Source organism: Polyangium jinanense, assembly GCF_028435265.1.
Taxonomy (GTDB): Bacteria; Myxococcota_A; Polyangia; order Polyangiales; family Polyangiaceae; genus Polyangium; species Polyangium jinanense.
Window position 1 is genome coordinate 1 of record NZ_JAGTJK010000065.1, and the last position, 52,544, is coordinate 52,544.

Below are 52,544 nucleotides of genomic sequence, written 5' to 3' on the forward strand. Positions count from 1 at the left end.
TGGAAGAACTGCGCATCGCGCAGTTCTTCCACCCCGAGTCCAGGGCTTGCCCTGGTTCGGGTCGAGGGGCGAACAGCCCCCGCGGGGTCCGGGGCAGCGCCCCGGCGAAGCGCCTCCCAGCCGTTCCGCTACCCTCCTTGCGTGGCGGTCGACTCGAGCTGCATGGGGCGGAACGCGGGTGATACCTCGAATTCGGCCTCGGTGATGGCGCGGATATCGTCGACGGAGAGCCCGGGAAAGGCTTCTCGTAGCACGAGCCCGCCGGGAACGACGTCGAACACCGCCTTCTCGGTGACGATCACCTTGGTGCAGCGCTTTCCGGTCAGAGGCAGGGTCGTCCGGCGGCGAACCTTGCTCCCGCCGTACTTGTCGACGTGCTGCAGTGCGGCGATGATCCGCGGAACGCCGTAGCACAGGTCCATGGCGCCGCCGATGCCGGGCCACCAGCGCCCCTTCCGCTCCGTTGCCCAATTGGCCAGGTTGCCCTCCTGGTCGACCTCGAGCGCGCCCAGGATGCTCGTGCCGATATACCCGTTGCGCATGGCGCCCAAGGACGTGGTCAGGTCCATGATCGAGGCGCCGGGGAGCAGGGTGATGGGCTCGCCGCCAGCATTGGTCACGTCGCTGTCGGCGTCTAGCGTTTGCGGCTTTGGGCCGAAACCGAAACAGCCATTTTCGGTGTGAAAAATGACGTCGACCCCGGGCGGCAGGTAATTGGCCGTCAGCGTCGGGATGCCGAGGCCGAGGTTGACGACGTCGCCGTCTCGCAGCTCCAGGGCGCAGCGGCGGGCGATGATCACGCGGGGGTCGAGGGCGGCCTTTTCACGGCTGGTCATCAGGGACCCTCATCGAGCGACCGGGGCAAGCCGGCCGATCTTGATCCAGTGGTTGCGATAGAGCTCGTGCTGCTCCTCCAGGCTATGGCCCTGGACCACGGCCTGCACGAACGGCCCGGGGCAGCCCACACGGTCGGGCGGGATGGTACCGACGGGTACGATCTCGTTGACCTCGGCGATGGTGAAATCACCGGCCATGGCGATGTCCCGCTGGTTCTGGAGGCTGGTGTGGCGGAACTCCACATTGCCGAGCGGATCGGCTCGCCAGCCCTTGATGATCGACACCTGGGCGCGCAGCGCCTCCTCCACGAAGTATTCGCGTCCGTTCAGCGTGAGCTTCTGCTTGGGCTCCTCGAGATCGGGGAAGATGCCGGGCTGATCGAGGATGCTGATCCCCACCGGCACCAGGATCCCACCCAGCCCCACCGCCCCGGCGCGCACCTTCTCCGCCCACGTCCCCATGGGGAAGAACTGGCGGACCTTGAGGTTGCCCTGAAGGTAGGCTTCCGAGGATTCGTCGGACGTGGCGACGTGGGTCGAGATGAGCTCGCTGATCTGGCCTTGCTCGAACAGGCGGCCCATGAGAAACCCGCCCTTGAGGCCCGGCGTGACCGTGATGAGCGTCAGGTCACGGACGCGCTTCTCCAGCATCCACTCGATGCATTTCGCAGGTTCTGCGACACCGACGAACTCCCCCATCATCAGGCGGGTGCCATTCACGACGCGCGCCATCGCCTCGTCGAGCGGCATGATCTTCCCGCGTGCCATCATCGGCGCTCCTTTTCAGGTATCGAAGCGTGGTGAGGCTACAGAAGCTCCTCGGTGGTTGTCAACGGGACCGATCGAGCAGGTGGCCGCGCACCATGCCGTCGGCAAGCTGCTCCGCGCCATGCCGAAGGTTTACTGAACAGGCCACCCCGTTCCGGGGCAAACGCCGAGCCCGGTCAAAGGGCAGGGGGCAGTTGGCCCCCCTCGTTCGCCATTGCTCATTGCGGGGGGGCGGCGAGGACGTCGCCTGCAAGAACCTCAGCGAGGATTGCTCGTCCGGCGCCTGCTGCCCGGGGCTGTATTGCGCGCCGAACTCGGCGGGCACCACCTACATCTGCCAGGCGATCAACGAACCCGCTGCCGCTTCCGCTCCGGACTCCGCCGCCTGCCTCGTCGGCGAGCCCCCCGCCGTGATCGGACTCCGCCGCCTGCCTCGTCGGCGAGCCCCCCGCCGTGATCGGACTCCGTCGGTTGCCTCGTCCGCGAGACCCTCGCCCTGATCGGACTCCGTCGGTTGCCTCGTCGGCGAGCCCCCGCCCTGATCGGACTTCGCCGGGGCCTCGTCGGCCAGGCACCCGACGAGGTCCGACCTCCTCCGGGGTCTCGTCGACGAGGGGATCCGGGTGAACTTACGTTGTGATTGGGTGTAGGCACCACGAGGCGTCCTTCGGGTCGGCCCACGCCCGAGGAGAAGGGCAGGGTCGGCAAGGGCGTGAACTTGCAGGAGCCGTGCCATGTCGGACCCGAGCCCGTGGGAACTCATGGCCCTCGCCGAGGATCCCGCAGCGCAGATACTCCTCGACCTCGCGCACGACGAATCGCGGCAAACTCCCAATCGCTACGAAGGTGCGCCGATTGCCGAGCTTCTCATCGATCATCTCAAACAGATCCCGCTTGCCGCCGCCGCCTCCGCTTGGCGCCATGAGAAAGTATCGAGTTGCCTCAGCTCCGTGGTAGCGTGTTCCGTCTCACTCAGGCGAATGAGCATGGGCACCAAGAAACGGGGCGAGGGTCGGGTGGTCATCGCGGCATCGATCGCGTTCGTGTGCGCGTGCGGCGCGCGGTCGGAGTTCGAGACGACGGGTCCGGTTCCTGCCGGCACGACCTCGAGCTGCCATGACGACGGCGGCGCAGGAGGAGAGGCCGAGGTTCCCGAGGTTCCGGGCTGCGTTCTCCATGCCTCCAACGTCAGCGGTGCGGACCTCGGCCCCACGACCCTGACCATCCCGGAGTCACTCCCAGGAACCAGCCCAATCGAGGGATACTGGACGGTGGGCTGGGCCCTCGCCATCGTCGGCAAGGCCGGCGATGGCCGCTGGTTTCAGCTCTGGAGTCACGACCTCGATGCCCTGGCCTGTGGGAAGCCGTTGCCCCTCGTTCCCACCATGAACGAGGCGGGGCAAAACCACGTCCTGCTGAGGTGGGCGACGTCGACTGCCGATTGGACCAGCGCTTCGGGCACGCTCGACGTGGTCGCGTACGAGCCTGGCGTGAGCGTGGAGCAGCAACCCATCCACATCAAAGTCCATGGCGCATCCATGGCGCCACGCCCCGCGGAGCTCGGTAACCCGTCCAACGACGCCACGGGGACCTTCACCGCCGACCTTTCGTGCCGACTCGAGAAGTTCTGGCACATCCCACCCAACTGAAGGCGTGTTTCGCTTCTCCGGACCATGAAACAGCGGTGACCCAACGCGGGCCCCTCGTCTCTCCGAGGGGGGTCGTACGAATGTTTGTCCGCGGGGTTTGTCTCGGCGTGGAGTCTGTGGTAGGGACCTCGGGCCACCTCATGCCCGAGTAGGGAGGAACCGTGCCCCGACGAACCGAAGTCAATCCACTCTGCCTGAAAGTTGGCGCTCGTGTCTGCGAGCTGCGCCAAGAGCGCGGCATGTCCTTGCAGGATCTCGCCTTCGCCGGCGCGATGTCGAAAGAACACTTGTCGAGCATCGAGCAAGGTCTCGGTGCGATCACCATCGAGACCATCGAACGCATTGCACGCGCGCTCGGTGTGCCTTCGTTGTGCATCATCACCTTTCCGGCAGACGACGAGCTGAATCATCTTGCGGAGCTCGCTCGCAAGCTGCCGAAGGGCGAATGCCGAAAGCTCCAGAAAGGACTCGAAGCGCGCACGACGCGCGAACGCCCGACGTAGACGTAGGACTTGGCAGTGGGACCTGCCCGAACTGAGAGATCGAGCGCACGCGCATGCTCGAGGCCCTGGAGGCCACCGAGGGCGTACACTGGGCTCGACCGAGCCGCGTCCCGTCGAGGGCCATCACGGAAGGACGCGCAAACGCGCAGAGATGGAAGTAGAAGGTGAATGCGCGGGCGTGATTTGGGGCCCTTGCACTTGACCGTTCGGGGCACACGATTCGTGTGGACGGGGTGAGACGCGAGGAGGGGGAAGCCGCATGGATTCGTCGATTTATATTGCCAGGCTGATCGGGCCGCTGCTCCTGATGAGCGGTGCCAGTGCGTTGTTCGGTGGCAAGAGCTATCGCGCCATGGTCAAGGAATTTCTGGGCAGCCGTGCACTCATTTACCTGTCGGGATTCATGACGCTGCTCATCGGGCTCGGCATCGTCAACGCCTGGAGATCGGGTTGGCCGATCGGGCTGACCATCATCGGGTGGCTTTTCGTGATCGGCGGGGCGCTCCGCATGCTTTTCCCGGAGCGCCTCGTGCAGGTCGGGACGGCGATGCTCGACAAGAGGCCTGGGCTCCTGACGGGAGCGGGGATTGTCCTTCTCCTCCTTGGGCTCGGCTTGTCGTACGCCGGTTATGTGCCCTGAGACCTCGCTGCCGGCGGGCGGCTACCGCTTGCGGACTGGAAGATTATGGCAATGCAGTGATTCGATCGAGCGCGGGTGGGCTCACGGGGGAATGGGCTGCGAAGTAGGCCTGGAGCGCGTCGAGGTCGAGCGCGCCGTCCATCCCGCTCGAGGTGGACGCCTTTTGATGTCAAATACCTACGCGGGCGACCTTGCCGCGGTCATCGCTCGTGTAGAGGTTACGCGCGACGTGCTGGAGTGCGGGAAGCATGTTGTCCGCCACGAAGCGCGTCCCGGCCCGGGGGATGACCCTGCAAAAGGACGGTCGTCCAGAGAGCCGCCCGTTTTCGTGCTCGAAGACGCGGTAGCCTCCGAGCTCCGTGGAACTGCCCGCATTGAAGACGGAGAGCCCGCGCTCGCCCGCGCGGCTCAGGTCGAAGGCGCGAGGCGTGTGCCTATGGCCGTGGAGCACGAGGTCCGAGCGGCCGCGGACGCGCTCGATGAGCTCGGCGCCGAGCGAGAGCTCCGCCATGACGGGAGATCCGAGGCGAGCGATGAGCCATTCGATGGGGCTATCCTCGGGCAGCGGCAGGACGTGGTGGTGGAGCAGCACCGCGACCAGACAGCCCGAGGGGGCCTCGTCGAGCGCCGCGTCCACTTCCATGAGGACGCCTCGTGACAGCTCGCCATGCGTTTGAAAGTACGAGCGGTTGTGGGGAGCGGTCGAATCCACACATACGAGATAGAGACCGGGCCGATCCTCGACGCGAACGCGCTGGCCTTGCATCCATTCACCGCCTGCATCCTGCCCCGTGCGATCATGGTTGCCCGGAATGAACGTGACGCGGCCCTTTCGGAGGAGCGGCGCGAAAACCTCCTGGAAGCGGCGCGCCTCGGCGTGCTCCCCCTGGTGCGTGAGATCCCCCGTGACGACGACGTGATCGATGCCGTCGGACTCGATGCGGCGAACGAGCGCCGCGGCGCGCACGGCGCCGGCCGTCGACGAACCCAGGTGCAAATCGGAGAGATGAGCCAACCTACGTGACGTCATGCCCGGGCATGATGCACGCGTTCGGCGACGAACCTGCGAATCCCGGGTAAAACGCTGGCGAGGAGACCGTGACGGGATTCGCTCAGGAGGGCGACGGGATGGCGAAGACGGGCGTCGTGAAGTCGCCTCCAGCGGTTGGGCCTCCAGGATCTCGCGTTTGCCAAGGAGAAGAGGAGAGAGCGGCGGATCAGAACCGGTACGGCTCTCGCAAGGCGGCCGAGCGTGGGACAGAAGCAACCAGGAGGAGCTCGGCTGTCCATCACGCTCGAGGAGAGGGGCAACCTCGCCGCGTGTGGAAGTGGCGTTCCGCCGACGATCTCCTGGTCAGGACACAATCCGTTCGCGGCGTTCCGGCAGAGGGGGCAAACCATGGCAATCGCGCAGCAGGTAGCCGATCAGCAAAGCCTGTTCACCGATGATCTGCTCTACTTCGTCCTGAGACTCCGAAAGTCCCGTATCCGGTCGGTTGCGGAGCGCGTGCGGCGCATGTATCCGGACGAGTCGCCAGAGCAGCAGGCGCGTCGTCTCATTGCATCGACCTCGGCGATTTCCTTCGCCGCGGGCGGCCTCGTTCATGCGCCCGCCGCCGTCCCTGGGTTCGGCATCGTGTACGAAGGCCTGGGGTTCGTCGCAGGCGCATCCATCCTCACCAGGATGCACCTTTACCTCATCCTCGAGATAGCGCTGCTTTTCGGGAAGGACATCGACCAATCCGAGCGTGTGACGGAGCTCGTGGCCGTGGTGGCGGCTTGCGCCGCCAGCGCCGCCGCGCCGGTGGCTATCGCGATGACGTTGAACCCGGCCTTCGCCGTGCCTGCGGGAGCGCTCGCCGCAACGGCCGCCACCCGAGCGATCGGGGAATCGGCGATCCGCCGTTACAAGCGCTCGACGGCGCCCGAGGCGGCCACGGCCCCCGCGCCCGCCTGACGCTGAGCATTGGTCTCATCTTGGGAGGCGCTGCGCTGGGGCTTTGCCCCAGGCCCCACCGGGGCTATCCGCCCCTGGACCCGGGGCCAGCGCAAGCGCTGGACCCGGGGTCGATGAACTGCGCTCCGCGCAGTTCATCGAACAGGCCAGGTCAAGACCAACGACGACCCTGCCTATCAAAACCGCGGCGCCGACGATTCAACAGGCAACGTGCCCGTCGCCAGCGGGCAACGCACCTTCCTGGTCTTGCCAACGGCCTGTTGGAAGAACTGCGCGATGCGCAGTTCTTCCACGAACGGTCCAGGGCTTGCCCTGGTTCGGGTCGAGGGGCGAACAGCCCCCGCGGGGCCCGGGGCAGCGCCCCGGCGCGACCCCTCGCGATGAGACCAATGCTCAGCGCCTGACGCGGTATGCGTGATGTCCGCCGAAGAATGAAATCCGCTGCCTCGTCCAGAGCCTGGCCGGCTACGGGGACGTCCTTCGCCCACATCGGCGCGATCTGGTGAATCAACTTGAGAGACAAGGCCGGATCGCGGCGTTCGAGAGCGGGCTGATCCTCGCCGCTGCCGCTGATGTCGAGACAAGGCGAAAAGAGGACAAGCGCTTCAGGCTGCGGAAGTCCCTCGTCGCGCAGGGCCTGCGCAAGCAGCAGCGCAAGCCCGCCCCCTGCGGAATCGCCGAAGACGACGATGTTGCCCGCGCCATGTTCGGCGACCATGTCCAGATCGTGCTTCTTGACGGCCGCCGTGGTCTCCCTCCAGCTTGCCTCGGGGCCAAGCGGGTAGATCGGCGCCACGACCTCCGCATCGACGCGATCGAGCAGGCCAATAACCAGGTTCCACTGGATTTCCTGCAAATCTAGGACAAAGGCGCCGCCGTGAAGGTACATAAGGCGCAGCGGCGTTGATGGCGCACCCTTCCGGGACGCGTGGAACACGAGCATCCCGTCCCGCACCTCCTCGCGGAAGTCGATCTTGGTCAACAGGCGTTTGGGCGGGCGCTTCGGTCCCTCCGCTCGGTCCTTCTCGATCGTCTTGCGCAGCACCTCCGGATCGGAGAGGTTCGGCGCGAGCAGCTTGGTGAGCGTGTAGAGTGCCCAGCCGCGCAGATTGAAGCCACGCCGCGTGGCTGCCGCGCCCGCGATCGTTGCGGTTGCCAGGCCCGCACCGGCGATGACGCCGGCTTTCGCCATCTCGTCCTTCTGCATCCGCGCTCTCCTCCACCTGCCAGATAGGCTGTGTGTTGTCCGTCGCTCGGCGCGCCACGGCGAACCCCCTTGCCCGGTGCCCTGTCGCGAGCACCCGAAGGGTTCTGCGAGAGCGCGGGCGTCAGGCATCGATTCCACCGCAGCGGCGAGATCGAGCCGCGCCCAGTCGAGGACCGACGCTTCGAAGCCTGCGGGATGGTAGAACTGCGCAATGCGCAGTTCTTCCACGGGCCGGTGGCAAGACCAGGGACAACGTTGCCAGGGGAAAGGTCAGCGTCGCTGCCCTGGTGGGCAGGGTCGCTCCTGGTCTTGACTCGGCCTGTTCGAGGAACTGCGCATCGTGCAGCTCCTCGACAAACCTCGAAGCATTTCGGCTTCTCTCTCTCGCTCCTTACCTATGGACTCCTCCTCGCTGCGCGGGGCCGTTGCCGTGGGAATCGTGCTTCATCGTCGGGTTCACTCCAACGGGAGCCTCCTCTCGGCTTGGGCGAGTGTACAACATGGCCGGCAGGCGAACCTCTTTCGCCCTGACCGGCGCGGCCCACGTGCCAGGTGGTATGTCAAGGTGAGATGTCCAAACAGCTCTTTGGGTTCGAATCCGAGCTTGCGAAGATCGACTCCATAGCTTGCTCTTCGCCCTGAACCCTTGCACCTCATATTGTTCGTGGTAAACCTGGTCCGTTTTGAACGAGATGGATCCGTAAACCAAGGAAGGCCGTGTGGGGCGCCACGACCCAGGAGCCGTGCATGTCTCTCGTTCTGGCTCCGAGGTTCCCCTCCCTTTCACCACGGCGGCATGACAGGAACGGTATCGCTGCGCCCCCGTTGTGCTTGGGCGTGAAGAAGGGCGAATTCCCGTCCTGACGTGACCACCATACGCCTCGCCATTACCTCCTCCGCGCGCGAACCCCACGGAGATGTTCCGCGATCGGACCAGGCAGGAGCCCGCTGCGTTCGTTCCGGGGCATCCATCGGCGGCCATTTCGGACAAACTCCGCGAGAGACCGATAGAACAACGACATGCAACACCTTCGTCTCCTCTTCGTTTGCGCGACGCTCCTCACGGCCTGCGCGTCCGCCGAGACGAGCACGCCGCCGCCTCCGCCGCCGCCCCCCGAAGTCTCGGTCGTGTCCGTGGCGCCGCACGCCGTGGTGCTCGAGGACGTGCTTCCAGGCCGCGTCGTGCCGGTGCGGGTCGCGGACGTCCGGCCACTCGTGTCCGGCATCGTGCGCGAGCGGCTCTTCAACGAGGGCGACACCGTCAAGGCGGGGCAGGCTCTCTATCGCATCGACCCCACGGTCTTCCGGGCCGAGGTCGCGAGCGCCGCCGCGACGACCGAGCGGCAACGCGCTGCCCTCGCGATCGCGACACGGGAGGCCGAGCGCGCGCAGCGCCTCGAAACGAGCGGCGCCATCGCGGGCCAGGCGGCCGATAACGCGCGCAGCACGGTCGACATCGCGCGGGCCGACCTCGCCATCGCCGAGGCCTCGCTCGCGCGGAGCAGGGTCAGCCTGCGTTACGCCACCGTCACGGCCCCCATCAGCGGACGAATCGGTCTCTCCCGCGTCACCGAGGGGGCGCTCGTGGGGACCACCGATCCGATCCCGATGGTCACGATCCAGCAGCTCGACCACGTGTACGTGGACATCCGCCAGCCGGTGATGCGCTACGAGGAGCTGCGCAAGCGCCTCGCGCGGGGCGAGCTCGAAACGAGCCAGGGCCTCCCGGTCACGTTGCTCTCGATGCGCGGCGAGCCCTACGCAGAGCAAGGACGACTGCTCTCGACCGACGTGAACGTCGACCCGTCGACGAGCGAGCTGACGTTGCGCGTGCTCGTCGAGAACAAAGATCTCCACCTTCTGCCGGGGATGTTCGTCCGCGCGCGTATCCCCGTCGGCCGAGAGCCCCAGGCGATCACGGTGCCGCAGCAGGCCGTGCTCCACGATCCCGCGCTCGGCGAGAGCGTGCTCGTGGTCGACCCCAGCGACCACGTCGTGGTGCGTTCCGTCACGACGGGGCGCATCGTCGAGGGGCAGCAGATCGTTCGCGACGGGCTCACGTCGGGCGACCGCGTCGTCGTCGAAGGACAGGATCAGCTCAAGCCCGGCATGTCGGTACGTCCCTCGACCTGGAAGCCGCCGCCGAACCGGCCGAGCGCGCCCTCCGAAGCTCCTGCGGCGACGGCCGCGCCGAGCGCATCGCCCCCCTAACCCCTGACGCGGCGCGCATGCCCGCAAGCGAATAACGAGATCATGCCGCGTTTCTTCATCGAGCGCCCGGTCTTCGCGTGGGTCGTCTCTCTCTTCATCGTCTTGCTCGGCGTGCTCGCGCTCCAGCGCCTGCCGGTCGAGCGCTACCCGACCGTCGCGCCACCGAGCGTGAACGTGACGGCCGTGTACCCCGGCGCGACGCCCTCCACGATGAGCGAGAGCGTCCTCGCGCCCATCGAGCGCGAGATTTCAGGCGTGCCGCATCTGCTCTACTTCGAGTCCTCGTCGGACACGTCGGGCGTCGCGCAGATCACGGTCACGTTCGAGCCGGGGACCGATCCCGAGCTGGCCCAGGTCGCGGTCCAGAATCGTCTGCGCACCGTGGAGCCTCGACTGCCGCAGACGGTCCGGCAGATCGGCCTCGCCGTCGAGGCGTCGACCTCGAACTTTCTCTGCATCGTCGATCTGCGCTCGCCCGATGGCCGGTACGACGAACAGACGCTCGGCGACTTCCTCTCGCGGGGTATCGTCGAAGAGCTGAAGCGCGTCCGCGGCGTGGGCAGCGTGCAGGTCTTCGCCGCCCCGCGCGCCTTGCGCGTGTGGCTCGACCCCGCGCAGCTCACGGCGCTCGAGGTGTCGATCGAGGACGTGGCGAACGCCATCCGCGCGCAAAACGCGCAGGTTTCGCCGGGCCGGGTGGGCGACGCGCCGACGGTTCCGGGACAACGCGTGACGATTCCCCTCGTCGTGCGGGGCGAGCTCGAGACGCCCGAGGAGTTCGGCGCCATCGTGCTGCGCGCACGAGCGGACGGTTCGCGTGTCCTTTTGTCGGACGTGGCCCGCATCGAGCTCGGCGCGCAGAGCTACCGCACCTCGACGCGAACGGACGGCTCGCCCTCGGCCGGCGCGGGCGTGATGCTCTCGCCGGGGGCGAACGCGGTGGAGACAGCCGCGCTCCTTCGCGCGCGCGTCGCGGAGCTCGCCGAGGGTTTTCCGGACGGGATCGAGGTCGGCATTCCGTACGACACGGCGCCTTTCGTTCGCATTTCGATCGAGAAGGTCTTCAAGACCTTCTTCGAGGCGATGGCGCTCGTGTTCGTGGTGATGTTCGTCTTTCTTCAGAACCTCCGCTACACGCTGGTGCCCGCCATCGTCGCGCCGATCGCTCTGCTCGGCACGTTCGCCGTCATGTATGCGACGGGGTATTCGATCAACGTCCTGACGATGTTCGGGATGGTGCTCGCGATCGGCATCATCGTCGACGATGCGATCGTCGTGGTCGAGAACGTCGAGCGCATCATGGCGACCGAGCGCCTCTCGCCAAAGGAGGCGACGAAGAAGGCGATGAAGGAGATCACCGGCGCGGTCATCGGAATCACGCTGGTGCTGTCGGCCGTGTTCATTCCGATGGCGTTCGCGTCGGGCTCGGTCGGGACGATCTACCGACAGTTCAGCCTCTCGATGGCGGTGTCGATCCTGCTCTCGGCGTTCCTCGCGCTCTCGCTGACGCCCGCCCTCTGCGCGACCCTCTTGAAGCCGGTGTCCGCGCACCACGATGCAAACCGCGGTGTGTTCGGGCCTTTCAATCGTGGCTTCGCGTGGCTCACCGAGCGGTACGGCCAGGGCGTCGGTCGCGTGGTGAAGCGGAGCTGGACCGCGCTCGTCTCGCTCGTCGCCATCGGCGTCGGGGCGGCATGGCTCTTCCGCGCGTTGCCGGGCTCGTTCCTGCCCCAAGAGGATCAGGGCTACTGGATCTCGAGCGTCGCGCTACCTTCGGATGCGACCGCCGAGCGTACCGATCAGGTGATCCGCTCGTACGAAGCCTATGTTCGCGAGCGACCGGGCGTGCGTGCGGTGGTGGCCATTCAGGGCTTCGGCTTCTCCGGCTCGGGCCCGAACGCGGCGCTCATGTTCACGATCCTCAAAGACTGGGACGCGCGCCAAGGCGCAACGGCCCAGGGAGAGGTGCAAGCCGCGAACGAGCGTTTCGCGGGCCTCCGCGACGGAAGCATGTTCCACGTCCTGCCCCCTTCGATCGATTCCCTTGGCACGAGCTCCGGGTTCGCCATGCGTCTCGTCGATCGGCGCAACCAGGGGCAAACGCGCCTGCTCGCCGCACAGAACCAGCTCCTCGCCGCTGCCGCAAACAGCCGCGTGGTGGCGGGGGTGTATCCAGAGGGGTTGCCCGACGGCGCGTCGGTGCGCGTGGAGATCGATCGTCAGAGTGCAGAGGCCTTCGGTGTGTCGTTCGCGTCGATCAACGCGACGCTCTCGGCGGCGCTCGGCTCGATGTACGTCAATGACTTTCCAAACGCGGGGCGTTTGCAGCAGGTGATCCTGCAAGCGGAGCCCGAGGTGCGCATGCAGCTCGACGACGTGTTCGCGTTGCCGGTGCGCAACCAAGAAGGTCGCATGGTGCCGCTCTCCGCCGTGGCCACACCTCGATGGGAGCGGAGCCCGCTCCAGCTCGTTCGCTACAATGGGTATCCCGCCGTGCGTCTCTCCGGCACCGCAGCGAGCGGCTTCAGCAGCGGAGAAGCGATGGCCGAGATGGAGCGTCTCGTTTCGCAGCTTCCCCCGGGCTACGGCGTCGAATGGACGGGGCTCTCGTATCAGGAGCGTCTCTCGGGCAATGAAGCGCCCGCGCTCCTCGCGCTCTCCCTGCTCGTGGTGTTCCTCGTGCTCGCCGCGCTCTACGAGAGCTGGTCGATCCCCGTGTCCGTCCTGCTCGTGGTTCCCCTCGGTTTGCTGGGCGCGCTCTTGGCGGTGAAGCTGCGCGGCATGCCGAACGATGTGTTCTTCAAGGTCGGCCTGATCACGCTGATCGGGCTTTCCGCGAAGAACGCCATCCTCATCGTGGAGTTCGCCAAGCAGCTCGAAGAGGAAGGGCGCGGGACGGCGAGTGCGGCCATCGAGGCAGCACGATTGCGCTTGCGTCCCATCCTGATGACGTCCCTTGCATTCACACTCGGCGTCGTCCCTCTCGCGATCGCAAGTGGCGCCAGCGCGGAAACGCAGCGCGCACTCGGTACCGGTGTCCTCGGCGGGATGATCAGCGCGACGGTGCTTGCACTTCTGCTCGTCCCCGCGTTCTACGTCGTCGTGAGAAGCGTGGTGAAGCGGCTCTCGCCCGAAGCCGCTGGCCGCCGCCCGGAGCCTGCGCCGTCCATTCAACCTACCGAGTGAGCGTCAAGGCGCGGAGCTGGGGCTTTGCCCCAGGCCCCACCAGGGGCTATCCGCCCCTGGACCCGGACCAGCTCAAGCGCTGGACCCGGGGTCGATGAACTGCGCGATGCGCAGTTCATCGAACAGGCCGAGGCAAGACCGGCGAGCGCCCCCGCCCACCAAGACCGTTCAACGGGCAACGTGCCTGTCGCCAGCGTGCAACGCACCTTCCTGGTCTTGCCACCGGCCTGTTGGAAGAACTGCGCAACGCGCAGTTCTTCCACGAACGGTCCAGGGCTTGCCCTGGTTCGGGTCGAGGGGCGAACAGCCCCCGCGGGGCCCGGGGCAGCGCCCCGGCGCGACGCCTTGCGATGACCGCTCCCGCTCCCGCCTCCATCGCCCGCGGCCGAAGAATGCTATGAGCTCTCGTGTGCATCTTCGCCTTGCTTTGGTGCTGCTCCTCTCCTGCGCGACTGCCTGCGCCCCGGCTGCCCCCGCGCCTCCCCCGCCTAGCGCCCCCCCTTCTCCAGCTGCGCTCCCCTTGCCTGGCAGACCGTTACCGCTTCCCACGCGCTTCGTGGCTGACCGGTTCTTCGTGGAGCCCATCACCACCAGCGGCGCCCGGCTGCTCCTCTACACCGATACGGGCGGCGGACTCTTCCTCACCCGCAGCGCTGTCGAGCGGCTTGGGCTCCCGACAGAGCAGATCGCGGGCGACGAGGGGCTGGCCGAGGGCGTACTGCTCCCGCCCTTCAAGCCTGAGGCTTCGATTCCCCCGGTGACTGTGCTTGGGGGGCACCTCGGCGTGGCCTCGAAGGCCAAGAATGCTTGTGAACGTGAGAGCAGCGACGGCATGCTTGGCCAGGCCTGGTTCCAGGGCCGCACGTGGACCTTCGATTACCCGGGCCGCCGGCTCCTCCTCCGCGCCGCGGGCGATCTGCCGGCGCACGACGCGTCTCACCGGGTCTCGCTTGGTTTTCCCATGAACCAAGCTGGCACGCGGGCGACCAACTTTCCGCGCATCCAGGCGCAGATCGACGGCCAGACCGTGGATTTCCTCTTCGACACGGGCGCGACCGTGAATCTCACGGATCAGGCGGCAGCGGCGCTCGCGGACAGCGGGCCTCCGGTGCGCGCCACGAGCTTCATCGTGCAGTCCACCTTCGACCGGTGGCGCCAGGATCACCCGGAGTGGCGCGTGATCGAGGGCGCCGACCTTTGCGTCCGCAGGGAGCCGATGATCGAAGTGCCGCGGATCATGGTCGCGGGCCACGAGGTTGGGCCGGTCTGGTTCGTGCGGCGACAGGATGAGAATTTCCACGAGTGGATGTCGCAGTGGATGGATAAACGGGTGGACGGCGCGCTGGGCGGGTCAGCGCTTCGCTACTTCCGGGTGACCGTCGCGTACCCGAGCGCGGTCGCCGTGTTCGAGCGGCCATGACGAAACCCGCGCCGATGGCCGAGCACTTGCGATGATCGCCGGCAGGCATCCGTCGGAGCACCGCGGGCTACGCTGACATCGACCCGCAGCCGGAGACCACTTCGAGGTCGGCAAGCCGACATCGACCCGCAGCCGGAGACCACTTCGAGGTCGGCAAGCCGACATCGACCCGCAGCCGGAGACCACTTCGAGGTCGGCAAGCCGACATCGACCTGCAGCCGGAGACCACTTCGAGGTCGGCAAGCCGACATCGACCCGCAGCCGGAGACCACTTCGAGGTCGGCAAGCCGATATCGACCCCCAGCCGGAAGGCTCGGGAAGGTCCGCGTGTCGGCATCGACATCGAGCCGATGACCTTCGGGAGGTCTCCGAGAAGGGGTCAAGTACGAGCTTTCGGCCTGGAGGGGGCTTCCGCGTGGGTAACTCCACTCGCTCTTGAACCTCATGGAGGCTTTCCCCGTAGGTTCCTTTTGACTCGTGAGCCGTGCGCTCTCCCTGCGGAGACTCCACGCGTAGTGTCTGCCCTCCTCAAGCTCGTCCCCCGTCCCGCCGTCCCCCGGGACGCGTTTGTCGGGGATGATGCCGCCCTCGTCCACGCCTTTCGCCGCGGCGACCCCGGCGCGCTCGCCACGCTCTACGATCGCCACGCCGATCACGTCCACCGTGTGCTCTACCGCATCCTCGGCTTCGACCACGAGCTCGCCGACCTCCACCACGACGTCTTCGTCCGCGCCCTCGGCTCGCTCCCCAAGCTCGAGGATCCCAGCGCCCTCAAGGGCTGGCTCACCATGATCACGGTCCACGTCGCCCGGTCGTCGATCACACGCCGCCGGCGCCGCAAATGGCTCTGGTTCCTGCCCAGCGACGAGCTGCCCGAGGTTCCGTCGAGCGCTCCCTCCGAGGAGGTGCTCGATGCGCTGCGGGCCACCTACGCCGTCCTCGACACCCTCCCCGCCGAGGAGCGCATCGCCTTCGCGCTTCGTTTCATCGACGGCATGGAGCTCACCGAGGTCGCCGCCGCGTGCGGGACCTCGCTCGCGACCATCAAACGACGCCTCGCACGCGCGGGGGCTCGCTTCGAGGCCGAGGCGCGTAGACATCCGGTGCTCGAGCCATGGCTCGAGAGAGGTACCCGATGGGGCAATCCGAGCGATCGCTGACGAACCTGGGCCAACAGGTCGCCACGCTGCAAGATCGACATCCGGCGGCGAGGCTCGAGCGCACGCAGGGGCGCGCGCGGCTGCTCGAGGCGACCATCCCCCGCACATCGCGCCGACCGAGGTCGCTCGCCGTCGGCCTCGCTTTGTTGCCGGCGGCGGCGCTGCTCGTCATCGTGCTCATGGCGAGCGTCGCGACGCGGCCCCGTGCGTCCCTGCGCTTTTCGGTCGGCATGACCGAACCCGGGGCCGTCGGCGCGTGGATCGCCGCACCGAAGGCCGCCGAGCTCCCGATCCGATTCTCGGATGGCTCCGAACTCCACCTCGCGCCGGGAGGGCGCGCCCGGGTCACCGCGATCGACGCGCACGGCGCCGAGATTGCGGTCGAGCGGGGCACGCTCGATCTCTCCATCGTCCACCTCGACCGCGCCCGCTGGACGGTATGGGCCGGACCGTTCCAGGTCCACGTCATCGGCACGCGCTTCGAGATCCGCTGGGACCCCGCGACCGAGCAGGTCTCCGTCGGGCTACGCGAGGGCGCGATCACCATCTCCGGGCCGGTCGTGGGGGACGAGCGTGCTGTCCGCGCCGGCGAGCGGCTCACCATTTCGCCCGCGCAGAATACCCTCGAGGTCGGCACCGTCGACGAAAGCGCGGCCCCCGTACCCACCGCGGTGGTACCGACCGAGCCCCCGAAAGACGCGGTCCCGCCTATCCCGGACGCACCCTCGACGAGCCCCACCGCCCGCGTCACCGTGGCCGAATCGCCTCGGCCGCACGCTCGAGCGAATGCCAGCGGCTCGTCCGTTCCTCCGCCGGTGGTGGCGCCGGCGGGGCCCGGATGGCGCGCCCTTTCGCTCGAAGCAAAGTACAAAGACGCCCTCGCAGCGGCCGAGCTCGAAGGGTTCGACGTGATCTGCGAAGGCGCGAGCGCGAGCGATTTGCGCGCCCTCGGCGACGCGGCCCGGCTCGGCGGCAGCGCGGCGCGCGCCAGCCAGGCCTTCACGTCGCTCCGCAGTCGCTTCCCCGGCTCCCCGGAGGCAGCGGCGGCGGCGTTCATTCTCGGCCGGATCGCGCAGGATCAGCGAAAGGACCACGCGGGGGCCGCCGGCTGGTTCGTGCTCTACCTACAAGAGCAGCCGGGCGGCGCGTTTGCCGCGGAGGCGGCCGGACGGCTCGTCGAAGCGGAGGACAAGCGGGGAGACCTGGCCGGCGCGCGGCGCGCGGCCGAGCGATACCTCGCCGCGTATCCGAGCGGCGTCCACGCAGCGTATGCGCGGGGCGTGCTCGCCCGCGGAGCGAGCTCGGCGCCATGACGCGCCGGCGCTCGTTCGTGTGTTTCCTGGCCGCCGCCGTGCACACCCTCGTGGCTGCGCTCGCGCCTGCCGCGCGCGCCGGGGATGCCGTCTCCAGCATTGCCGTCGTCTGCGCCCCCGGCGATCGTTTTGGCCTTCGTGTCCAGGCCGAGCTCGAAGCGCTGGGCTTTCGGACAGCGCTCCTCGATCCCGGGGTCGAGCCGGCCTCGCGCGCCTCGCTCGAGGCCACGGCGCGCAAGGCGGACGCCATCGCGGCCATCCGGGTCGTCCCTTCCGAGCGCGGCGTCGAGGTGTGGGTCGCCGATCGCGTCACGGGCAAGACCGTCCTGCGCGAGATCACCGACGCCGGTGGATCCCTCGACCGTGACGCTGCGCTGGCGCTACGAACGGTCGAGCTCTTGCGCGCCAGCCTGCTCGAGGTCGCCGTGCCGGGGGTCCCTCCCGGCGAGGTCCCCGCGACGCCCGAGCTCCGCGAGAAGATGACCCTCCCCGCGCCAGGCGCGCTCGCCGGAAAGCGCGAGCCCCCCTCGCTGCGCCTCTCGCTCGCTCCTGGCCTGCTCCTCAGCCCCGGCGGCTTCGGCGCCGCGGTAAACCTCGGTATCGGCCTCGCCTGGATGCCCAGCGCGCACGTCGGCGTAAGCGGCTTTGCGGCGATTCCGCTGACGAGGCCCCGCGTCGAGGGCGCCGAGGGCAGCGCGGATCTCTCGGTTCTGCTGGCCGGGGGAGGCATGCGGTTTGTCTTCCATCCACGCGCGACCCGATGGGCGCCGTTGGCGGAGCTCGGGATCATGGCCGTCTCGCTGGAGAGCCACGGGACAGCCAATGCAGGGTTTCTTCCGGGGTCGGCCTCCGCGGTGACGGTGGCCCCTTTCGTGCGTGTCGGCCTTTCGTGGGTCGCGACGCCCATGCTCCGCGTGCGCGCGGATATTCTCGCCAGTTTCATCGGCCAAGGGGTCTCGGTTCAGCTTGCCAAACACGAGGTCGCGACCTGGGGCAAGCCGATCGTGCTCCCCGCCGTGGGCGTCGATTTCGGTTGGTTTTGATGAGCCGTGGCGGCCTCCCGGGAGGACTTCATCCTGGAACCTTCAAAGGAGGTCATCAAAATGAAGCATTGCATGGCAGCGCTCGGGACATTGGCCATGATGAGCAGTGGCTGCGAGGCGATCGTACTCGGCCCCGTGGAAGCTCGACACTCGGAAACCGTGGTGGGCCCGAACCCGCCGGACCCGCACCCCAACGCGATCGCAATGCGCGTCGCCGAATTGACCCTCCTGCCCGATACCCCGCATGGGGTCTTCGAACCGCAATACCAGGAGATACCGGATCCCGACGCGCTCGTGCTCTTCTTCAGCGATTCGCTCCAGGAGTGCAGCCAGCCGGTGATCGAATCCGGAACCCCCGTTCCGGCTTGTATCGATCCCTTCTGGCAGCTCTTTCTCGTCATCCCACCCGAGCTCAATCGTCCTGGCGTCATCGACCTCCAGGACCGTCGCATCTTCAGCTACCTCGGCGTTTCGCTGCCCTCCTGCGGCGGCGCCACCGAGTCGTATGGCCACGGATTCGTGGGCACGCTCGAGATCGTCGAAAGTGATGCGACCTCCGTCTCCGTGAAGCTGAACACGGGGACGCTGCCGCCCCCGTACCCGGACGTCGACGGCGATTATACCGCCACCTTTTGCAGCACGGCGCCCCCGCCGAGCCCGCCTTCCCCCGCGCTGGCGGTCCAGGGCGAAAACCTCGCCACGCCGCCGGGCGGCGCATCCCCGGATCCCGACGCGCTTTACCTCTTCCTCGGGACCGAGCCCGGGAGCTGCCAGGATCCTTGGTCACCCATCGATTGCACGCACACCTCGCGCGTGATGCTGCGCCTCCCGCCGTCGCTCCAGACGCCTGGGATCATCGACCTCACCGACCCGGCCATCGCCGCGTCCTACTGGCGTGGCTCGGCGCCGGGCTGCAATGATGCGACGGACACCGGGCCTTTCGCGGGAGGCACGATCGAGATCCTGAGCATCGATGCAGGCGAGGTCCTTTGCAAGGTCTACGGAAGCGCCACGCCGCTCGACTGGGGCAGCTTCAATGCCGACGGCCTCTACGCAGCGACGCTCTGTCCGTAACTTCACCCTGCCTTTTTCGCGGATGGGCGATCCAGAGCACGAACCGCGCGAAAAATTGCGGTTTGACCTTGACCCAAGGTCAAGGTGCACACTCGCCTCATGAACGACACCACGTTGACGGTTCCCATCCCGCACGGCCTTCCCATGGCGCGCGATGCAGGCCCCTTCGACCCGCCCCGCCAGATCACCCGGCTGCGCGAGGCTCGCCCTGTCAGTCCCATGGTCTTCCCCGACGGTCACGAGGGCTTTCTCGTCACCGGCTACGACGCGGTCCGAAAGGTCATGGCCGACACCCGGTTCAGCTCCCGCCAGGACCTCGGCATTCTTCACGTGCCGTACGAGGTCCCCGGCATGCCCGCCATCACCGAACCGCCTCCGCAGGTGCCGGGCTTGTTCATCGCCATGGACCCGCCGGACCACACCCGGCTGCGGAGCAGGCTCACCGGCGCCTTCACCGTCAAACGCATGAAAAGGCTCGAAGAGCAGATCACCGACATCGCCGAGCGGCAACTGGACGACCTTTCGCGCCTTCCCCCGCCGGTCGACCTGGTCAAGGCGTTCGCGCTGCCGGTGCCCTCGCTGGTGATCTGCGAACTGCTCGGTGTCCCCTACGCGGACCGGGGGAACTTCCAGGTCAACTCCGCCAAGTTCCTGGAGAAGGACATTCCGCTCGACGAGAAGATGGCCGCGTACGGCGCAATGACCACGTACCTTTCCGAACTGGTCACGCGCAAACGCGCCGCCCCCGGCGAAGACATCCTGTCCGACCTGGCCCGCCATGACGACCTCACTGTCGAGGAGCTGACCGGCATGGCCTTCCTGCTGCTGCTCGCGGGCCACGAGACCACGGCCAACATGCTGGCACTGGGCACCTTCGCGCTCCTGGAGCACCCCGAGCAGCTCGCCGAACTGCGCGAAAACCCGGATCTGCTTCCCGATGCCGTCGAGGAACTCATGCGCTACCTGTCCGTTGTCGATATCCTCTATCGCTACGCCACGGAGGACATCGAACTCGGCGGCGAAACAATCCGCAAGGGATCGACCGTCGTTGTCTCCTTGCTGGCCGCCAACCGCGACCCTCAGCGCTTCGACAACCCCGACACCCTGGACATCCACCGCGAGGCCCGCGGTCACCTGTCCTTCGGCCACGGCTTCCACCACTGCCTCGGCAACCAACTGGCCCGCCTCGAGATGCGGGCCGGTTTCGAGGCATTGCTACGTCGCTTCCCGACCCTCGAGCTCGCCGTCCCCGCCGGCGAAGTGAAACTCAAGACCAACATGCAGATCTACGGCGTCCACGAACTGCCGGTCACCTGGACGGAAACGGCCCGGTAAAACCGCCGGCCGAGCGCGTGACCTTCATGCGCGCATAGGGCGCTGCCCGTACCATTTTGCGGGATAGGTGCCTGGTAGCAATGTGACCTCGCGTGCAAAACCCCTGGCGACGTTGCGGGACTGCCAAGGAGCCGCCGTGGACATCGCACACGGCCGGGCGCAGGCGTGCACGTCGGATCCCGTCCTCATGGAAGAGGCCGGCGAAAGAGGTGACTGCAATGCGTTGGAATACACTTGCTGCCGTGCTGTTCACGGCGACGCTCGCCGCTGCTTCGAGCTGCGAGCGCAGTGAGCCCGAGCCCGTCGACGAGGCACAGCAGCCGGTCTGCAGCAAGGAGGACCCCGTCGTCGAGGACGCGCGCGTGGCCATCAACAATGGGCGACAAACCTTCCGGTTCGATACCTTCGGTGACGAGGCATTCTGGGGCGGCCAGCTTCGATTGCACGAAACCATCAGGAACCTGACCCCCGTCCAGGCGCTCGGCCTCGGCCTCAAGGTGGACGTCGAAGCATTGCCCAAGCCGCTCCAGCTCAAGATCAAAAAAGGCCAGGTCGACCTCAACTCTGCGGCGACCACGCTCGCGCTGCTCAGGTTGAACGCGGTGGTAGGCGTGACCGGGTTCTTCGACGGGAAGGACACGCTCGTCTCGGTGGGCATTCAATGCGCGCTCTGCCATTCGACCGTGGACGACTCTTTCTCTGCTGGCATCGGCAAGCGCCAGGACGGCTGGCCAAACCGCGATCTGAACGTGGGCGCCATCATCGCTTCGGCGCCTACGGTGGCGCCGCTCGCCGACCTGATTGGGCTCACCGAGGCCGAGCTGCGTACGGTGCTCGTGAACTGGGGCGTCGGAAAATTCGACGCCGAGCTGATTCTGGATGGCAAGACCGAGAACGCGACCGGAGGATCGGCGGCCACGCTCATCCCCGCGGCGTTCGGCCTCGCCGGCGTCAACCTCCACACGTATACGGGCTGGGGCTCGGTCACGCACTGGAACGCGTTCGTCGCGAATCTCGAGATGGGAGGGCAAGGCATTTTCTTCGACCCACGTCTCGACGACGCGGACAAGTTCCCGATCGCCGCGGCAAATGATTTCGACGATGTCCGCGATCCCGTGGACCGCATCACGCCGAAGCTCGCGGATTTGCACTTCTACCAGCTCGCGCTCGAAGCGCCGAAGCCACCTGCCAACACCTTCCAGCCTGCGGCAGCCAAGCGTGGCAAGGACGTCTTCAACGACCCGCAGAGGGGGGATTGCGCGCGCTGCCACGTGCCACCGATCTTCACCGAGCCCGGGTGGAACATGCACACGCCGGCGGAGATCGGAATCGACGCTTTTCAGTCGAACCGGTCGCCCGACGAGCGCTACCGGACCACGCCGCTCGGTGGGCTCTTCACGCGAAAAAAAGGCGGCTTCTATCACGACGGTCGCTTCGCCAACCTCGGCGAAGTGGTCGACCACTACGAGTCCGTTTTCAACCTGAACCTGTCGCCAGGCGACAGGGCCGACCTGATCGAGTACTTGAAGTCGCTCTGACCGGGGCCCGGAGCGGAGCGACCGCTCCCCCGCTTCCGCTTCGTCATTGATTCGGAATGGGCACGCCCGCGGAGCGGAGTTTCTTCTCGACGAGCTTCGTCAGCCTCGCCCAGGCCAGTGCCCGGTCCTTCCCGTAGCGGCTGATCATCCCGTACCGGGCGTCGGCGTCCTCGCCGCGGCCTTGGAGGCTGGTCAGGATCGCCAGCAGCCCGGGGTTTTCGAGGAAGTGAGCGACTGTGGCGTTCGCGAGCTCCTCGATGCGCGGGTCGTCCGGCGCCCAGGCCGCGGCCTCCCAAGAGCGCTTGGACAACTCGACGAACTTGGTGTCGCCGAGTGCGCGCTCGACCTCGGTGAGGTAATTGTCGAAGCCTTCCGGGACCAGCGCCCTGGCCAGCACCAGGCCGTCTCGGATGTCCGCAATGTTCTCGGCGCTCAGCCCGAAGTCGGGCAGCCGGTCGAGGAACGCACGTGCTCGGTCGGGCAGCAGGACGCCGTCGCCGTCGGCGAGCCGGTGCAGCATGTCGCGTCGGGCGATCAGGTCCTCGATCCGTTCGGTGAGGCGCCGCTGGACGTCGGCGAGGGCGGCGGCGAACGGCTCGGCGTCGGCGTCCAGCATCGGCCCGATCTCGGCCAGCGGCACGCCGGCGGCGGCCAGCGTCCGGACCTGGACCAGCCGGAGCAGCTCGGCCGATCCGTAGCGTCGGTAGCCGGAACTGTCACGCCGTGGTTCGTCGACGAGTCCGTGCTTGTGGTAATGCCGCACGGTCTTCACCGTGACCCCGGCGAACGCCGCCGCCTGGCTGATCGTGACGCCTTTGCTCATCGGCTAGCCGACCCGGTGCTGGTAAATGGCGGCGGTCTTGCGGACCGCATCGACGATGGCGGGTTTGCTGAGTTCGTCGAGTTCGTGGTGTTCATCCGATGAGCATGAACTCTGACCCAAGGTCAAGGTCAAGAAGCCCGTTGGGCTGCCCTCGCTGGCGTGGACTCTCGCCTCGACACCGCCTCACTGCGCCTGTAGGGGCCCCTCCGCGAGCTCCGCACGCGATTCACACCGCGTCCGTGTGACCGGCGCAGCCGTAGAAGTGGCGGATGGCGCGATCGAGCTGCGCCGCCGCTCGCTCGTCCGGTGGCGATGCGGCCCAGGACGCCCGCGCCTCCGCGACGAGTTCGGCCTCGAGCCTCGCCCGATCGACCGTGACGCACCGGCCATCCTCGACGAGCACCCGGCCGCCGACGATGAGCTGCTTGATGTGCTTGCGGGTCGCCCGGGTCAGGAGCGTCGCGACCGGGTCCTGCGTGGCAGAGAGCACGTCCGTGGACATGGCCGCATGGTCGAGCACCAGCAGATCGGCTGGCGCGCCAACGGTCAGCTTGCCGCCACCGTCATCGCCACGGACCGCGCGCCGGCCATCCACCGCAGCCGCCCGGAATAGCCGCTCGGCCGAGAGCACGTCGGTAAGGCCGATGCCGCGGTGATGCAGCCACACGAGGCGCATTTCACGGAGGATGTCGTCGTCGTCCTCCATCGCGTTCGCGTCGAGGCCGATGCCAAAGGCGAGGCCCCGGCGGATGAAGCGGTCGACCGGAGCGATCCCCGACCGCAGGCGAAGATTCGACGACGTGTTGACGGAGACGATGACACCGCGCTCGGCAAGCAGCGCGCATTCGTCCTCCGTCAAGTAGATGCCGTGCGCGACGGAGAGCCGCGGTGATAGGAGGCCGAGCTCGTCCAGCCGGCGGACGATACCGCCCGGGTAGGCGGCATCTGCCCATTCTCGCTGAAAGCGGGTCTCGAGCAGATGCATGTGTACGCGGCGGCCCGAGAGCGCCGAGGCCTCGGCAATGGCGGCGAGTGAGGCGTCCGAGACCCACTGCGGGCCCACCGGGCAGTACTGGACGGAAAAACTCTCGTGCGCCAGAGCGGCGATCTCGTCGACGAGGTGCAGGTAGTCGCCGATCGATCGCCCGGTGCGGAGACGGGCTTCGAGCCGGCTGCGGAGGGACGCGTCGGCCAGGTCCAGGAATCGGGCTTGATCGCCATAGACGAGCGGGTTCCGGTCCTTGAAAGGTACGGCGAAGGCGACGTGAATGCCGACATCGTGCGCGGCTCGAGCGACCGCTTCGGCTTCCTCGAGGAGCGCGCTCTCGTCCTGCGGATTGTGGGTGTGGTTGGTCGCAGCGATGCCGCCCTCGGCCATCCGGGCGAAGGCGACGGCGGCGCGAAGATAGGCCGAGACCCTGGGCTCGCGCCCAAGCGTCGGGAGCCACGTCTCGAGCGCATCGTCCAGCGCGCCGAAGGCAAACGGCCGGAGGCCCCGGCCGTGATCGTGCGCGTTCGAGGGCGCTGCGATCGCTATCGTGCCACAAGGCCCGCCGCCGAACGCGTCGAATGCCGCGATCCGTCCGCCCTCGATCCGAATCCGCGCGGGGCCCGACGCGGGCTCCCGTCCTGGATCGGCCAGAACGGCGTCCACGTCGACAGCAGCGATTTCAAGTGTGGTGCTCATCGCTCGTACTCCCTAGGGTACAGCATCCACACCCGTGAAGGTAGCGCGGCGAGTTTGTCGGCCCGCCTTCACACGTCCCTTCCGAAGGCTCGCTCGATGATCGCGTCCTTTTCCGTCCACCCAGCGCGTCGAACTCGGCCTCGAAATCCCGGCTGCGCACGCCGCCGGGGGAGGAGCTCCGGATGCGGCTTTGAAAAAGCGCGCGCTCCGCTCACGGGTTCTCCGTGCTTTCGTTCACCGTCGAGGCGCTGTTCGACGCAGGCGGCGGCACCAGCGGCTGCCCGCCGTCATAGATCTCCACCATCCGGAACGGCGCCATGTCGAAATGGAAATGGTTGTCATGCCCCGCGTAGCCCGGCCCGAGCAACACCCGGAAGACGTCTTTCCGTGCGATGAGCCGCCGCGCCAGCGTCTTCAGGAACCGCGCGTGGATCGCCGCGTGGCCTGTCTGCGCCTTCCAGTGCGAGAGCACGCGAACCTCGAAGCCGTTCTTGAAGCCGGCCGGGATGCCCTCCGGCAGGCTTTGCCCTTTCGGCAGCGGGCCGAAATCGAAGCCCGCAATGTCGATGGCGTTACCCAGCGCGTGCTCGCTGAGGAACTCGGGGTACGCGGCAATGCGGCGGCAGCTGTACGTGCCGAGGTGCACGACGCGGCTCGGGGGGCGACCGTAGATCTCGGTAGCCACGTCGGCGGCGATCTTCTCGAACGCTTTCAGCCGGTCGCGCAGGCCGATATAGACTTTGGTCGTGGACGAGAAGCGCAGGTTGTCGCCTGCGTAATCGACGAGCTCCACCTTGGGACACTGGAGGGGCCCCGCTTTCGGCACCTCGCGCGGGATGGTGTCGAGGGCGTAGGGGGCCTCGGGCGTGGGGTCGGCGCCGGCGGTGCCCAGGGGAGCAAGGGCGAGGAGGGAGAGAGCCAAAAAGGGCAGGGCACGCAGTGGGCGGCGCATGATCCGGTTGGACGAGGCAGGGCGCGAAACGATTCTTCTCCGCGGGAACCCCGCTTGCCTCACGGCTCCAGGCACTTGCAGACTCCCCCCGCGCCGCACCACGTCATGACGACCATGTCAGCGCAGCTTGTAGAGCGCCATCGTGGCCTCGCCGTCCCTGACTGTCCCGCAGGCCTTTGCAATGGGCCGGCGCGGTCCAGCGGTCGTCCGGTGGCCACGCGCAACACGCGCGCAGCGCTGCTCGCTCTGTTACCTGAACGTATACGAAGAAAATTATAGTGATTTGCTGACGGCGTATTTGCTGCTATCTTCGGCGCCTCAACCTGCTTACCACGAGGTGTCTCCAATGCGCTGTCTAGCTCTGCCCTTTCTTGCCATGAGCTTGGTCACTGTTGGTTGTGGCGGTGCCGATTCCCAGGAGCCATCGGAGCTGCTCGGGACCCAGCGAGCGTCGCTCACCGAGACCGACGTCGATGTGGCGCCGGAATGTCAGGGGATCATTGATTTCGTCAACGCGGCATCGTTCCAGACGCTGGACGCTTATTTGCCGAGCGACGTTGCATCGAACCTCGTGGAGTATCGCGCGGTTTCGCCCTTCGCGACGCTGGCGGACGTCTCCTCCGTTCCGCTCGTCGGGGCGGCTCGCCTCGAGCAGATTGAAGGCGGGGCGCGGAGCGAGGGGTATATCGGCTCGAGCTGCGTCGGAATCATCGACGAGCTGGCTGTCTCCGCTGACGACGCGGCCAGGATGGTTTCGCTGGTGAATACCGTCAGCTCCACGGAGTTGCACGATATCCTACCCTACGCGTGGAACGGCGCGACAAACCTTCTCAACCAGCGACCCTTCGCCACGGTCGAGAGCATTGCCGCCACGTCGGGGATCAGCTCGGTGAGCCTGCGGAATATCCGGAACGCCGCAACGTTGAGCGATCCCCTCGAGGACCTGATCGCGGCGGTGAACGCGCTGCCGCAGCCTGATTTCGGCGCGAACATGGCCCGCCACTTCGACAGGTACGACCTCACGACGGGGTCGCATTACTATTCTCTCCATGGGTTGGAGTGTTTCGGGATCGATCCTGACTCCCTCCCCAATGGCGCGAGCATTCGAGCCAACCTAGCCGACGCTGCAGAGGTGCGCGCGGAGGTCGAGAGCACTGTCGATTATGCGAATCGATCGAATCAGCTCCCTGCGAGCGTCGTCTCGCAAGGGCTCGCGAACCTCGACGAGCGGATCGCAGGGCGCTCCTTCAAGGGCTGCTATTTCAGCTACTCGAATGATCCCTGGAGCGGGAACAACGTCGCGTTCTTCGTCGATACCGTTTCCGGCTTCAGCGTGCTGACGGAGACGTACTGGAGCGAATGAGCCGGTTTGCTCCTTCCGCGGGCGCTCAGGGTAAATAACCCGCCACGTATCCCTGGCAGCCGCCACACCGGCAAGGCCCACAAGGCTCCTCAACAACGGTACACGAGCAGAGCCCGCTCCCGCTTCCGCGTCCGTGTCCGCTCCCGTTCACGCGTCCGTGTCCGCTCCCGTTCACGCTACCCCTCCCCAAAGTGGCTGGCACCTTGGGTCCCGGCTCGACATGAGGAACGCTCCTGGATTGCCGACCCGCCTGTGGTACTGGCACGCGCCTCGCAAGGCGGCCGTCCCTCGTCTGGAGCATTTCCAAGAATTTCGGCACATAGAGAGAGATGGAGCGGCTTGATGCGAACGGTTGGTTACGCATGGATTCCCTATTTCCTTATCTTGGCGACGGCCTGCTCCTCGCAGCCGAACCCGAGTGAAGGCTCCGGCGGCGAAGGCGGCTCCGGTAGCAGCAGCATCAGCGCCGGTGGGAGTGCTGGGGATGGCGGAAGCGGGGGAGGCAGCGGTGGCGCCGGAGGCGGCGGCGGCACTGGAGGCAGCGGCGGCGTTGCGTGCTCTGTCTCGACGACGGCGGTCCCGGGCGCGTCAGGCTTCCTTCGTTTGCCCGAGATGGTCCTTGGTGCCGATGGCTCCGGCGCGCTCGTTTACGTGGCCACCTCGAGCGGAGGAGGGAAGAACGGGACGCACTGGACCAAGCTCGGTCCAAAGGCGGCTCCCTCCGGTGCTTCGGTGCACATCGACGGTTTCGCCCGAGAGCTGGATGTCGCGGCGGCTCCGGGCGGCGGGGTCGTGCTCGCCACGACATCGATATATGGCGACACCACGCTTCACTGGATCGACGAAAACGGCGCGACGACGCGCACCGAGTCGATCCCGGATAGCTCTAATAGAAGGCGTCCCGCCGTCGCCGTGGCCAACGGCATCACGTATCTCGCCTGGGTCATCGACGCCTTCTCCGTCGGCGCGGAGAGCGACGCACTCTGGATTGCCGGCTACGACGACAGCCAAATGGTGTTTGGACCGACCCAGGTCACGGTCGACTCGAAGGATATCCATGTTCATCTCGCCACGGTGGGCACGGACGTCTACCTCGCCATCGCAGGAACGAGCCTCGCCTGGTCGAAGCTCGACTCCACCGGGAACCTCGGACCGAGCGTGGTCGCACAGAGCGGTGAAGGGAAATTGACCAACACCGTCGCGGTCTCTCAAGGCCACCTGGCGTTTGGCTGGACGGACCTCAAGTCGTTCAGCCCGGTGACCACGAACGTCGAGCTGCGCGTGGCGGGGCTCGACGACGGCGCGGAGCTGGGCAAGCTCACCATCGATATCAACAACGAACGAGGTCCCGAGCTCGTCGGCACGGAGGCGGGCTTTTCGCTCGCGCTCGCGAGCGACGACCCCGAGGCGGGAGCCGTCCAGTACTTCGAGCTTTCGCCCACGCTCGCCGTGAATCGCAAGCTCAAGGTTGCCTCTTCCGCCCAAGGAATCGGGGACACCGCGGACAGCGCGGTCGGGCTGGCGATTGGTGAGGCCGGTACTTTCCTGGCTCACGGCGACAGCAACGGCGCCTTGTTCACGAGCGTCATTGCGTGCAGTCCGTAGACAATCCGGCTTGAATCGTCGAAGCCTGAGCGCCGCCGAGCTGCGGCATCTCCCGGACCGACTACGTGCCCTGATCGATTTCATGATCGAGCATGTCGCTCCGGCGCCTCGTGGGCGTCCGTCATCCGCTCCCGCTCGTGCTTCCGCTGCTTGCCGCTGCTGCTGCTTGCCGAACGTGGTCCCCAATCCAGTTAACGAAAGTGAAGCGCCTGGACGGATTGCCATGATGCAATCACGCTGCGCTTCGTCTACGGACCAGCGCCTGCCGTGCCTGGCAGATGGCGCATAATAAAGTGAAGGTTTGCTAACATGAACGTTGGACGACACAGCTTTGGGCCGATGCATGGACGCATTCTCGGTCCGGTCATGATCGCAATGCTTGCCGCTTGCAGCGCCGACACGACGCCTAGCGAGGGCGTGTCCGCGCCTGCGAGCGCCCCTGCGCAGGCGGCGCGGGGAGATTCGGCGCCGATGCCGAAAGACCTGCGCGCGGCGTACATCGCATCTGTGCAGCAGGAAGCCTCGGAGAGGTATGCTGCCGTGGCGCTCTCACCGGGGCTCTTGCGAGCAGAAAACGAGGCGCAACGATGGGTGACGACGCTCGACGACGCGGGCATTTCGCTTTCGCCGGACGACAGCGCGTGGACATTCGGAATGCGCGCAGCAGGGCTCGGGTGCGAGAGCCAGGTGACGGAGCTCGGCGCGGCGGAGCCCGCGGCGGAGGGCAATCGGGTTCGTTATGAGCACGACGGGTTGGAAGAATGGTACGTGAACGGACCGCTCGGGCTCGAGCAGGGATTCGTGCTTCGGGCGGCTCCCGCGTGCGCCGGAACGAAGGTCGTGGCCATCGAGCTTGGTGGGGATTTGCAGGCGGAGCTCGTGGACGAGGATGGCGACGGCCTTGGGGAGGCGCTTTCGCTGCGGGATGCAGAGGGGCGCGCGGCGCTCGGGTATACCGACCTGTATGTGAAGGACGCGTCAGGGAAAGCGCTACCTGCGTGGTTGTCGCTCGATCAGGGGCGGGTCGTGATCCACGTGGATGACGCGGGGGCCGTGTATCCGGTGGAGATCGATCCGCTCATCGCGGTGCAGCAGGCGAAGCTGCTCGCAAACGACGGGGCGACGGGCGATTCATTTGGCTATTCGGTGTCGCTCTCGGGGGATACGGCGCTCGTGGGGGCGTTTTCCGACGACGACAAGGGCATGAATTCCGGCGCGGCGTACGTGTTCGTACGGAGCTCGGGGGTTTGGACCCAGCAGGCAAAGCTCGTCCCGAGCGACGGGGCGGCGGGCGACTATTTCGGCCATTCGGTGTCGCTCTCGGGGGACACGGCCCTCGTGGGGGCGGATAGCGACGACGACAAGGGCGAAAATTCCGGCTCGGCCTACGTGTTCGTGCGCAGCTCTGGGGTTTGGACCCAGCAGGCCAAGCTGCTCGCGATGGATGGGGCAGCGGGTGACCTTTTCGGGCATTCGGTGTCGCTCTCGGGGGACACGGCGCTCGTGGGGGCGGATTACGACGGCGACAAGGGCACGCAATCCGGCTCAGCCTACGTCTTCGTACGGAACGCTGGAGTCTGGACGCAGCAGGCCAAGCTCCTGGCGAACGACGGGTCATCGTTCGATAATTTCGGCTGCTCGGTGTCGCTCTCGGGGGACACAGCGCTCGTGGGGGCGTGGGGGGCTTCTGGGGGTTCGGCCTATGTGTTCGTGCAGAGCGGCGGCGCCTGGACCCAGCAGGCCAAGCTGATCGCGAACGACGGGTCATCGTTCAATCGTTTTGGCTGGTCGGTGGCGCTCGCAGGGGACACGGCCCTCGTGGGGGCGGTCTGGAACAACGACAACGGCACGGATTCCGGCGCGGCCTACGTGTTCGCGCGGAGCGCTGGCGCCTGGACCCAGCAGGCCAAGCTGCTCGCGAACGACGGGGCGAAGGACGACAATTTCGGCGTTTCGGTGGCGCTCGCGGGGGACACGGCGCTCGTCGGGGCGGTCTGGGACGACGACAAGGGCACGGATTCCGGCTCGGTCTACGTGTTCGTGCAGAGCGGTGGCGTCTGGAATCAGCAGGCCAAGCTGCTCGCGAACGATGGGGCGGCGAACGACCATTTCGGCGCGTCGGTGTCGCTCTCGGGGGACACGGCGCTCGTGGGGGCGTCGAGTGACGACAACAAGGGATCGGCCTACATCTTCGTCCCGGTGGCGAGCCTGGGGAGTGCCTGCGCGACCGGAGCAGAATGCGCGAGCGGCTTCTGCGTGGACGGGGTCTGCTGCGACACGGCCTGCGGCGGCGGCGCGATGGGAGATTGCCAGGCGTGCAGCGTGGCGGCAGGCGCGGCGGTAGACGGGACGTGCGCGGTCCTCTCGGCAGGCACGGCTTGCCGCGCCTCGGCGGGCGCGTGTGATGTCGCCGAGAGCTGCGACGGTGCCGGGAACGAATGCCCGGCGGACGCGAAGGCCGCAGCGGGCACCGAATGCCGCGCCTCGGCGGGTGTGTGCGACGTGGCGGAGAGCTGCGACGGGCAAACCCTGGATTGCCCTGCGGATGGATTCGCAGCGGATGGAACACCCTGCGCGGCGGGCGTCTGCGAAGGCGGCGTGTGCATGGCCGGCGCGGGTGGCGCAGGCGGCGTAGGCGGCGCCGGTGGCGCAGGTGGCGCGGGCGGCATGGCCGGCGCGGGCGGCGCAGGCGGTATGGCAGGCGCGGGCGGCGCAGGCGGCGCAGGTGGTGGTATGGCCGGCGCGGGCGGCGCGGGCGGCGGAGAGCCCGCCGACGACAGCGGCTGCGGGTGCCGGACGGCGTCGCAGACGGGGAGCTCGCCAGTGCTTCCCACGCTGGCGCTCGGGTTCCTTCTCGCATGGCGGCGGCGCGTGCGGCGCGCCTGATGTCCTTCCGGCACGGGTGAGGCCGTTACCGCTGCTGCTGCCTCACCCGTGCGGCCCAAAGCACTCAAGAAAGGTTTATGACAATGAACGATGAACGACAGCGCTTCTGGCCGATGCACGGACGCATTCTCGGTCCGGTCATGATCGCAATGCTTGCCGCTTGCAGCGCCGACACGACGCCTAGCGAGGGCGTGTCCACGCCTGCGAGCGTCCCTGCGCAGGCGGCGCGGGGAAATTCGGCGTCGATGCCCAAAGACCTGCGCGCGGCCTACATCGCGTCCGTGCAGCAGGAAGCCTCGGAGCGGTAGGCCGCGGTGGCGCTCTCGCCAGGGCTTTTACGCGCAGAGAACCACGCACAGAGGTTCGCGGCGACGCTCGACGGCGCGGGCATTTCGCTTTCACCGGATGACGGGGCGTGGACGCTCGGAATGCGTGCGTCGGGGCTCGGGTGCGAGAGCCAGGTGACGGAGCTTGGCGCGGTGGAGCCCACGGCGGAGGGCAATCGGGTTCGTTATGAGCGCGACGGCCTGGAAGAATGGTACGTGAACGGACCGCTCGGGCTCGAGCAGGGGTTCGTGCTTCGGGCGGCTCCCGCGTGCACCGGGACGAAGGTCGTGGCTATCGAGCTCGGTGGGGATTTGCAGGCGGAGCTCGTGGACGAGGATGGAGACGGTCGCGGAGAGGCGCTTTCGCTCCGGGATGCGGAGGGGCGCGCGGCGCTCGGGTATACCGATCTGTATGTGAAGGACGCGACGGGCAAAGTGCTGCCTGCTTGGTTATCGCTCGATCGGGGGCAGGTCGTGATTCACGTGGATGACGCGGGGGCGGCGTATCCGGTGGAGATCGATCCGCTGATCGCGGTGCAGCAGGCGAAGCTCGTGGCAGCCGACGGGGTGGCGTATGATTTTTTCAGCTATTCGGTCGCGGTCTCGGGGGACACGGCGCTCGTTGGGGCGCACCTCGACGACGACAACGGCTTCAACTCCGGCTCGGTCTACGTCTTCGTGCGGAGCGGCGCGACGTGGACCCAGCAGGCGAAGCTTTCAGCGAACGACGGCACGATGAGCGATGGGTTCGGCAGCTCGGTGTCGCTGTCGGGGGACACGGCGCTCGTGGGGACGCCCGGCGACAGCTCGGCCTACGTCTTCGTACGGAGCGGCGCGACGTGGACGCAGCAGGCGAAGCTCTCGGCGAATGACGGCGCGGTGGAGACCGGGTTCGGCTGGGCGGTTGCGCTCTCGGGGGACATGGCGCTCGTGGGGGCGATGGTGGACGACGACAATGGCATGTATGCCGGCTCGGCCTATGTCTTCGTGCGGAGCTCTGGAGCTTGGACCGAGCAGGCGAAGCTCTTGGCGAACGACGGGGCGGCGGGGGATCAGTTCGGTTATTCGGTGTCGCTCTCGGGGGACACGGCGCTCGTGGGGGCGCCTTACCACAACGGCAAATCTGGCACGGCCTATGTGTTCGGGCGGAGCGCTGGCGTCTGGACCGAGCAGGCCAAGCTCCAGGCGAGTGACGGAAAGCCGTTTGACCTATTCGGCACCTCTGTCGCGCTCTCGGGGGACACGGCGCTCCTGGGGGCGAGCGCCGCCACTTTCTCGGGCCTCGGCTCGGCCTACGTGTTCGTGCAGAGCGGAGGAGTCTGGACCGAGCAGGCGAAGCTCGTGGCGAACGACGGAGCGGCGGGCCACTGGTTCGGCCATTCGGTCGCGCTTTCGGGGGACACGGCGCTCGTGGGTGCGCCGTACAGCAACAACAACAATGGGGCGGCCTACGTCTTCGTCCCGGTCGCGAGCCTGGGGAGTGCCTGCTTGACTGGCGCAGAGTGCGCGAGCGGGTTCTGCGTGGACGGGGTCTGCTGCGACACGGCATGCGGCGGCGGCGCCATGGGAGACTGCCAGGCGTGCAGCGCGGCGGCGGGCGCGGCGGTGGACGGGACGTGCGCGCCGCTCTCGGCGGGCACGGCTTGCCGTGCTTCGGCAGGCGTGTGCGACGTGGCCGAGACCTGCGACGGGCAAACCTTGGATTGCCCTGCGGATGGATTCGCAGCGGATGGAACACCCTGCGCGGCGGGGGTCTGCGAAGGCGGCGCTTGCATCGACGGCACAGGCGGCGCAGGGGGCGCAGGCGGCGCAGGGGGCGCAGGCGGCGCAGGGGGCATGGGAGGCGCCGGTGGCGCAGGTGGCATGGCCGGAGCGGGCGGCGCAGGTGGCATGGCCGGAGCGGGCGGCGGAGAACCTGCCGATGACAGCGGTTGCGGGTGCCGGACGGCGTCGCAGACGGGGAGCTCGCCTGTGCTTCCGACGCTGGTGCTCGGGCTCCTTCTCGCATGGCGGCGGCGCGTGCGGCGCGTGTGATGTCCTTCCCGCACACGGCGAGCAGTTGCTGCTGCTCGCCGTGTGCGGCCCAAAGCACTTGAGAAAGGGCTACGACAATGAACGTTGAACGACAGAGCTTCCGGCCGAGGCAGGGACGTATGCTCGGTCCGGTCATGATCGCAATGCTTGCAGCTTGCAGCGCCGACACCACCCCCGGCGAGGGCGTGTCTGCTCCCGCGAGCGCCCCTGCGCAGGCGGTGCGGGGAGGTTCGGCGTCGATGCCGAAAGACTTGCGCGCGGCCTACATCGCGTCCGTGCAGCAGCAAGCCTCGGAGCGATATGCCGCCGTGGCGCTCTCGCCGGGGCTTTTACGCGCAGAGAACCACGCACAGCGGTTCGCGGCGACGCTCGATGGCGCGGGCGTTTCGCTTTCGCCAGCGGACGGCGCGTGGACGTTCGGCATGCGCGCAGCCGGGCTTGGCTGCGAGGGCCAGGTGACGGAACTCGGCGCGGCGGAGCCCGTGGCCGAGGGCAACCGAATTCGTTATGGGCGCGAGGCCCTGGAAGAATGGTACGTGAACGGCCCGCTCGGGCTCGAACAGGGGTTCGTCCTCGCGGCGGCTCCGTCGTGCGCCGGGACGAAGGTCATGGCCATCGAGCTTGGCGGGGATCTGCGGGCGGAGCTCGTGGACGAGGACGGAGACGGGCGCGGGGAGGCGCTTTCGCTTCGGGACGGGGAGGGCCGCGCGGCGCTCGAGTATACCGACCTGTATGTGAAGGACGCGGCGGGCAAAGAGCTGCCGGCGTGGCTGTCGCTCGCGCCGGGGCGGGTCGTGATCCACGTGGACGACGCGGGGGCGGCCTATCCGGTGGAGATCGATCCGCTCCTTGCGGTGCAGCAGGCGAAGCTGCTCGCAAACGATGGGGCGGCGAGCGACTATTTGGGCTATTCGGCCGCGCTCTCGGGAGACACGGCGCTCGTGGGGGCGCCTGACGACGACGACAACGGCATGATCTCCGGCTCAGCCTACGTCTTCGTGCGGAGCAATGGCGTCTGGACCCAGCAGGCGAAGCTCGTCGCAAACGACGGGGCGGTGGGCGACAATTTCGCCTGGTCGGTCGCGCTTTCGGAGGAAATGGCGCTCGTGGGGGCTTACGGGGACGACGGCAAGGGCTCGGCCTACGTCTTCGTGCGGAGCAATGGCGCCTGGACCCAGCAGGCCAAGCTCCTGGCAGATGACGGGGCGGCGAACGACGCTTTCGGCGATTCGGTCGCGCTTTCGGGCGACACGGCGCTCGTAGGGGCGTACTGGGACGACGATAAGGGCTTGCAATCCGGCTCGGCCTACGTCTTCGTGCGGAGCGGCGGAGCCTGGAACCAAGAGGCCAAGCTGTTCGCGAACGACGCAGCGGGAGACGACTATTTCGGCGGGTCGGTCGCGCTCTCGGGGGACACGGCGCTCGTGGGTGCGTTTCGGGACGACGACAAGGGCACGGAATCCGGCTCGGCCTACGTCTTCGTGCGGAGCGGCGGAGCCTGGACCCAGCAGGCGAAGCTCGTTGCGAACGACGGGCAGGTGGGAGACCTCCTCGGCGTTTCGGTCGCGCTCTCCGGGGACACGGCGCTCGTGGGGGCGTACAGGGACGACGACAAGGGCAGTAACGCCGGCTCGGCCTACGTCTTCGTGCGGAGCAATGGCGTCTGGGCCCAGCAGGCGAAGCTCCTGGCAAACGACGGGGCGGCGGACGACGAGTTTGGCGTTTCGGTCGCGCTCTCCGGGGACACGGCGCTCGTGGGGGCGGATCTGAACGGCGAGAAGGCCTCGTACGCCGGCGCGGCCTACGTCTTCGTCCTTTCGGCAAGCCAGGGGAATTCCTGCATGGCCGACGCAGAATGCGCGAGCGGGTTCTGCGTGGACGGCGTCTGCTGCGATACGGCTTGCGGCGGAGGCACCACGGGAGACTGCCAGGCGTGCAGCGTGGCGGCGGGCGCGCTGGTGGACGGCACGTGCGCGCCGATCTCCGCCGGCACGACGTGCCGCGCCTCGGCAGGCGCGTGCGACGTGGCCGAGACTTGCGACGGGCAAACCCTGGATTGCCCTGCGGATGGATTGGCAGCCGATGGAACACCCTGCTCGGCGGGCGTCTGCGAAGGCGGCGCTTGCATCGACGGCGCAGGCGGCGCAGGCGGCGCAGGCGGCGCAGGTGGCGCGGGCGGCGCAGGCGGCGCGGGCGGCGCGGGCGGCGAAGCGCCCGCCGACGACAGCGGCTGCGGGTGCCGGACGGCGTCGCAGGCGGGGAGCTCGCCTGTGCTTCCCACGCTGGCGCTCGGGCTCCTTCTCGCATGGCGGAGGCGCGTGCGGCGCGCGTGATGTCCTTCCCGCGCGGGTGAGGCAGCGGCAGCCCCTGCCGCTGCCGTTCGAATCGACCGACGAGGTGCCACGCGGATAACGATATCGCAAATTTTGAATGGCAGCATTCGGCGGCGGGTCACGGACCTGGTACGTCCTACAAAGTCCTTCGCGTGCGTAAGAATTCGCTGGCTATTTCGATGCCGCTTCGCGTAAGGTATTTCGAGATGCCGGGCGACGCGCGTGGTTTTCGCGCAAGGCGGATTTTTCTGCCGTTTCACGGGCCCGTGCGAGGGGAGCCGGACATGAAAAAGTTCACTGCGTTGGCGCTCGGCGCCATCTCTGGGCTCGTTTGTTCGCAAAGCGCGCTGGCCGCCGAGAGCGTCACATTCGACGACCAGATCGTCATCACGTCGGCGGACGGAACCGAAATCGCCGCCAATCTCTTCACCCCTGCCGCGACGAGCTCGAATGCGTCGCTTCCGGTGATCATCTTCATCAATAGCTGGGCGCTCGAGGAGCACGAGTACCTCGCCCAGGCCTTCAAGTTCGCGCAGGACGGCTACATCGTCCTGAGCTACAGCGCGCGCGGCTGGGGGCAGTCGACCGCGTTCGCGACCGTAGGCGGGCCCGAGGACATCGAGGACCTGTCGGCGATCATCGACTGGCTCGACGTGAACACGCAGGCCGACATCTCGAACATCGGCCTTTCCGGGATCTCGTATGGCGCGGGCCTGTCGCTGCTCGGGATCGCGAACGAGCCGCGCATCAAGACCGCGGCCGCGCTGAGCGGCTGGGGCAGTCTGTCGGACGCCCTTTACGGCGCAGATACGACGAGCCTCGCGTGGGGCACGATCCTCATCGGCTCGGGCTACCTGCTCGGAGAGATCTCGAGCGACATCCCAGCCTACTTCGCCGATCTGATCGCGGGTTCCGACGTCTCCGAGGCGATCGCCTGGGCCAACGAGCGCTCCCCCCTCACGCACGTGGACAAGATCAACGCCCGCAATGCCCCCGTCTACATCAGCAACAACTTCGGCGACGAGCTGTTCAAGCCGAACTCCTCGCTGAAGTTCTATTCGCTCCTCACCGGCCCCAAGCGGATCGACATCAACCAGGGCATCCACGCCAGCGCCGAGGCCACGGGCTTGCTCGGGCTGCCGAACTACGTGTGGAACAACGTCCACGACTGGTTCGATTTCTGGCTCAAGGGCGTCGACAACGGCATCACCGAGAAGCCGCCGGTCGCGATGGAGCTCCAGTCCTCGAACCAGCGCGTCGAATTCGAAGACTGGCCGAGCGCCAGCGTCAGCACGAAGACCCTCTACCTGGGCCCCCGCGGCTTGATCGGGGACGGCGCCTTGCGGAACTCTCCCAACACGTCGACGTACACGAATTCGATCTGGTCGGGCGCCGACTCGATCGCCACGACGGGCATCCCCATCCTCTCGGCCGCGCTCGACGCGCACATTGATCTCGAGGTTTCGGCCTGGCTGCCCGCGGCCTCCGACGTCAACTCGATCGTCTATGAGACCTCGTCCCTGAGCTCCCCGATCAAGCTCCGCGGCGTCTCGACCCTCGACGTCTGGGTGTCTCCCTCGCATTCGAAGACCCAGCTCGTCGCTTACCTCTACGACGAAGATGCCCTGGGCAACGGGAAGCTGATCTCGCACGGCGTGAGGACGCTGCACAACGCGAAGCCCGGGCAGGACGTGAAGCTGTCCATCGAGTTCGTCACGGCGGGCTACGACGTGCCGGCTGGGCACCGCCTGGCGCTCGTGCTCGACACCGTCGACCCGCTCTATCAGCCGGCGACGCTGGGCGTGGAGCAGATCAACATCCGCTACGGCTCGTCGAAGCAGTCCGTGCTGACGCTCTCGTACGACCCTTGAAACCGCCGTCCCTTCCCTCCGGCCCGATCTGCGTGTAGAACTCCCGCGTGTCCGCCCGCTCTCCGCGCCCCGACGACCGAAGGCTCCAGCGCGCCGCGCGCCTGCTCTTCGTGGCCGCCCTCGGCCTCGTCTGCGCCGCGCCCTTCGTCACGGGCGAGCTCCCCGTCGCGGAGGCCAAGGAGGCGAAGGGTAAGGCCAAGCCCAAGGCCGAGAAGAAGGCCCCCGCCGGCAAGGGTGTGTTCGAGCACGGATGCCGCGTGCAGAGCCCGCAAAAATTCCTCGAACGCCGCACGTTCGTCTCGAAGGGCGTGCTCGACGGGGGGAAACACACGAAGGCGGTGCAGTACCTCGCCACCCATTACGGCAACGTCGGCGACGACCTCACGCGCAAGCTGAACCCAAAAGGCGCGCTCGCCCAGGCCGTGACCGTGCAGTTCATGGGCCTTCCCGTCTCGGTGCACACGAAGGTCGCGCCCGCGCTCGCCTGCGTCGAGAAGAAGATCAAGAAGTCCTGCACCGGCGCTTCCAAGTACACCCCGCGCGCCCTCGGCGGGTTCCGCGGGGCGAATACCTACCGCGGCATCGAGATCTCGAACCACCTCTTCGGCATCGCGCTCGACATCGACCCCGACCGAAACCCTTGCTGCGGCTGCGTCGACCCCTGGCCGAGCCATCCGAAATGCAAGCAGAAGTCGCGCTCACCGTACGATCGCGCGGCGATGCCGAAATGCTGGATCAAGGCATTCGAACGGTTCGGATTCGACTGGCTCGGGCACGACGCGCTCGAGGATACGATGCATTTCGAGTTTCTCGGGGATCCGGACAGGATCAAGAGGTAGGCGGGGCGGGGGGATCAAAGCCCCTCGCAAGGATCCTCTCCCGCCGGCGCATGCGGATCCGGCACGCCCGTCCGGCACGCCTCGGCCTGATCGATGCACGCTTGCAGGATCTTCGTCCAGCCCGTGCGTTGTTCGAATGCCGTCGCGCGGTACGTATCCATCAGCGAGCGCCCGTTCTCCCGGAGCAAAAGCTCGAATGGATTGCCCCAGAGCACGCTGAGCCCACCGAGCCGCGTGCCCGTGCTCGGCTCGACGCGCTGGGCCTCGACCACGAACGGGCTCAACGCGTGGAAGCCCGAGAGGCGCCGGTACTGGCCGCCGTATTGCAATTGCTCGCCCCAGGGGTTTTCTCGCGTCCAGAGGTGCGGCCGGCCGATGACCGAAAGCACGTCGCGCGCCGCCGCCGCCACGTCCGGGCCGACGACCACCGAGCCCGAGCCGCCGGGGCCACAAAACGCGGGATCCGCGAGCCGTTCGAGCAAGGCCACGAGGTCGACCGACGCATCCGACGCCGTCGTGCGTGACCGCGTCGCCCGCCGCGACCGTCCCCCGTGCGACGCCGACGCCGCCGAGGCGACGATGCCCGCCCCGCCGCAGGCCTCGGCGAAGATCGACGTGACGTCCGCGCAGGTAAACCCGCGAGGTCGCTCGCGACGCACGGCCGTGACGAGCTCGGCGAGCGCTTCTTCGAGCTTGCCGATACGCCGCAAATCGAGCCCGACGCTCGTGACCGAAGTGCCGACGTACGCGCGCCCCGCGGTCGAGACGCCCTCGATGTAGGCGCGCACGTAATCGGTGACGACCGCCTCCACGAGCACACGCGGGCTCGCCGCGGGGCGATCCTGCGCAATGTAGCGGAGCGCGCTGTACGGGTGACCGGCGTCCGGAACCGTCTCACGCGAGGCGATCAGGTAATCGGCCGTTCCCGAGAGCGACGAGGCCACCTCGACGGCGCCCATGCGGCACGTGTCGAATGCGACGACGTCGATGCGGTTCGAGGTGCCGAGCCCGCCGAGGCCGGGTTTCGTGCGAATCTCCGTTTCGATCACCTTCGACGCCTCACCGAGCGCGGCCGAGAGTCCCTCCAGGGACAAACGTTTGCCCGACGTCGCGTCGTCGGCGATGCCCGTGAACCCGTCGCCGTGGCCCGTGAACGTGACCCAGTAATGGCGCGCCGGGTACATCCGCACGCCCTCCACCAGGAAATCACGCAAGGTCGCCATGTCGCTCGTGTCGGTCTCGCCGAGGACCATGACGCCCGGCGTTTCGTTCTCCCGGCCCGGAGGCCTGATTTCCTCGCGGTAAATCGAATACCGCTCGGAGGGGCGGGGTTTGCCGTCCTCACCCACCTGGAATGGCGCATAGTCGCGCTGCACCAGGATGCGGAAGAGGGCGCTGCCGCCGAGGCCGTGTTGCCATTCGAGCGCGTCCTGATCGAACGCGGCGACGAGGTTCTGGTCGTGGTCGTCGTTCGCCGCGAACACGAGCCACGTCCATTCCGCGGTCCAGAGCGAGGGCGGCCCCCGACGGAGCTCCGCGCTGCTCTGCTCGACCGCCGGCGCCGCCTCCATGGCGCCCGCCGAAGGGCCCTCGGGGGCGCACGCCGCGAGACCCGTGGCGAGCGCCCCGAGGGCGATCACGTGCGTTCTATTCACGTCCGCGTATGTCCTACCGGCCATTGCGCGAGATGCGCAGGATCTGCTGGATCGCCACGTACGAGATGTGGGGATTGTCGCCGCGCCCGCCGGTGTCGTCCCCCGCCTCGTCGCTCGCGTCCGGGAACGCGGACATGTAAATGAAGTCGGGGTGCAGCTCCTTGCTGTTCGGACCGACGCCCGTCGGCGAGTCGATCCACTCGCCGCCGAGGATCGTGCCGCGTCCGTCGAGCTCGAGCACGTAATGGAACGTGACCTCGGCCAGGGGACGACGACGCTGGAGCGGCGGCACGAGGAGCTGCTCGATGCTCGCCGCGTAATTGACGAGGTAGGCGCTCGTGCGGATCCGCGCGAACCGGACGGCGTTCTCGTTCCACCGGTACGTGCGGCAGTTGCCCGCAGGCCCGTTGCCGTTGCAGACGAGCTGCGAGGCGCGGCGCTCGTCGATCTCCTCGTTCTCCTGGACGCGATAGCGCACGATCGGGAACGTCCAGACCTCGTCGCCGTACGCGTAATCCATGACGAACGGGAGTTTTTCGCGCGGGCCGCCGAGGTTCGCGAGCGCGGGCGCGCCGCGGCCCATGAGGCCCGTCAAGGCGATGTGCAGCGTGCCGGGGTTCAGGTCGCGGCACGCGGGGTTCGTCGGCCGCCCGGCGTTGTCCGTCGTGATGTCGTCCTCGGGCACGTTGCAGCGGTTGCCGGCCATCGTCGAGGAGTCGTGGAAATAGACCTCGGAGAAGAGCGCCTCGATGTCGGCCATGCGGAAGAGCACGCAGCCTCGGTCGCGCTCGCCGTTGCATGCCACGATGCGGCCATTCTCGCGCCGGACGCGCACGTCGCGCATGGGCGCGCCGTCACGCTCGGCCGTGGCGTAGGACGACCAGCCATTGCAATGCCCCCACCAGTCCTCGGGGACCGTGGACTGGTAGGTGCCGTGATTCAAGAGCTCCCACGCGGTGGCGGGGCCCGCGACGACGATCGAGGGGCGGACCCTGCCCGCGCCGCGCTCGCGCTCCGGCCGGCGCATCTCTTCGTTCGTGAACGCGCGGACCTGCGGGAGGCGCTGCGCCTCGCCCGGATTCATGAGCAGATCGTACTTTTCGACGGGCGAGAGGTTGTCGGGATCGGAGCGGAAATCGCTGTAGTCCTTGTTTGCCGTATTCCAGCGGTCGGCGATCCCGTTGTCGCTCATCGGCCACCAGCTCGACGGGAAGATGGCCCGCGAGCTCTCGCCGGCATCCGGGCCGGATTGCAGGCGCAGGAGCGCGCCGCGGAGCTCCGGGTGCAGACGCGCCGGCCGGTTCGTGTCGTTCATGGGCTCCCGTCCGGGCGCCCGGGGGATCAGGATTTCGTGGGTTCGGTAAAACCCATTCGACGTAAAATCCGGCCGGAGCCGCGGCTCTTGCGCCGAAGTCACGCGTTGCGCGCCGAGGAGCGCGAGTACGGACGCAGCCAGAATGACGGTTCGGGATTTGTTCATGGTTTTCATGGTCCTGTCGATAGCGGCGGCCGTCCGAACACCACTGCAGAGCCCGGGCCAGCGTGCTCGGCTGAGAGCGTACCGTTTAGGCTCGCGTCGGCGGGTGGACTGTGCAGGCGGAGAGCGGTCGTGTGAGGGCAGAAGGAAAACGGAGAAACCCGGAAATGCCGCGTTTTCCTGGCGCCGCGCGGACGCGGGCCGGGGCCGCGGACCCCCGCCGCCGGACCTCGAGGGCGTCGAAATCCTGCTACTTCGTCACGGAGCGCTCGTGGCGGCGTCACCCGAACGGCGGACGATCGTAGAAGCGAACAACGAAGGAGTTTGGCGCATGCGAAGGATGACGGGGCTCGGGATCTTTCCACTTCTGTTCGTCGCCGCCTGCGGGGGCGCGGCCGCGCCGGCGGCCCGCGGGCCGATCCTTTCGAGCCCGTCGCCGCAGATGGCCGTGGAGGAGGGGCCCAACGCCGGCCGCGGCCCAGATGGACCGGTGACGCCGGAGGAGCGCAACGCGGCGATCGACGCGCTCCTCAAGAATCTGGATGCGCGGTACGTGTTCCCGGAGAAAGCCAAACTGGTGCGCGCCGCGGTGGAGGCTCGGCGCAAGCGCGGCGAGTACGACAAGCTGACCACGGGGCACGCGCTTGCGACCACGCTCACGACGCACGTGAACGAGGTCCTGAAGGACGCGCATTTCCGGGTGCGATACCACGACCAGAAGATCCCCGAGGCCGAGCTGCAAACGGAGCCGACGGCAGCGGAGCGTGAGCGATTCGTCGCGGAGGGGGACCGGCTGAACGGCGGATTCGAGCGGGTCGAGCGTTTGCCCGGGAACATCGGTTATGTCGAGGTGCGCTCCTTCAGCTTCCTCGGGCGTGGGGTCGAGGCCGCGGCGGCCGCGATGAATTTCGTCGCCGAGACGGACGCGCTCATCATCGACCTCCGCCGCAACGGCGGCGGCGATCCGGAGCTCGTGGCCGCACTGTGCAGCTATTTCTTCGACGGCGCCGTGCACCTCAACGACATCTACGACCGCCCGAAAAACGAGACGCGGCAGTTCTGGACGAGCCCGACCGTGCCGGGCAAGCGTTATCTGGGCAAGGACGTCTACGTGCTCACGAGCAAACGGACCGGGTCCGGCGCCGAGGAGTTCGCCTACGACCTCCAGACCCAGAAGCGCGCCGTCATCATCGGCGAAAAGACGTGGGGTGGGGCAAACCCCGGGGAGGTGTTGCGCCTCGGGGACCACCTCGCCGCGTTCGTCCCCTCGGGCCGCGCCATCAATCCGATCACGAAGACGAACTGGGAAGGGGTCGGTGTTCTGCCCGATATCGCCGTGCCCCCGGAAGACGCGCTGCGGGTGGCGCAGGTGCGCGCATTGCAGAAGCGAATCGCGGCCGCCACCGAGCCCGAGCTGAAGAAGTCCCTCGAGGAGCGATTGCACGAGCTCGAGAGCGGCGAGCCTGCCAAGCCGGCGCGGTGAAGCGGATCAGGGCGCGCCGCAGGCGAGCCAGTCGGCGAGCTTCATGCGGTCGTCGAGTGATGGATCGTCGGGGCCGGGCGGCATCGAGTCGTTCTCCGCGGCGCTCCGCGCGAAGATGCGCGCCCTGTGCCTTTGAACTTGCGATTTCGTGTCGAAGATGAACTCCCCCGGCGCGCCCGCGCGGTCCGTCGCATTGGAGCCGTGGCAGCTCTGGCAATGCGCATTCATGAATGCGGCGCCGAAGTTCTCGTAGGTGAGCTGTGTCCCCTCGGAAGGGCAAGCCCAGTCCTCCATGTCCGTGTAGAAGAGGCCACACGCGGCGACGAGGAGGGGAGCCGTGGCGAGCGCGAGGCGGGGCAGGGGGCGCATCGAATCCTCAGAACAAGGCGAAATGGGCGCCGAGGTTCGCTCCGACGAACCCATACAAGTTCGGGCCGCTCGAATACCCGAGATAAGCGCCCACGAGCTCGGGGCCGAGGGCCAGCGTGAATTTCGATCGGCGGAGCAAGGTGAAATCACAGCCGAGGCCGAATTGCACGCCGGCCCGGTGGCGAATGCCGGGGCCGATGCCGAGCACCGCGCCGAACGGCTCCTCGGCGACCGAGGCCATCGACTCCTCGTGCTGGTGGACGAACCCCACGTGGGCCCGCGGATACACGCGCGGCGTCGCTTGCCACCCCGCCCGGACGCCCAGCGATAAAAACGTGAGCAGGCGCTGATCGACCGTGCCATACCCGAGGCGACCCTCGGCGAACGGGGTCACGATGCCGAAGAGCCGCAGGCCGACCGCGAAGCCGCCATACCCCGTGACGTCGGTGCGCCAGTCGGTCGTGCCGAGGGCCGAGGAGACCGCGACGAAGAGTTCTCCACGCGGGGCTGCCTCCTGTGTGGGCGCGGGCGGGGGCTCGTCGGCGGCGCGCGCGAGGGAAGGGAAACCGAGGAGGCAAACGAGGGCTCCAGCGATTCGCCACCGCGCCCTCGTTCGCCGCACCCCCACGACCATGCGGCGACCCTACCACGATCTCGCCAGCCGGGGGAGCTTCAAATCGTGGCGCTTCGTGTCTTCCTCTCCAGGCGCCGCATGCAGAATGCGAGGCCGTGCCGCAAGGTCCCGTGCGTGGGGATGCCGGAGAGGTCGACGCCGAGCGAGACGAGGGTCTGGGCCACGGTCGGCCGGATGCCCGTCAGAATGCCCTCGGCGCCGAGCAGCCGAATGGCGCGGATCATCTGCACGAGGTGGGACGCCGTGGCCGTGTCCACGACCTCCACGCCGGTCAAATCGAGAATGGCGAAGCGGGCGGAGGTGCGGGTGACCGCGCCGAGGAGGTCGTCCATGACCCGCGCCGCGCGCCGGCTGTCGACGACGCCGATCATGGGCAACGTGAGCACGTGCTCCCAGACCTGGATGATCGGCGTCTCCAGGTCGCGAATCACCGCCTGCTGCCGCTCGATGAGGGCGAGCCGCGCTTCGAGTTCCTCCCGGATGCGCTGGCCCTCGTTCGTGTTCTGCGAGATGCCGATCACCCCCGCGTGTCCATGCGCGGCGTCGGGGATGGGCAAGTAGACATTGTCCCAGTGGGAGCCGACGATGTGGATGGATTCGCGCCCCGGCGTGCCGCCGAGCGCCGCCTTCATGGCCGGGCTGATGTGGTCGCCGAATACGTCGAACACGCTTTTCCCGAGGAGCTGCCCCGGCGAGGCCCCGAACGCCGCGAGCGCCTTGCCGTCGTAGAACGTGTAAATGCCTTGCGCGTCCGTGGCCCACGCGATGATGTCGAGGTGGTCGAGGATCGCGCGCAGCACGAGCTCGGAGACGGGGTTTTCCGTGGCCTTCTCCGGCTCGCGCGTGTGCGCGGGCGGGGCCTCGGCGAGCGACAACATGGCGAAGATCTCCGATCGCCCAGGCGCGCGCCAGGCCTGCCACGTGAGCGTCAACATGCCTCCGTTCGGTTGACGCGCGCGGCACGTGAAGCGTGATGGCGCGCCGTCGTCCGTGACACGGCCGAGGGCCTGCGTGAGGGCGAACGCGTCGTCCGGGTGCGCGTGCTCCTCGACGCGTGTCCCCGGCGCGAGCTCTGCGCCGGCGAGGGCGCGGGCGGCTGCGTTCGTCGCCATCACCTGGCCTCCCGGGCTCAGGATGACGAATGCGCCTGGGTATGTACGAAAGAATGCTTCGAAGACATGCTCCGCCTGCTCTGTCGCCATGATCCCCACCTCCGCCAACAATCGAACATAACAGCCGGCAGGGCCCACGTAAACGCGCTAGATGCGCGGGATCGCGTCGAAATCGTGTTTCATGACGTCCGGCGGGGCATCACGCTTCCGACGCGCGCGCCTTCGTGGTAGCGACCCTCCCGAGGAGACCATGAGCAACGACGAAATGAGCGAGCAGGCCGCGGCCTTTGATGCCATCGGCGAGAAATACGACGAGGTTTTCGCGGACAAGCGCGCGCAGGTGGAGGCGACGCGGTGGCTGGCCGAGCGCCTCACGGCGGGCGATCGGGTGCTCGACGTGGGCTGCGGCAGCGGCGTCCCCACGGCGAAGCTGCTCACGGAGGCGGGCTTCTCGGTGCACGGCATCGACATCTCGACGGAGATGCTCAGGCTCGCGCAACGTAATGCCCCCGGCGCGCACTTCGAGCAGGTGGACGTGATGAGCTTCTCGCCCGAGCCCGGCTCGTTCGGCGGGGCCACGGCCTTTTTTTCGCTCCTGATGCTCCGGAAATCGGAGATCCCCGCCGCGCTCCGGAAGATCGTGCATGCCCTGCGGCCGGGCGGGTATCTTGCGCTCGCGATGGTGGAGGGGGATTACGATTATTTGGAGCTGCCTTTCCTCGGACACCCCATCCGCGTGAGCGCGTATCCGCAGGCGGAGCTCGAGGTCGTCCTCCGCGACGCGGGGCTCGAGATCCTCGGATCGGAGGTGGTGACCTTCCCGGTGGGGGACCACGTCGAGCGGCAGTTTTATTATCGGTGTCGCGTCGCGGCGGGAGCGTGATCAGGCGCGTCCGAGCCGCGTGAGGCAGATGCGCAGGCCGTCCCGCAGGCTCCGCGCGGTGGTCAAGCCGCCCAGATCGACCCCCATGAGCGTCAGCGTCTGCGCGACCTGGGGCCCGATGCCCGTGAGCACGCAAAACGAGCCGAGGAGCGAGGCCGCCTGGCTGAGCTTGACGAGGTGCGCGGCGGTCATCGTGTCGACGACGTCGACGCCCGTCAAATCGAGGATGACCCCGCGCGTGCGGCGCTCACCGATACGATCGAGCAGCCGCTCCGTCATGTCCGCCGCCCGCTGGCTGTCGATGATCCCCACGACGGGCAGCGTGAGAACGTCGTTCCACAGCTCGAGGATGGGCACGCTCATCTCGCGCAGGGCGCTGCGCTGCCGCTCGATGGTCGCGATCTTCTCCATGAGCTCGCGTTGCGTGGCCTCCAGCGCTCGAATGGCGCCTTCGCGCTCCTCGTTCGTGCGTATCTGATCTTCCAGGGTGCGGCGAAGGACCTGCTCGGCCTGCTTGCGCGCGACGATGTCACGGCATGTGCAAATCAGGCCCCCGCTCGGCATGAGCGGGTTCGCAGGCAATCTCGTGAGCGAGATCTCCAGGTCCACGGCATGGCCGTCGCGATGTCGCCCCCGGACCTCGCCCGACCATTTGCCGTGTTCTCCCAGGATGGGGAAGAGATCTCGTTCGATACGTGTCCTTTCGGCGTCGTCGTAGAGCAAACGCCATGTCTTGCCGATCAGCTCCTCGGGCTCGTAGCCGAGCACCATGCCGTGGGCGCGGTTCATGTACCAATAGGTGTCGCCTGCGAGGATGGACAGCCCCTCCATGGACACGTCCATGGCCAGCTTTTGCAGGTCGGATTCGTTCGTGATGGGGACCTCTTCGAGAGGGACGGGTCGAGTGGGGGCCATCAAACATTCCTCCAGGGGCTCGTCCGGGCGCCAAGGTGTCCCGGTCGAAGCGCCGGATGATACTTGCGAGTCACGCGGAAAACATGATTTTTGCGCTCCGCGCGCGCAGCCGTGGGGGGCGTGTTTCACGGCGTGAAACATGCCCCGCTGGCCCGCGGCTTCCAGGCCGGACTCCCGCGCTGCATGTGTTGGCCCGCTCTTTGCTTTGCAGCGTGGGGTCATGTTTCACGTCGAGTCCTTCTTCGATCCTGCCACCTTCACGTTGACCTACGTGGTGTACGATCCGAACTCGAAGGACGCGGTGGTCATCGACTCGGTGCTCGATTACGAGCCCATGTCCTCCACGGTGAGCACGGCCTCGGTCGAAACGATCGCGGCGTTCCTCGAAAAGGCAGGCTTGACGCTGCACTGGACGCTCGAGACGCACGCCCACGCCGATCACCTGACGGCCATGCCGTGGCTCAAGAAGCGCTTCGGCGGCCGCAGCGCCACCGGCGTGGGGATTCGCGAGGTGCAGAAGGTCTTCAAGGCCGTATTCGACATGCCCCCGACGTTCCGCACCGACGGCAGCCAGTTCGACCTGCTCCTCGAAGACGGCCAGATCCTCGAAGCCGGCACCCTGCGCATCGAGACGATCTCGACGCCCGGACACACGCCCGGCTGCGTGTCGTATCGCATCGGCGACGCGGTCTTCACCGGGGATGCTCTGTTCATCGAGGATTACGGCACGGGACGCTGCGATTTCCCGAAGGGATCGGCCGACGTGTTGTATACGTCGATTCACGACAAACTCTACGCCCTGCCCGACGAGACGCGTGTCTTCGTGGGCCACGATTACCAGCCCGGCGGCCGCTCGATGCGTGCCGAGACCACGATCGGGAAGTCCAAGCGGGAAAACGTGCACCTGCGCGCCGAGACCACGCGTCACGATTTCGTGGAGCTCCGCAATGCGCGGGACGCGACGCTCACGGCGCCGCGTTTGCTCTGGCAGAGCGTGCAGGTGAACATCGACGCCGGGCGCCTGCCCGCCGAGCACGAGAACGGCGTCCGGTACCTCCGCATCCCTGTGAACCTGCGCAAACCCGTGGACGACGACGGCACGCGGAGGGACGCGCGAGCAAGCTGAAACACGCGTTGCAACATGTTACGTTGCGGGCGTGCCCCGCAAACCTCCCGCCACATCGACCGAGGACGTGATCGCCCGCGCCCTCGAGGCTGCTTCGGGCGCGGCCCTCGTGCTCGACGAGGAGCTCCGGATCGTCCTTGCCACGCCCGCGGCCTCGGAGCTGCTCGGGGTCGACATCCCGCCCTTCGTCTCGGCGCCCAAGCTCCTGTGCGGCGAGTGCGAGAAACGCCCCGTGGCCGAGGCGCTCGCGGAGGGGCGGCCCGTGCAGGCCATTCTCCCGCCGCGCGGGCCAGGCAAGCGCCTCGTGCGCTTGCGCTCGCTCCCCGTGACGCAGGGGCGCGCGCGGGTGGGCACGCTGCTTTTGCTCGAAGACGCCGGTGAGTCCTTCGACGAGGGCGAGGTCCTGTTTCACGGCATGTGGACGCAGGATCCGGCCATGAAGGCGATGTTTCGCGTAATCGAGCGCGTCGCGGGCGACGACGTGACGGTGCTCGTGCGCGGCGAGACGGGCGCGGGCAAGGAGCTCGTGGCGAGCGCCATTCACCAGCTCTCGGGGCGGCGCAAGGGTCCGTTCCGGGCCATCAATTGCGCGGCATTGCCTTCCCATTTGCTCGAGAGCGAGCTCTTCGGGCACGCGCGCGGCGCGTTCACCGGCGCGGTCCGCGAGACGCCCGGGCACGTGCAGCTCGCGCATGGCGGCACGTTGTTCCTCGACGAGATCGCGGAGATGCCGCTCGAGCTCCAGGCGAAGCTCCTCCGCGTGGTCGAGACGCGCACGGTCATTCCCGTGGGCGCGCGCGAGCCGATCCCCGTCGACGTGCGCTTCGTCTCGGCCACGCACCGCGCGTTGCGCAAAGAGGTCGAGGCGGGCCGTTTCCGCGCCGATCTCATGTACCGGTTGCGGGTCATTCCGGTGTTCATTCCGTCGCTCCGCGAGAGGCCCGACGACATCCCGCTCCTCGTCGAGAAATTCATGGCGCTCCGCAATGAGACCTGCCGGCGGCGGATCGATCGGGTCGCCCCCGCGGCCATGACCATTCTCCGGCGGTACGCGTGGCCCGGAAACGTGCGCGAGCTGAAAAACGTGCTCGCGTATGCCTATGCGATGGGCGACGGCTCGACGCTCGTGCCCGCGGATTTGCCGCCCGAGCTTGTCGACCCGAACATCTTCGGCGCCGAGCAGGTCGCGCCGTCCGAGGCGCCCGCGGCGGGCGCCGAGCACCCGAACCCCGAGGCGCGAAGGATCCTGGAGGTGCTCGGCCGCACCGGGGGCAATCGCCAGCGCGCCGCGCAGATTCTCGGCATGAGCCGCGTGACCTTGTGGCGAAGGATGCGCGAGCTCGGCATCGCCGGACCGACCTGAACGACGTTGCAACATGCGTCACAGCGTGTTTCACGACGTTTCAGGGAGTAGGCTCGTTCCCTGAAGAATCGAGGCTCTTGCGTGGTACCCGCCTGAAACGGTGGGTGGCACCCGCCTTGCAGCGCGGCGCGTGAGGAGAGAGCCCATGCCCACGCTGTTCGAGAGGTCCACCCCGAACCCTGCTGGTTATCGTGACGTCGCGCCGAAGGATGTCGCCGCGGCGATCTCCGGCGCGCGGCTCGTCGACGTCCGCGACCCGGCCGAGCTTCGCGGCGAGCTCGGTCACGTGGCCGGTATCGAAAACGTCCCGCTCGCTCGATTGGACGATGCCGCGTTCTCCAAAGACGAACCGCTCGTGCTCGTATGTCGATCCGGCCGCCGCTCGGCGCAGGCCGCGGCGGCCCTCTCGGCGGCGGGCTTCCGCTGTATCATGAACATGACCGGAGGCATGATCGCCTGGAACGAGGCGGGCCTGCCGGTCCAGCGCTGAGGGAAAAGCCATGCTCGCCCTCGGCGCTGCGCTCGCGCTCGTGATTGGTGTCGTCCTCGGCATGCTCGGCGGCGGCGGCGCCATTCTCACGCTGCCCATGCTCGTGTATTTGCTCCACGTCGAGCCGCGGGCCGCCATTGCCACGTCGCTCTTCGTGGTGGGCGTGACCGCGCTCGTGAGCCTCTTTTTCCACGCGCGGCGCGGCCACGTTCGTTATCGGGTCGGCGCGCTGTTCGGCGCCGCGGCGATGGCCGGCGCTTTCGTGGGCGGGCGGCTCGCGCATTTCGTCCCCGAATCGATCCTCCTCGTCGCATTCGGCGCGACGATGGTCGGGTCGGCCGTCGTCATGCTGCGCGGACGCGGCGAAGGCTCGGCGGAGCGGCGCGAGCTCCGCGTCGAGCGCGCGCTCTTGCTGGGCGGCGCCGTGGGGTGTTTTTCGGGCCTCGTCGGCGCGGGCGGCGGCTTTCTCATCGTGCCCGCGCTCGTGCTGTTCGGCGGGCTCGCCATGCGCGAGGCCGTCGCGACCTCGCTGTTCGTCATCACGCTCCAGTCGTTCGCTGGATTCGCGGGGCACGTGGCGCACGCCCATCTCGATCCGGTCCTCGTCGCGACCGTCACCTCGTTCGCCGCCTTGGGCAGCGTGACAGGTGCGCTCCTTTGCAAGCGCGTATCCCCGGACGTCCTGCGCCGCGTGTTCGCGTGGCTCGTCGTGGCGATGGGGCTCTTCATGCTCGGCAAGCAGCTCCCGCTGCCGCTGCTGCTCCTGGTGGCCGCGCTCGCCCTCGGCATGATCACGCGCCCGTTTGCCGGGGCATTGCCCGGTCGTCCCGCCGCAAGGTAACCCCCCAAGCCGCCGCGCTCCGCGTGTTCTCCCGGGTTTTGCGCGTCCGCTGAGGGCGCTTCCGGTGAAACACCGTGAAACACCCGTGAAACGGGTCTGGAACGTGCCGGGCCTCGTGTTCGCGCGGGCCGCATGTTCCAAGGCGCTGGCGCGTGGAGTACGTGGTGGCATCTTGCTTGCTTGGCGCCGCGACGAACCGAACCCCCTGGAAGAGAAAACGAGATGGCCACGACCACGCCCGCACCGACCTCCCCGAAAGCAAGCCACCCGCGATCCGAGGCCGCGGCGATCCCGGAGCTCGGGCGCGCGCGCGTCGTCATCATCGGCGGCGGCACCGCCGGCATCTCCGTGGCCGCACGGCTCTCACGCGCCGGCGTGGAAGACATCGCGATCGTCGAGCCCTCCGAAAAACACTACTACCAGCCGCTCTGGACGCTGGTCGGCGCGGGCATCGTGAGCGCAGAGCAAACAGAGCGCGACGAGGCCGCCTACATCCCCGAGCGCGCGCGCTGGATCAAGGACTTCGCCGAGGAGATCGATCCGGTCGCACAAACCGTACGCGTCCGCGGCGGCGGGCGAATCGGCTACGATTTCCTGGTCGTCGCCCCCGGCATCCAGCTCGATTGGGACGCCGTCCCCGGTCTGCGGGAAGCGCTGAAGACCGACAGCGTATCGAGCAATTACGATTTCCGCCTCGCGCCGAAGACCTGGCGTCTCATCGAGGCCTTCCACGGCGGTACGGCGCTGTTCACGCACCCCGCAGGGCCGATCAAATGCGCAGGCGCGCCGCAGAAGATCACGTATCTCGCCTGTGATCACTGGCGCAAGACGGGCGTGCTCGATCGGTCGAGCGTGATCCTCGGCTCGGGGCAGAAGGCGATCTTCGGGGTCGCGGAATACCGCGCGCTGCTCGAGAAGGTCGTCGAGCGCTACGGCATCCAGACCAAATTCGAGCGCAACCTGGTGGAGGTGCATCCGGACCGGAAGGAGGCAATCTTCGCCGTCATGGGGGATCCGGCGGGCACGCGGGAGACGATTCGTTACGACATGATGCACGTGGTGCCGCCGCAGAGCGCGCCCGATTTCATCAAGCGGAGCCCAATCGCGCACAAAGAGGGCCCGAACAAGGGCTGGGCCAAGGCCGACAAGCACACGATGCAGAACCCCGATTACCCGAACGTGTTCGCACTCGGCGACGCATCAGAGCTGCCGACCTCGCGCACAGGCGCAGCCATCCGCAAGGAGGCGCCAGTCCTCGTGGAAAACCTGATCGCCGTGATGAATGGCAAGGAGCCCGTGGCAAAATACGACGGTTACGCCTCATGCCCGCTCGTGACCTCGTACGATACGATGCTCCTCGCCGAATTCGATTACAGCGGCAAACCCACGCCGTCGATCCCGATCATCGACACGATGAAGGAGCGGCACGACATGTACCTGCTCAAGCGGTACGGGCTGCCCTGGATGTACTGGAATCTGATGCTGCGCGGGCTGTCCTGAATCGCCGCGCCGCGCCGGGGTTTCACCCCGGACCCGACCAGGGGTTGTCCACCCCTGGACCCGGACCAGCGCAAGCGCTGGACCCGGGGTCGATGAACTGCGCGATGCGCAGTTCATCGAACAGGCCAGGTCAAGAG

At 67.6% G+C, this 52,544-nt stretch carries 41 protein-coding genes; 28 read left to right on the plus strand and 13 right to left on the minus strand.

Annotation, left to right across the window (positions count from 1 at the left end; genetic code table 11):
• Positions 1 to 128: 128 nt before the first annotated feature.
• Positions 129 to 836 (minus strand): 3-oxoacid CoA-transferase subunit B, encoded by a 708-nt coding sequence (locus tag KEG38_RS48340; RefSeq protein WP_272427738.1) that lies wholly within the window; start codon positions 834 to 836, stop codon positions 129 to 131.
• A 9-nt stretch (positions 837 to 845) separates the two neighbouring features.
• Complete coding sequence (locus KEG38_RS48345) at positions 846 to 1,586, minus strand: CoA transferase subunit A (protein ID WP_272427739.1); 741 nt, start codon at positions 1,584 to 1,586, stop codon at positions 846 to 848.
• A 752-nt stretch (positions 1,587 to 2,338) separates the two neighbouring features.
• Between KEG38_RS48345 and KEG38_RS48350 the strand changes: the two genes are divergently transcribed.
• The 3 genes from KEG38_RS48350 to KEG38_RS48360 all read left to right on the plus strand — a co-directional run bounded on the left by KEG38_RS48350 (position 2,339) and on the right by KEG38_RS48360 (position 4,396).
• Complete coding sequence (locus KEG38_RS48350) at positions 2,339 to 3,253, plus strand: hypothetical protein (RefSeq protein ID WP_272427740.1); 915 nt, start codon at positions 2,339 to 2,341, stop codon at positions 3,251 to 3,253.
• A 161-nt stretch (positions 3,254 to 3,414) separates the two neighbouring features.
• On the plus strand, positions 3,415 to 3,756 hold the full coding sequence (locus tag KEG38_RS48355; RefSeq protein WP_272427741.1) for a helix-turn-helix domain-containing protein: 342 nt from the start codon (positions 3,415 to 3,417) through the stop codon (positions 3,754 to 3,756).
• A 259-nt stretch (positions 3,757 to 4,015) separates the two neighbouring features.
• A complete protein-coding gene (locus tag KEG38_RS48360; protein WP_272427742.1) occupies positions 4,016 to 4,396 on the plus strand; it encodes a hypothetical protein in 381 nt (126 codons plus the stop codon).
• Between the two features lie 169 nt (positions 4,397 to 4,565).
• On the opposite strand, the gene KEG38_RS48365 is transcribed toward KEG38_RS48360, so the two are convergent.
• Positions 4,566 to 5,426, minus strand: coding sequence for a metallophosphoesterase family protein (locus KEG38_RS48365; RefSeq protein ID WP_272427743.1), 861 nt, complete (start codon positions 5,424 to 5,426; stop codon positions 4,566 to 4,568).
• Positions 5,427 to 5,795: 369 nt separating this feature from the next.
• On the opposite strand from KEG38_RS48365, the gene KEG38_RS48370 reads away from it, so the two are divergent.
• Complete coding sequence (locus KEG38_RS48370; protein ID WP_272427744.1) at positions 5,796 to 6,353, plus strand: hypothetical protein; 558 nt, start codon at positions 5,796 to 5,798, stop codon at positions 6,351 to 6,353.
• Between the two features lie 151 nt (positions 6,354 to 6,504).
• On the opposite strand, the gene KEG38_RS48375 is transcribed toward KEG38_RS48370, so the two are convergent.
• Positions 6,505 to 7,560 (minus strand): alpha/beta hydrolase fold domain-containing protein, encoded by a 1,056-nt coding sequence (locus tag KEG38_RS48375; RefSeq protein WP_272427745.1) that lies wholly within the window; start codon positions 7,558 to 7,560, stop codon positions 6,505 to 6,507.
• A gap of 1,020 nt (positions 7,561 to 8,580) precedes the next feature.
• On the opposite strand from KEG38_RS48375, the gene KEG38_RS48380 reads away from it, so the two are divergent.
• From KEG38_RS48380 to KEG38_RS48420, 9 genes are all read left to right on the plus strand, one after another.
• Entirely contained in the window at positions 8,581 to 9,771 is a 1,191-nt protein-coding gene (locus KEG38_RS48380; RefSeq protein ID WP_272427746.1) for an efflux RND transporter periplasmic adaptor subunit, read from the plus strand.
• A gap of 42 nt (positions 9,772 to 9,813) precedes the next feature.
• A complete protein-coding gene (locus KEG38_RS48385) occupies positions 9,814 to 12,957 on the plus strand; it encodes a multidrug efflux RND transporter permease subunit (RefSeq protein WP_272427747.1) in 3,144 nt (1,047 codons plus the stop codon).
• A gap of 556 nt (positions 12,958 to 13,513) precedes the next feature.
• Entirely contained in the window at positions 13,514 to 14,377 is an 864-nt protein-coding gene (locus KEG38_RS48390) for a pepsin/retropepsin-like aspartic protease family protein (protein WP_272427748.1), read from the plus strand.
• A 515-nt stretch (positions 14,378 to 14,892) separates the two neighbouring features.
• Positions 14,893 to 15,537 (plus strand): RNA polymerase sigma factor, encoded by a 645-nt coding sequence (locus tag KEG38_RS48395; RefSeq protein WP_272427749.1) that lies wholly within the window; start codon positions 14,893 to 14,895, stop codon positions 15,535 to 15,537.
• Positions 15,492 to 16,850 (plus strand): FecR domain-containing protein, encoded by a 1,359-nt coding sequence (locus KEG38_RS48400; RefSeq protein WP_272427750.1) that lies wholly within the window; start codon positions 15,492 to 15,494, stop codon positions 16,848 to 16,850. The genes KEG38_RS48395 and KEG38_RS48400 overlap by 46 nt, the downstream gene beginning before the upstream one ends.
• Positions 16,847 to 17,893, plus strand: coding sequence for a hypothetical protein (locus KEG38_RS48405; RefSeq protein ID WP_272427752.1), 1,047 nt, complete (start codon positions 16,847 to 16,849; stop codon positions 17,891 to 17,893). The genes KEG38_RS48400 and KEG38_RS48405 overlap by 4 nt, the downstream gene beginning before the upstream one ends.
• A 60-nt stretch (positions 17,894 to 17,953) precedes the next feature.
• Positions 17,954 to 18,967, plus strand: a complete 1,014-nt coding sequence (locus KEG38_RS48410; RefSeq protein ID WP_272427753.1) for a hypothetical protein — start codon at positions 17,954 to 17,956, stop codon at positions 18,965 to 18,967.
• A gap of 99 nt (positions 18,968 to 19,066) precedes the next feature.
• Positions 19,067 to 20,302 carry a cytochrome P450 gene (locus KEG38_RS48415; protein WP_272427754.1) on the plus strand — a complete coding sequence of 412 codons (1,236 nt, stop codon included), beginning with the start codon at positions 19,067 to 19,069 and terminating at the stop codon, positions 20,300 to 20,302.
• A gap of 218 nt (positions 20,303 to 20,520) precedes the next feature.
• Positions 20,521 to 21,840: a hypothetical protein gene (locus tag KEG38_RS48420; protein ID WP_272427755.1), complete on the plus strand. Its 1,320-nt coding sequence runs from the start codon at positions 20,521 to 20,523 to the stop codon at positions 21,838 to 21,840.
• 43 nt (positions 21,841 to 21,883) lie between these two features.
• Here KEG38_RS48420 and KEG38_RS48425 read toward each other — a convergent pair whose 3' ends face one another.
• The 3 genes from KEG38_RS48425 to KEG38_RS48435 all read right to left on the minus strand — a co-directional run bounded on the left by KEG38_RS48425 (position 21,884) and on the right by KEG38_RS48435 (position 25,272).
• The gene (locus tag KEG38_RS48425) at positions 21,884 to 22,663 is read right to left on the minus strand and encodes a MerR family transcriptional regulator (RefSeq protein ID WP_272427756.1); all 780 of its coding nucleotides are present in this window, start codon (positions 22,661 to 22,663) and stop codon (positions 21,884 to 21,886) included.
• A gap of 226 nt (positions 22,664 to 22,889) precedes the next feature.
• Positions 22,890 to 24,350 carry an amidohydrolase family protein gene (locus KEG38_RS48430; protein WP_272427757.1) on the minus strand — a complete coding sequence of 487 codons (1,461 nt, stop codon included), beginning with the start codon at positions 24,348 to 24,350 and terminating at the stop codon, positions 22,890 to 22,892.
• A 211-nt stretch (positions 24,351 to 24,561) separates the two neighbouring features.
• The gene (locus KEG38_RS48435) at positions 24,562 to 25,272 is read right to left on the minus strand and encodes an extensin family protein (protein WP_272427758.1); all 711 of its coding nucleotides are present in this window, start codon (positions 25,270 to 25,272) and stop codon (positions 24,562 to 24,564) included.
• A gap of 172 nt (positions 25,273 to 25,444) precedes the next feature.
• Between KEG38_RS48435 and KEG38_RS48440 the strand changes: the two genes are divergently transcribed.
• The 8 genes from KEG38_RS48440 (at position 25,445) to KEG38_RS48475 (ending at position 38,559) form a co-directional block, all read left to right on the plus strand.
• Positions 25,445 to 26,665 (plus strand): helix-hairpin-helix domain-containing protein, encoded by a 1,221-nt coding sequence (locus KEG38_RS48440; protein ID WP_276074803.1) that lies wholly within the window; start codon positions 25,445 to 25,447, stop codon positions 26,663 to 26,665.
• A 612-nt stretch (positions 26,666 to 27,277) separates the two neighbouring features.
• Entirely contained in the window at positions 27,278 to 28,270 is a 993-nt protein-coding gene (locus tag KEG38_RS48445) for a hypothetical protein (protein WP_272427759.1), read from the plus strand.
• Positions 28,271 to 28,741: 471 nt separating this feature from the next.
• Positions 28,742 to 31,156, plus strand: a complete 2,415-nt coding sequence (locus KEG38_RS48450; RefSeq protein ID WP_272427760.1) for an MYXO-CTERM sorting domain-containing protein — start codon at positions 28,742 to 28,744, stop codon at positions 31,154 to 31,156.
• Between the two features lie 83 nt (positions 31,157 to 31,239).
• Entirely contained in the window at positions 31,240 to 31,464 is a 225-nt protein-coding gene (locus KEG38_RS48455; RefSeq protein ID WP_272427761.1) for a hypothetical protein, read from the plus strand.
• Between the two features lie 6 nt (positions 31,465 to 31,470).
• Entirely contained in the window at positions 31,471 to 33,516 is a 2,046-nt protein-coding gene (locus KEG38_RS48460) for an MYXO-CTERM sorting domain-containing protein (protein WP_272427762.1), read from the plus strand.
• Between the two features lie 239 nt (positions 33,517 to 33,755).
• Positions 33,756 to 35,849, plus strand: coding sequence for an MYXO-CTERM sorting domain-containing protein (locus KEG38_RS48465; RefSeq protein WP_272427763.1), 2,094 nt, complete (start codon positions 33,756 to 33,758; stop codon positions 35,847 to 35,849).
• Between the two features lie 284 nt (positions 35,850 to 36,133).
• Positions 36,134 to 37,720 carry a CocE/NonD family hydrolase gene (locus tag KEG38_RS48470; RefSeq protein WP_272427764.1) on the plus strand — a complete coding sequence of 529 codons (1,587 nt, stop codon included), beginning with the start codon at positions 36,134 to 36,136 and terminating at the stop codon, positions 37,718 to 37,720.
• A gap of 47 nt (positions 37,721 to 37,767) precedes the next feature.
• Positions 37,768 to 38,559 carry a M15 family metallopeptidase gene (locus KEG38_RS48475; RefSeq protein ID WP_272427765.1) on the plus strand — a complete coding sequence of 264 codons (792 nt, stop codon included), beginning with the start codon at positions 37,768 to 37,770 and terminating at the stop codon, positions 38,557 to 38,559.
• A gap of 14 nt (positions 38,560 to 38,573) precedes the next feature.
• Here KEG38_RS48475 and KEG38_RS48480 read toward each other — a convergent pair whose 3' ends face one another.
• Together KEG38_RS48480 and KEG38_RS48485 are read right to left on the minus strand one after the other, a co-directional pair.
• On the minus strand, positions 38,574 to 40,214 hold the full coding sequence (locus KEG38_RS48480) for a clostripain-related cysteine peptidase (RefSeq protein ID WP_272427766.1): 1,641 nt from the start codon (positions 40,212 to 40,214) through the stop codon (positions 38,574 to 38,576).
• A gap of 13 nt (positions 40,215 to 40,227) precedes the next feature.
• Complete coding sequence (locus tag KEG38_RS48485) at positions 40,228 to 41,694, minus strand: hypothetical protein (protein ID WP_272427767.1); 1,467 nt, start codon at positions 41,692 to 41,694, stop codon at positions 40,228 to 40,230.
• A gap of 328 nt (positions 41,695 to 42,022) precedes the next feature.
• Between KEG38_RS48485 and KEG38_RS48490 the strand changes: the two genes are divergently transcribed.
• Positions 42,023 to 43,174: a S41 family peptidase gene (locus KEG38_RS48490; RefSeq protein ID WP_272427768.1), complete on the plus strand. Its 1,152-nt coding sequence runs from the start codon at positions 42,023 to 42,025 to the stop codon at positions 43,172 to 43,174.
• 6 nt (positions 43,175 to 43,180) lie between these two features.
• Here KEG38_RS48490 and KEG38_RS48495 read toward each other — a convergent pair whose 3' ends face one another.
• Genes KEG38_RS48495 through KEG38_RS48505 form a run of 3 tightly spaced genes read right to left on the minus strand, consistent with a single transcriptional unit; the run spans position 43,181 to position 45,379 of the window.
• Entirely contained in the window at positions 43,181 to 43,543 is a 363-nt protein-coding gene (locus KEG38_RS48495; RefSeq protein WP_272427769.1) for a c-type cytochrome, read from the minus strand.
• Positions 43,544 to 43,550: 7 nt separating this feature from the next.
• Positions 43,551 to 44,177: a hypothetical protein gene (locus KEG38_RS48500; protein WP_272427771.1), complete on the minus strand. Its 627-nt coding sequence runs from the start codon at positions 44,175 to 44,177 to the stop codon at positions 43,551 to 43,553.
• 38 nt (positions 44,178 to 44,215) lie between these two features.
• Positions 44,216 to 45,379, minus strand: a complete 1,164-nt coding sequence (locus tag KEG38_RS48505) for an STAS domain-containing protein (RefSeq protein WP_272427772.1) — start codon at positions 45,377 to 45,379, stop codon at positions 44,216 to 44,218.
• Positions 45,380 to 45,539: 160 nt separating this feature from the next.
• Here KEG38_RS48505 and KEG38_RS48510 point away from each other — a divergent pair, with 160 nt between their 5' ends.
• Positions 45,540 to 46,172 carry a class I SAM-dependent methyltransferase gene (locus KEG38_RS48510; protein WP_272427773.1) on the plus strand — a complete coding sequence of 211 codons (633 nt, stop codon included), beginning with the start codon at positions 45,540 to 45,542 and terminating at the stop codon, positions 46,170 to 46,172.
• Here the strand turns inward: KEG38_RS48510 and KEG38_RS48515 are convergent, their stop codons facing one another.
• Complete coding sequence (locus KEG38_RS48515; RefSeq protein ID WP_272427774.1) at positions 46,173 to 47,087, minus strand: STAS domain-containing protein; 915 nt, start codon at positions 47,085 to 47,087, stop codon at positions 46,173 to 46,175. It lies immediately after the preceding gene.
• Positions 47,088 to 47,307: 220 nt separating this feature from the next.
• Here KEG38_RS48515 and KEG38_RS48520 point away from each other — a divergent pair, with 220 nt between their 5' ends.
• From KEG38_RS48520 to KEG38_RS48540, 5 genes are all read left to right on the plus strand, one after another.
• Positions 47,308 to 48,213, plus strand: coding sequence for an MBL fold metallo-hydrolase (locus KEG38_RS48520; protein ID WP_272427775.1), 906 nt, complete (start codon positions 47,308 to 47,310; stop codon positions 48,211 to 48,213).
• A 31-nt stretch (positions 48,214 to 48,244) separates the two neighbouring features.
• Positions 48,245 to 49,576: a sigma-54 interaction domain-containing protein gene (locus tag KEG38_RS48525; RefSeq protein ID WP_272427776.1), complete on the plus strand. Its 1,332-nt coding sequence runs from the start codon at positions 48,245 to 48,247 to the stop codon at positions 49,574 to 49,576.
• 145 nt (positions 49,577 to 49,721) lie between these two features.
• Positions 49,722 to 50,066, plus strand: a complete 345-nt coding sequence (locus tag KEG38_RS48530) for a rhodanese-like domain-containing protein (protein ID WP_272427777.1) — start codon at positions 49,722 to 49,724, stop codon at positions 50,064 to 50,066.
• A gap of 10 nt (positions 50,067 to 50,076) precedes the next feature.
• The gene (locus KEG38_RS48535) at positions 50,077 to 50,907 is read left to right on the plus strand and encodes a sulfite exporter TauE/SafE family protein (protein ID WP_272427778.1); all 831 of its coding nucleotides are present in this window, start codon (positions 50,077 to 50,079) and stop codon (positions 50,905 to 50,907) included.
• A 222-nt stretch (positions 50,908 to 51,129) separates the two neighbouring features.
• Complete coding sequence (locus KEG38_RS48540) at positions 51,130 to 52,407, plus strand: NAD(P)/FAD-dependent oxidoreductase (protein WP_272427779.1); 1,278 nt, start codon at positions 51,130 to 51,132, stop codon at positions 52,405 to 52,407.
• Positions 52,408 to 52,544 lie beyond the last annotated feature (137 nt).

Bases quoted from the DNA above. Each gene is read 5' to 3' on its own strand.
- KEG38_RS48345 (WP_272427739.1), bottom strand. From the start codon at position 1,586: ATGCCGCTCGACGAGGCGATGGCGCGCGTCGTGAATGGCACCCGCCTG.
- KEG38_RS48495 (WP_272427769.1), bottom strand. From the start codon at position 43,543: ATGCGCCCCCTGCCCCGCCTCGCGCTCGCCACGGCTCCCCTCCTCGTC.
- KEG38_RS48340 (WP_272427738.1), bottom strand. From the start codon at position 836: ATGACCAGCCGTGAAAAGGCCGCCCTCGACCCCCGCGTGATCATCGCC.
- KEG38_RS48385 (WP_272427747.1), top strand. From the start codon at position 9,814: ATGCCGCGTTTCTTCATCGAGCGCCCGGTCTTCGCGTGGGTCGTCTCT.
- KEG38_RS48450 (WP_272427760.1), top strand. From the start codon at position 28,742: ATGCCGAAAGACCTGCGCGCGGCGTACATCGCATCTGTGCAGCAGGAA.
- KEG38_RS48410 (WP_272427753.1), top strand. From the start codon at position 17,954: ATGAAGCATTGCATGGCAGCGCTCGGGACATTGGCCATGATGAGCAGT.
- KEG38_RS48360 (WP_272427742.1), top strand. From the start codon at position 4,016: ATGGATTCGTCGATTTATATTGCCAGGCTGATCGGGCCGCTGCTCCTG.
- KEG38_RS48425 (WP_272427756.1), bottom strand. From the start codon at position 22,663: ATGAGCAAAGGCGTCACGATCAGCCAGGCGGCGGCGTTCGCCGGGGTC.
- KEG38_RS48540 (WP_272427779.1), top strand. From the start codon at position 51,130: ATGGCCACGACCACGCCCGCACCGACCTCCCCGAAAGCAAGCCACCCG.
- KEG38_RS48470 (WP_272427764.1), top strand. From the start codon at position 36,134: ATGAAAAAGTTCACTGCGTTGGCGCTCGGCGCCATCTCTGGGCTCGTT.
- KEG38_RS48430 (WP_272427757.1), bottom strand. From the start codon at position 24,350: ATGAGCACCACACTTGAAATCGCTGCTGTCGACGTGGACGCCGTTCTG.
- KEG38_RS48535 (WP_272427778.1), top strand. From the start codon at position 50,077: ATGCTCGCCCTCGGCGCTGCGCTCGCGCTCGTGATTGGTGTCGTCCTC.
- KEG38_RS48405 (WP_272427752.1), top strand. From the start codon at position 16,847: ATGACGCGCCGGCGCTCGTTCGTGTGTTTCCTGGCCGCCGCCGTGCAC.
- KEG38_RS48380 (WP_272427746.1), top strand. From the start codon at position 8,581: ATGCAACACCTTCGTCTCCTCTTCGTTTGCGCGACGCTCCTCACGGCC.
- KEG38_RS48455 (WP_272427761.1), top strand. From the start codon at position 31,240: ATGAACGATGAACGACAGCGCTTCTGGCCGATGCACGGACGCATTCTC.
- KEG38_RS48490 (WP_272427768.1), top strand. From the start codon at position 42,023: ATGCGAAGGATGACGGGGCTCGGGATCTTTCCACTTCTGTTCGTCGCC.
- KEG38_RS48465 (WP_272427763.1), top strand. From the start codon at position 33,756: ATGCCGAAAGACTTGCGCGCGGCCTACATCGCGTCCGTGCAGCAGCAA.
- KEG38_RS48375 (WP_272427745.1), bottom strand. From the start codon at position 7,560: ATGCAGAAGGACGAGATGGCGAAAGCCGGCGTCATCGCCGGTGCGGGC.
- KEG38_RS48445 (WP_272427759.1), top strand. From the start codon at position 27,278: ATGGTCCTTGGTGCCGATGGCTCCGGCGCGCTCGTTTACGTGGCCACC.
- KEG38_RS48505 (WP_272427772.1), bottom strand. From the start codon at position 45,379: ATGGCGACAGAGCAGGCGGAGCATGTCTTCGAAGCATTCTTTCGTACA.
- KEG38_RS48510 (WP_272427773.1), top strand. From the start codon at position 45,540: ATGAGCAACGACGAAATGAGCGAGCAGGCCGCGGCCTTTGATGCCATC.
- KEG38_RS48520 (WP_272427775.1), top strand. From the start codon at position 47,308: ATGTTTCACGTCGAGTCCTTCTTCGATCCTGCCACCTTCACGTTGACC.
- KEG38_RS48365 (WP_272427743.1), bottom strand. From the start codon at position 5,426: ATGACGTCACGTAGGTTGGCTCATCTCTCCGATTTGCACCTGGGTTCG.
- KEG38_RS48420 (WP_272427755.1), top strand. From the start codon at position 20,521: ATGCGTTGGAATACACTTGCTGCCGTGCTGTTCACGGCGACGCTCGCC.
- KEG38_RS48515 (WP_272427774.1), bottom strand. From the start codon at position 47,087: ATGGCCCCCACTCGACCCGTCCCTCTCGAAGAGGTCCCCATCACGAAC.
- KEG38_RS48415 (WP_272427754.1), top strand. From the start codon at position 19,067: ATGAACGACACCACGTTGACGGTTCCCATCCCGCACGGCCTTCCCATG.
- KEG38_RS48350 (WP_272427740.1), top strand. From the start codon at position 2,339: ATGTCGGACCCGAGCCCGTGGGAACTCATGGCCCTCGCCGAGGATCCC.
- KEG38_RS48530 (WP_272427777.1), top strand. From the start codon at position 49,722: ATGCCCACGCTGTTCGAGAGGTCCACCCCGAACCCTGCTGGTTATCGT.
- KEG38_RS48370 (WP_272427744.1), top strand. From the start codon at position 5,796: ATGGCAATCGCGCAGCAGGTAGCCGATCAGCAAAGCCTGTTCACCGAT.
- KEG38_RS48400 (WP_272427750.1), top strand. From the start codon at position 15,492: ATGGCTCGAGAGAGGTACCCGATGGGGCAATCCGAGCGATCGCTGACG.
- KEG38_RS48500 (WP_272427771.1), bottom strand. From the start codon at position 44,177: ATGGTCGTGGGGGTGCGGCGAACGAGGGCGCGGTGGCGAATCGCTGGA.
- KEG38_RS48485 (WP_272427767.1), bottom strand. From the start codon at position 41,694: ATGAACAAATCCCGAACCGTCATTCTGGCTGCGTCCGTACTCGCGCTC.